Genomic DNA, 45,391 nt, shown 5'->3' on the forward strand with positions numbered 1-45,391 from the left:
AATGAGATAGGCAACCCTTTCGGGGAAGTCTATCTCATTTTTTTCATTTTAGGCTATTTTGCAACAGCCCCTTTTTGTTTTGGGTTTACCGCTCTTTTATCGTTCCCTGCGGCTCAGCTTCCAGATCAGTGCGGCAACGGCAGCGGCCTCAATGCCCGCCCGGCCTGCTTCATAGGCGGCCTCCAGCGCGTTCCAGTCCTCACCGATGTAATTCTGCCGGTCGTATCCGGCGAAGCTCTGGCTCAGCTGCTCCATTGCAGAATAGCTTTTCCAGACGGCGTAAAGGTTCACCACGTCGCCATCCTCAGCGGTCAGGTTGCGCACGGTCTGGCCATTTTGATACTCCACCGGGCCGTCGGGGCGGGTGCTCCAGCCGGTAAAAGTGTAGTCGGTGCGGGTGAACCGGGTCGCGGGCAGCTGGAACTGCTGGCCGTATTCACTGTTCAGCGAATCCATGCTGCCTGCACCGCCGTTGGCAGAAAAACGCACGGTATAGCGGTTGGGCACCCGGCGGGCATAAACGGTCTGGCCATTGCCGGGGATATATTCTTCCCGGATGGGCTGGGTGAACCGGCTGTCGTAGAACCATTCCGACCGCTCGGAGCCCACAATGGGATCCTGCTCCAGAAAATCCTCGGTATCCACCTGAAGGCCGGGCACGTTGGGCAGAATCAGGGTGCGCAGGTCGTTGTTGCGGCCCACAAAGCCGCTGTCCTCCAGCTTGGGATTATGGCTCATGTCCAGTGTGGTGAGCTGGTTTTTCCCCACATACAGCCCTTTCAGCAAGGGCAGGCGCAAAGTCAGGCTGGTCAGCCAATTGGCCTTGGCGTTCAGGTTCTTTAACTGCCGGTTTGCGTTCACATCCAGCTGTGTGAGCTGGTTGCCCCGGCAGTTCAGGCTTTCCAGATTGGTGAAATACTCAATGCCCTTCAGGCTGGCAATCCCCTGATTGCTCACATCCATGGCGGTCACCGCCTGCAACTCATCCTCGGTGAGCGTGCCGTCCTGCCCGGCGTCGTTCAGGTTGGCCGGGTTCAGAATCCAGGCACGGAACGCAGCGTCGGGGAAATTCTGCCCGTTGACTGCCACCCCCTGCGCCGCACTTCCGGTTTCGGCCGCAGCGGGTTCCTCCGGCTGGGGGGCTGCCTGCGGCAGGGCGGCCGGTGCAGGCTCGTCCGCTTCGGGTTCGGCGGCTTCGGCCGGTGCGGCATCCGGTTCCGTTGCAGCTCTCTCCACCACACTTTCCTCTTCGGGCAGATCGCCGGGCAGAGTCTCGGTGCGGATGGCCGCCGGGTCCTCTTCCGGAATCTCCTGGGCAAATGCGGAAACCGGCAGCGACGCAGCCAGCATCATCACCGCCGCCAGCAGGCTCAGGGCTCTGTGCCAAGCGTTTCTTCTCATGGAAAAACCAACCTCCCTTTTCTATATGCAGCCTCCATGGTAAACATCATAAACTTTTCACAAATTGCATCATTATTTTCTTAACCTATCAACATGAAAGGAATAAAACCGTCAAAACCACAAAAAAGCAGGACCTTCCCCCGCATGGTTCGGAGGAAAGCCCTGCTTTTCTGCCGGTATTTTCCGATTTCGGGTCAGCTCAGCTGCTGATTGAACACGGTGATCAGGCGGCTCCAGGTGGCGGTACCCACCTTACCGTCTGCCGTCAGGCCCTGCTGGCCCTGGAAGGCCACCACCGACTTTTTGGTGCCGGAACCGAACTTGCCATCCACGGTCAGCTGGGGAATCCCGGAAACCCCGTTCAGATAGCTTTGCAGAAAGCGCACCCAGTCGCCGCTGCTGCCCTGCTGCATCACATAGCCCGCATACCGGGTAACCACCTTGGGCGGGTTACCGGCCCGCACGGCCTCATATACCTTTGCAAGAGCTGCAAAGGTGTTCTTGCCCAGCAGCGCATCGGCGGTGAGGCCGAACTGGGGCTGGAACCGGCGCAGCGCCGCCGAGGTGCCGCCACCGAACACTCCATCCGTCGAGATGGTCTGGATGCCGGTGTACACCTTGCTCAGAGCCGCCAGCTTCTGCTGCATGCTCTTCACCACCGCGCCCCGCGCACCGGGGGCCGCCACAATACCCGGGTAGATTTCGCCCGGGCCGTAGATGCCGGCGTACTGGGTGTACAGAGCGTTCCAGGTGCTCTGGCCGGTCATACCGTCCACAGTGAGCCCGGCCATGGTCTGGAACTGCTTCACCGCCTGAACCGTGGCCCCGCCGTACTGGCCGTCCACCGTAACGCTCTGGATCTGCGGCCATTGCTTGCGAATGCCGTTGAGCCAGGTTTGTACCTGGGCCGAGTCCGGCCCCTTGCTTCCATTTTGCAGCACCGTTCCGAAGTACGGGGGCACTGCTGTGATTGTTGCCATATCTGCATCCCTCCTTGCGCCATTGTATGCGCAAAGGTTCCGGGATGTTCCACTCAATTTCCGTGTACCCACTCCTCCAGCCGCTCCACCGCCTCCAGCGCGGCGAAGCGCACCTCATAGCTCTGGCTGTTTTCCAGAATCTCCTGCTGATTCTGCTGCGGATATTCGGCGGGCTGGGCGGCGCTCAGGCAGAGGGCCGGATACAGCACGCAGAACCAGTTGCGGCCCGCGTGCTCGCCCAGCTCCACCCGCAGCGCGTCGTACCGGCCGGCGGGCAGGGTGAAGGCTTCGTAGGCCGTGGTGGGGAAATACATGTTGGTCACATAGACACGCACCGCCTGATCGCTGCCCTGCTCCCGCACCACCTGTTCGGCCGCCTGCTGGAAATCTGCCAGATGGGCCTGAGCCGTTTCCAGTGCGGTACGCTGATCCGGCAGATCCGCGAAGAGGGTCTGGGCCGTTTCCAGCACCGCGTCCCGCACCAGCAGCTTCAGGGCCTGGTCCGCTTCGCTGTTGGAATTTGCCTGCACATGCAGGCGCAGGGTATCCTGCCGCAGCGAAGCGCAGCTTGCCGAAAAGGGGCCCAGCCAGCCGCTCACCGCCACCGCCAGCATCAGCCCGGCGGCCAGCGCCCCATGGGCCAGCCAATTCGCCCGATTCTTATTAAGTACACGCAAAAACATAAAACGCACGTCCTTTCCCTGGCAACTTCTGCCAATAGCATGGACGTGCGTTCTGTTTTTTATTCCTGCGGCCGGGATTTTTGTTCCGGCGCTTTTCCGCCTCTGTTCCGGGTGTGGCCGGGGCGGCGGCTGTGCACCACCCGGGCGCCCCAGCGGTCCGGCTGGGCCAGATAGACCTGGCTGTACTGACCGCGCAGGGCGGCGGCTGCCTTCTTTGCAGCCTGCTCGTCGTCAAACACGCCGAACACCGCCGCGCCGCTGCCGGTCATCAGGCTGGCCAGCGCGCCGTTGTCATCCAGCAGCCGTTTGATGGCCGGGGTCTCCTTTGCACCGCTGCACTCCTCCAGCGCGTTGCCGCTGGCCGCGCACAGGGCGTTCAGATCTCCTGCCTTCACCGCTGCTTCGGCGGCGGCGGAATCCGGGTGGACGCTGCTGCCCACCTCATCGTACCGGGCAAAGGCCTCGGGGGTACTCACGCCCACGCTGGGCATCACCACCACGAACCAGCAGTCCGGGCAGGGAGGCAGAGGCTTCAAGATATCGCCGATGCCCTGCACCCGGCAGGTGCCGCCCAGAATGGCAAAGGGCACATCCGCACCGATGGTGGCGCCGATGGCACACAGCTCGGTGATGGACAGCTTTGCCCCGTACAGCTCGTTCATGCCCACCAGCACGGCGGCGGCGTCGGCGCTGCCGCCCGCCATGCCCGCCCGCACCGGGGTGGCCTTGTGGATCTCGATCTCCACACCGGCCAGCAGGCCGGTGTAGTGGAAGAAGGCCAGCGCCGCCTTGTAGGCGGTGTTTTTTTCGTTGGCCGGGATGCGGCTGCCGGGCAGGCGCAGGATCAGATCCCGGCTTTTTCGCAGCACCACCCGCTCGTGCAGGGTGATGGTCTGCATGATCATATCCAGCGCATGATAGCCGCCGGGCAAAAGGCCGGTCACGTCCAGCGTCAGGTTCAGCTTGGCCGGGGCCAGCACGGTTACCTGTTTCATGGCTCACACCTCGTTACAATTTTTTTAAAAGGAAAGATCGCCGGGTATCGATGGCCTTCACCGGGCACATCTCGTGGCAGCAGAAGCACCGGATGCATCTGGCCGCGTGGATGTGCGCGGTGCCCTGCACCGTGATGGTGTGCTGGGGGCAGATCTCGGCGCACTTGCCGCAGCCGATGCACCGGCTTTTGTTGATCACCGGGCGGGGAGCAAGCAGCCGCTCCACCGCAGGTACCGCCCAGCGCACGGCGCGGGGGGCCTTGTCGGCAAAATCCACGCTGCCCCAGCTGGAGGGCAGCCGGTAACCGGGAATGGGGCGGCACAGCTCCCCTTCCCCTTTGGCGCAGGCCGGGTCGAATTGTTCCGGGCACAAGCCCCGGCTGATGGCCGCGTTTAAGTAAGGCACGTCCTTCGGGCGGATACCCAGCATCCGGCAGAGGGCAAGATCCATCTGCAGATGATCCTCCGCCGCTGCCACAATGCCCACCATGCGGGGAGTGCCCCCTGCCGGGCCGTCGCCCTCCTGGGCCAGAATGCCGTCCAAAATGGCAAAGCCGGGCTTTACGGTGCAAAGCAGATCCACCAGCATTCCGCCGAACCGCTCTTTGTCCGGAAAGCGCATGTGCCACTCGGCCTTTTGCAGGCCGGGGATGCAGCCGAACAGATTCTTGGTGGCGGCGGAAAGGCCGGTCATCATGTGGGTTTTCAGCTTGGGCAGGTTGATGATCACATCGCAGTCCAGCACCGGCTCCAGCAGGGTGAACTGCTTTACCACCTGACCCTTTGCCGGAACCTCCCGGCTTTTGCAGTCGGTATAAAGGGCAACGCCCTCCTCCCGGCACACGTCGGTCAGGCCGCTTACTTTATAGATGCTCCGCAGGATGCCCGGGTTGTAGACCCCGCCGGGGGAATCCGCCACCGTGATGGAAGCAGCACCCCGGCGGCGAACCGCCCGGATCACCGCCCGCACCAGCGCCGGGTGGGTGGTCACCGCCCGTTCCGGCGTGTGCTTGGCCAGCAGGTTAGGCTTAAGCAGCACCCGCTTGCCTCCAAGCGCCTGGGCTGCGGGCAGCTGGCAGAACAGCCGCTCCACCGCCGCGTCCACCGTCTGCTGGTCATAATTTGCCGCTGCGGCAAAATACACGTTTTTATCCATTCACGCCCTCTTCCCGCAGCTGCTGCAAAAAGGATTCGATCCGGTCCAGCGCCTGCTTCAGGTGGCTCACGGAATAGGCGTAACTGATGCGCACAAAGCCCTCGCCGCTGTCGCCAAAGGCGGTGCCGGGCACCACCGCCACCCGCTTGGCATACAAAAGCCGTTCGCAGAATTCGTCGCTGGAAAGGCCGGTGGACTGGATGCTGGGGAACACATAGAAGGCGCCCTTCGGCTCAAAGCAGGAAAGGCCCATCTCGTTCAGGCGGCTGACCAGAAAACGGCGGCGCATGTCGTATTCCTGGCGCATGCGCTCGATCTCGTCATCGCATTCCCGCATAGCCACCACTGCCGCGTACTGGCTGGTGGTGGGCGCACACATGATGCAGTTCTGATGCAGCTTGGTCATCACGGCAATCACCTCGCGCGAGCCGCAGGCAAAGCCCATGCGCCAGCCGGTCATGGCGAAGGCCTTGGAGAAGCCGTTCACCACCACGGTGCGCTCGGCCATGCCAGGCAGGCTGGCAATGCTCACATGGGGATGGTCGCAGTAGTTCAGCTCGGCGTAGATTTCATCCGAGAGAACCATGATGTTGGTATCCCGCAGCACCTCGGCAATGGCCTCCAGATCCTCCCGCTCCATCACCGCGCCGGTGGGGTTGCAGGGGAAGGGCATGATCAGCAGCTTGGTTTTGGGGGTGATGGCCGCCTTCAGCTCGGCGGCGGTAAGCCGGAACTCATTTTCCGCCTTCAGGGGCACCGGCACCGGCACGCCGCCGGTGAGGGTGGTGATGGGCTGATAGCACACAAAGCAGGGCTCGGGGATGATCACCTCGTCGCCCGGGGCCACAAGGCTGCGGATGCACATGTCGATGGCCTCGCTGCCGCCCACCGTGACCAGAATCTGGCCCAGCGGATCGTAGGAAAGGCCGAACCGCCGGTCCATATAGGCGGCAATCTCCTGCCGCAGCTCCTTCATGCCGGCGTTGGCGGTGTAACTGGTCTTGCCCTTCTGCAGGCTCTTGATGCCCGCATCCCGGATGCGCCAGGGGGTCTTGAAGTCCGGCTCGCCCACGCCCAGGCTGATGCAGTCGTCCATTTCGGCGGCGATGTCGAAAAATTTACGGATGCCCGAGGGCCGCATCTCGGCGGCGGCCGGGGCAATCAAACGGCTGTAATCCATCACAGCGTAGCCCACTCCCTTTCGTCCGGCTCTTCCTCGGCGTACATCACGCCATCCTTTTTATAGGTGCGCAGCACAAAGTGGGTCGCGGTGGAGAGCACGTCGTCCATGGGCGAAAGGCGCTTTGCCACGAAGAGGGCAATCTCCTGGAAGCTGTGGCCCGCAATCACCAGCTGCAGATCATAGCCGCCGCTCATGAGCAGCACGCTCTGCACCTCGTCGAACTGGCTGATGGCCATGGCGATTTCGTCGAAGCCGTGGCTCTTTTTGGGGCGCACCCGCAGCTCGATCACGGCCTGTACCTTGTCGGTGCTCACCTTTTCCCAGTCCACCATGGCCCGGTAGCCCCGGATCACGCCCTTCTTGGCATAGTCGTCCATCCGGGCGGCCACATCCTCGGGGGTGGTGCTCAGCATGGCGGCCAGTTCTTCCACGCTCAGGCGGGCGTTTTCTTCCAACAATTTCAGCAAACGTTCCATACAATGGGTCACTTCTTTCTTTGTTGTTTGGCCCTCTTTGGGGCAGATTCGGCAATTTACCTTATTATAAAAAAAAATACCGTTAAAGTAAACCACGCGGCGGCAAAATCTGCTATAATGGCAATAACGTCTTGCAGCCGCCAGCGGCTGCAAACCGCCGCAAACCGGGCACCGCGCTGCGCGCCGTGCCGCCGCAGAGGGAGGATTTTGGTTTATGAAAGCTGTTATCACCGTGGTCGGAAAAGACACCGTGGGCGTGATCGCCAAGGTCAGCGCCGTGTGCGCCGAGCTGAACATCAATGTGGAGGACGTGACCCAGAGCATTATGCAGGATATGTTCTGCATGATCATGCTGGTGAACCTGAGCCGCTGCACCCAGGATATGGACGCCGTGCGCGCCCGCTTTGCCGCCATTGCCGACGAGATGGGCATGGAGCTGCACATCACCCGCGAAGAAGTGTTCGACGCGATGCATCATATTTAACAGAAGGGGGCCGTTCCATTGAGCATGATCAACACCAGCGACATCCTGGAAACCATCGGGATGATCACCTCGGAAAATCTGGACGTGCGCACCGTGACCATGGGCATCAGCCTGCTGGACTGCGCCGACCCGGACCCCAAAAAGGCCTGCGAGAAAATCTATAACAAGATCACCGAAAAGGCTGCCCGTCTGGTGCCGGTTGTGGAGAAGATTTCCACCGACTACGGCATCCCCATCATCAACAAGCGCATCAGCGTGACCCCCATCGCCATGCTGCTGGCCAGCGCCCCCACCGCCGATCCGGTGGAGTATGCCAAGGCGCTGGACCGGGCAGCCAAGGCCGTGGGCGTGAACTTCATCGGCGGCTTCGGCGCGCTGGTACACAAGGGCTTTTCCGCCGGTGACGAGCGGCTGATTGCCTCCATTCCCCAGGCGCTGGCTGAGACGGATATCGTGTGCAGCAGCGTGAACATCGGCTCCACCAAGACCGGCATCAACATGGACGCGGTGAAGCTGATGGGCGGCGTGGTGCGCAAGGCCGCTGAAATTACCGCCGACAACCAGTGCATGGGCGCCGCCAAGCTGGTGGTGTTCTGCAACGCCCCTGAGGACAACCCCTTCATGGCCGGTGCCTTCCACGGCGTGGGCGAGCCGGACTGCGTGGTGCACGTGGGCGTTTCCGGCCCCGGCGCCGTGCGTGCCGCGCTGGCAAAGCTGCCCAAGGACGCCCCGCTGGACGAGGTGGCCGAGCTGGTGAAGCGCACCGCCTTCAAGATCACCCGCATGGGCCAGCTGGTGGGCAATCTGGCCGCCAAAGAACTGGGCGTGCCCTTCGGCATCGTGGATCTTTCGCTGGCTCCCACCCCCGCCGTTGGCGACAGTGTGGCCAACATTCTGGAGGAGATGGGGCTGGAGAGCTGCGGCTGCTGCGGCACCACCGCCGCGCTGGCTCTTCTGAACGACGCGGTGAAGAAGGGCGGCGTGATGGCCTCCAACCATGTGGGCGGCCTGTCCGGCGCCTTCATCCCCGTAAGTGAGGACGACGGCATGATCAAGGCGGCCCGCTGCGGCAGCCTGTGCCTGGAAAAGCTGGAAGCCATGACTGCGGTGTGCAGCGTGGGCATCGACATGGTGGTGCTGCCCGGCGACACCCCCGCCGAGGTGATCAGCGCCCTGATTGCCGACGAGGCGGCCATCGGCATGGTGAACACCAAGACCACCGCCGTGCGCGTGATTCCCGCCATCGGCCGCAAGGCCGGCGAGGAGCTGGATTTCGGCGGCCTGCTGGGCTACGCGCCCATCATGCCCATCAGCACCTACAGCCCCAGCGTATTCATCAACCGGGGCGGTCGCATCCCCGCTCCCCTGCAGGCGCTGAAGAACTGAAAACATTTCCGTTTCATTTTATTCATCATGGCAGAAAAAGAGGCCTCCCGCCGGGAGGCCTCTTTTTGTTTTCCTTATATTATAAAAAGGATAAAAATGCCTCCGGCCCGGAGAGAGAGGATCGGGCCGGAGGCGGCAGGGTTCAGGAAGGCCAAGGATCAGCCTTTTACAAAGGCGCCTTCCTTCATGATGACCTTCATGTTGTCCACGGCGATGGCGCGGATGTTCTCCAGAGGATTGCCCTCGATGACCAGCAGGTCGGCGGACTTGCCGGCTTCCAGAGTACCGGTCACGTCGTCCACCTTCAGCATCTCGGCGCCAACCTTGGTGGCGGCAACGATGGTATCCATCTCGGAGATACCGGCGCACTCCACGAAGGAGTACATCTCGCCAATGGCGGTGGTGCCATAGGGAGTCAGACTGCTGCAGAAGGAGTCGGAACCGATGGTCAGGCCGATGCCCTTGGCCTTGGCCTTGCGCAGGTTGGCGTAGATGCGGTTCAGCTCTTTCTCAACAACGGTCTCACCGGGCTGAGAGTCGTGCATCTCGGGGATGTACACGGGGGGATAGGTCTTGAACCACTCGTGCAGGAACTGAATGGTGGGGCAGAAGTAGATGCCCTTCTCGGCCATGATGTCCAGGCATTCGTCGTTCAGAGCCTGGCCATGGATGATCAGATGCACACCGGCCCGTGCGGAATCCAGAGCGCCGCCGAAGCCCTCGGCATGGCTCCATACAGGAATGCCGACCATGTTGCATTCGTCCACAACGGCCTTGATCTCTTCGTATGTGTAGTGCTGATCGGTCTTTTTGTCCCAGCGCCAGATGCCGCCGCCGGTGGACCAGATCTTGATGGCGTCCGGGCTCTGACGCAGACGACGGCGAACCGCCTTGCGCAGCTCCCAGGGACCGTCCACGCGCTCGGCCCAGGGATGGCTCTCGTCGTTGTACCAGCTGGGCAGCTTGTGGCTGTCGCCATGGCCGCAGGTGCGGGCGAAGCCCAGGCCGGTGCCAACCACGCGGGGGCCGGTCATAACGCCGCGCTCGATCATATCGCGGATCTGCAGGCCGCTGCGGCTGATCTCACCAACGGTGGTCAGGCCGTGCTCCAGGCACTCGTGAGCCTGCTGAACGGCAACCACGGTCTTCTGGATGGGATCCTCCAGAACCCAGTCGGTGTCGTCGTCGGTCAGGTTGCCGGAGAAGTGCAGATGAGTGTCGATCAGGCCGGGCATGATGGTCTTGCCGGTGATGTCACGGGTCTCGTAATCGGGGCCGTACTCCTTCTTGGGGCCAGCGTAAACGATCTTCTTGTCCTCTACCAGAACCAGAGAGTCCTTGACCGGCTCGGCGCCGGTGCCGTCGATCAGCAGACCGCCAACAAATGCTACCTTACTCATAATGAAACAAACCTCCTGTTTCCAATGTTTGTTTATGTACCGAAGCGTGTTTTGTGCGCTTATAGGTTCACGGAAAAAATTACTTTTTCTTGGCTGCCTTGGTAACGGCCATCAGGATCAGGCCGATGACCAGCCAGCCCAGAACGATGCCCCATTCCACGCCGTTCAGAGCAGCGGGGCTGAAGGGAACCACCATCAGCAGAATCACGATGGTGCCGGCCGCGATGGCGGCGCAGATGCCCAGCTTGCCGCCGGGAACCTTGTAGGGCCGGGGCAGATCGGGCTCGGTGTAGCGCATGCGCAGGCAGGCCAGGCTCACCATGGTGCAGCTGAAGATGAAGGCCAGCGCGGAAACGTTGGTCAGGCTCAGCAGCATGTTCTTGCCCAGGAAGGGCCCGATCACGGTGATCACTGCCAGAATGGTGCAGGCCAGCTTGGGGCAGCCGGACTTGGAATCCAGCACCGCAAAGGACTCGGGCAGCTGGCCCTTGCGGCCCATGGCCAGCATGATACGGCTGGTGGCGCCGAAGAAGGAATTCATGGGGCCCATGGGTCCGAGGGTGGCAATGATGAGCATCACCACATAGAAGATCATGTTGATGTCCTTCAGGCAGGCCAGCGCGGGCACATCCTTGGTGATGAACTCGGTCCAGGGAACGATGGTGCCGAAGGAGTAGATGCAGATGATGTAGAAACCACCGGCGGCCAGCAGAGCCAGGCTGATGATCTTGCCGAATTTGTTCCAGTCCAGACCCTCGGCAGCCTCCTCGGCCTGCTGGGGAATGGTGTCAAAGCCGGCGTAGAAGAACGGGGTCATAACCAGCACAGACACGATACCGGCAAACATGTTGGTACCGGCGGTCTGGGTGGTGCTGCTCTGCACCTGCTGGAAGGAGGGCAGAATGTTGGCGGGGCCGCCCTTGAAGAAGGAGATGCCCATGGCCAGCAGCATGCCGGCCAGCAGCGCCTTGGTCAGGAAAGCCTGCAGCTTGGCGGCGCTGGAAGCGCCCTTGAAGTTCAGCCAGATCACATAGAAGGCGAAGGCCAGCGCGATGATGGTGGGGAACAGATAAACATCCGCACCCAGAATGCTGTACAGCTTCACCGACCGCAGGATCGGGAACAGATCGCCGAACATCTGGCTGACCAGAGTGGAGATGGCGATGGCCTCCCAGGGGCACAGGATACCGTTGCCCAGAACCAGGAACCAGCCGGTGATGTAGCTCAGGGTGTGGCCGAAGGTGCGGTCCACATATTCCACAATGCCGCCGGAGATGGGAATGGCGGCGGTGAGCTCACCGAATACCGCGCCGATGGGCACCAGGAACAATGCGCCGATGCCGAAGGCGATCATGGCGGCGATGGGGCCGCCGCCGGTGACCATCCAGTCGCCGACCTGCAGCACCCAGCCGGTGCCGATGATGGCGCCAAAACCGATGGTGAAGAAGTTCCACAGCGACAGGGTCTTTTTCATGCCGCCCTGTTCGGGCGCCGCTGTCTGGGGAGAGTTTGCCATGAAGATTTCCTCCTTGTTGCAGGGCGTTCGGGTATGCCTGCCCCTTGGCCAAAGGCAGATTTCAGCCCTGTTTTTTCGTCTCTCTCACCCACCTGAAAAAACGTTTCCGGCGGGCACGGCAACACTATAACAAGTTTTTCTCAATGTGTGTACAGCTCGCGCACAATCTGCACTTTTACCGTCAAAATCTGCAAAAGTGGTTGATTTTATTTACTTTCAGACATATAATATAGACAATTTGAACAAACCAAAGGTAAATTTTTCTACTTCATTTGCATGGCGTTTTTTCGTTTTTTGCCCCAGGCGGGAGGTTTTTCTGGTTTATGATCCGATACATTGCACTGTGCGGCCGCGACCGGCAGGAAAATTCCCAGATGCTGCGCGGCCTTGCCCCGCTGAAAAAGCGCGGCGGGCTGGAATTCGTGTGTTTTGAATCCAGCCGCACCCTGCTGGACGAATACGCCCGGGGCCGCCGGTTCGATCTGATCCTGCTGGATGTGGGCGATGACGGCGCGGGGCTTTCCGCCGCGATCCAGCTGCACCGGCTGCACCCGGCCATGAGCCTGATTCTGCTGGCGGGCAGCGACCGGTGGGCCATTCCCGGCTACCGCACCCGGGCCTGCGGTTATCTGGTGCGCCCCTTCTCCGGTGCGCTGCTGCAGGAGGAGGTCTGGCAGGCGCTGACCCACTGCGAAACACCAGATTTTTATTACAGCTTCACCAGCGAGGAGGGCACGGTGCAGATCAAGCACAGCGAGATCTATTATTTTGAATCGGACGTGCGGCGCATCACCCTGGTGGGCGAAAGCGCCAGCTACCAGTTCAGCGGCCAGATCAGCCAGATTGCCCAGCAGATGGAACCCTTCGGCTTTGCCCGCACCCACAAGAGCTATGTGGTGAACCTGCTGCATGTGGAAAATCTGTTCCGGGAAGTGCTCACGCTGGCCAACGGCAGTCAGGTTCCCTGCAGCCGGATGCACCACCAGGAGGTGGCCCGCCGCATCCGGGACCGCCAGCCCTCCACCGAACTGTGGGCCCCGCCCCGTTCCTGAACATTTTTACCTCTCCTTCGCCCTGGCTCCGCCGGGGCTTTTTCTTTGCCCGACCCCTTCTGTGACGGCTTCGCTGCCGCCCGCCCTTCCCCTTATATTGACAAGTGAATCCACAGGTGCTACACTGGTGCAGCGTATAGGCATTATAATAAAGTATTGAAACCATACCAAAGGCGGGGCGGCTGCCCCGTTTTTTCAAAAGAGGGGTTTACGCAATGACACTTGATCAACTGCCGATCGGCAAAACCGCCACCATCACGGCGGTGAATGGCTCCGGCGCGCTGCGCCGCCATTTTCTGGACATGGGCCTCACCCCGCGCACGCTGGTGACCCTGCGCAAGGTTGCCCCCATGGGCGACCCCATCGAACTGGAACTGCGGGGCTACGAGCTGACCCTGCGCCTGGAGGATGCAAAAAGCATCGACATTGAGGGCGTGCACACCCGCACCCCCGAAGAGGTGGAAGCTGAACATCACCACCAGCACGACCTGCGTGCGGTGGAGCCCATCGCCCACCCGGGCCTTGGCGAAGCGACCACAAAACGGGGCCGTACCGCAAACGCGCTGCCCGCGGGCACACCCATCACCTTTGCGCTGGCGGGCAACCAGAACTGCGGCAAGACCACCCTGTTCAACCAGCTCACCGGCTCCAACCAGCATGTGGGCAACTTCCCCGGCGTGACCGTGGACCGGAAGGACGGCCAGATCCGCAAGCATCCGGAGGCCACCGTGGTGGACCTGCCGGGCATCTATTCCCTGTCGCCCTACTCCAATGAGGAGATCGTGACCCGGGATTTTCTGATCAACGAGCGGCCGCAGGGCATCATCAACATCGTGGACGCCACCAACATCGAGCGCAACCTGTATCTGACCATGCAGCTGATCGAGCTGGGCATTCCCATGGTGCTGGCGCTGAACATGATGGACGAGATGCGCGCCAACGGCAACACGGTTCTTGTGAACCAGCTGGAGGAGGAACTGGGCATCCCGGTTGTTCCCATCAGCGCCGCAAAAAATGAAGGCATCGACGAGCTGATCGAGCACGCCATGCAGGTGGCCGTGAATCAGGAAAAGCCCGCCCGGGTGGACTTCTGCGCCGGCGCCATGCACCGCTGCATCCACGCCATCTGCCATCTGATCGAGGATCACGCCCAGCGGGCCCGGGTTCCCCTGCGTTTCGCCGCCACCAAGCTGGTGGAGGGCGATGTGCCAATGCTGGAGCGGCTGCATCTTTCCGACAATGAGAAGGATCTGCTGGAGCATGCCATCACCGAGATGGAGGCCGACCTTGCTACCGACCGGGAGGCCGCGCTGGCGGACATGCGCTACGCCTTCATCGGCGCGCTGTGTGAGCACACTGTGATCAAAAAAGGCGAGAGCCGGGAGCACGCCCGCAGCGTGAAGATAGACAGCCTGCTCACCCACCGTTTTCTGGCCATCCCCATCTTTCTGGGCATCATGGGGCTGGTGTTCTGGCTCACCTTCGGCCTGATCGGCCAGGGGCTGAGCGACCTGCTGGCCCTGGGGCTGGACGCCCTGACCGGCGTGGTGGACAACGCCCTCACCACCTACGGCATCAACCCGGTGGTGCACAGCCTTGTGATCGACGGCATCTTCGCCGGCGTGGGCAGCGTGCTCACCTTCCTGCCCATCATCGTGGTGCTGTTCTTCTTCCTCTCCATTCTGGAGGACTCCGGCTACATGGCCCGTGTGGCCTTTGTGATGGACAAGCTGCTGCGCAAGATCGGCCTTTCCGGCCGCAGCTTCGTGCCCATGCTCATCGGCTTCGGCTGCAGCGTGCCCGCCATCATGGCCACCCGCACCCTGTCCAGTGAGCGGGACCGGAAGATGACCATCCTGCTCACCCCCTTCATGAGCTGCTCCGCCAAACTGCCCATCTACGCCATGTTCACCGCCGCCTTCTTCCCCAGATATCAGGCGCTGGTGATGATCGGCCTTTACCTGATGGGCATTCTGGTGGGCATCCTGTTCGGCCTGCTGCTCAAGGGCACCGCCTTCAAGGGCGAGCCCGTACCCTTCGTGATGGAGCTGCCCAACTACCGGCTGCCCAGCGCCGCCAGCGTGCTGCGGCTGATGTGGGAAAAGGCCAAGGACTTTTTGACCCGGGCCTTCACCGTAATCTTTGTGGCCTCCATCATCATCTGGTTCCTCCAGACCTTCGACGCACGGCTGAACGTGGTCACCGATTCCTCCACCAGCCTGCTGGCCATGCTGGGCGGGCTGATTGCCCCCCTGTTTGCCCCTCTGGGCTTCGGCGACTGGCGGGTTTCCACCGCGCTCATCACCGGCTTCACTGCCAAGGAGGCTGTGGTCTCCACGCTGGCGGTGCTCACCGGCTCCAGCCTGAACACCCTGCCCCAGGCGCTGGGCAGCCTGTTCACCCCCTTCACCGCCTTCGTGTTCCTCACCTTCACCCTGCTCTACACCCCCTGCGTGGCGGCCATCGCCGCGGTAAAGCGGGAGATGGGCGGCGCCAAGGGCGCCCTCATCGTGGTAATTGCCCAGTGCGCCATCGCCTGGGTGGTGGCCTTTGCGGTGCGCTGCGTGGGAATGCTGTTCGGTCTGTGATTGTTTCTGTTCCACCGGCCGGGTGTTTTGCCCGGCTCTGATCCGGAGGTTTTCGTCATGAATCTGCCCACCATTCTGGTGCTTGTGATTGTTGTGGTGTGCTTTGTGGCCGCGCTGGTGTTCATCTGCAAAAACGGCGGCTTCGGCGGCGAGTGCACCGGCGACTGCTCCAGCTGCGCTGCCCGCTGCGAGGCGGCAAAGCAGCAGCAAAACGCCGACAAACACTGAATATTTTCATCCGTTCGACCAGGCAGGCGGGCGGGAGCGTTTGCTCCCGCCCACCTGTTTTTCTTTTGCCCGAAATCCGCTCATATTTTTGCAGCCATATCAAATATATATTCATAAAATCACTGTCCATCCGCATAGACTGATCTTTGTGCACACATTTGCCAAGCGGATTCAATGTATATATCAGTTATAAATTCCCACTATTTTAGAATATTTATGCCATAAAAACCCGTTATTTTTCAGATTATCCACATTTTATTCATCATCCTGTATAATCTTTTTCTCTTTTGCCGCGCTGCCTTGTCAAAGCACACAATCTTATAAAAATTCATTGACACTGCATATTTATTCAGCTATAATGAGTCCATCGCAAACAGAACAGCGGCTTTGAGGGGGCCGCTTCATCAAGGAGGAAATCATCATGAAAAAGCTGATCGCATTTGCACTGGCATCCATTCTTACTCTGGGCCTGACCGCCTGCGGCGGCGGCGCTTCTTCCACCGGTTCTTCGGCGGCGGCATCCACCGCCGTTTCCGCTTCCACCGCTGCTTCCGCGGCGGACAGCACCGATGCTTCCGCCACCAGCGGCGAGAGCGCCACTCCCACGCTGGACGCCATCAAGGAGAAGGGCACCTTCACCCTGATGACCGCAACCGGCTTCCCGCCCTTTGAATATCTGGGCGCGGACGGCCAGCCCGCCGGCGTGGACATCGATGTGGGTCAGCTGGTGGCCGACGAGCTGGGCGTGGAATACGAGGTGCTGGACATGGACTTCGGCCTTCTGATTGAGGCGCTGAAGAGCGGTAAGGGCGACATGATCGGCGCGGGCATGACCGTGACCGACGAGCGTGCCCAGCAGGTGGACTTCACCGTTACCTACGCCACCGCCGGTCAGGTGCTGCTGCTCCCTGCGGACAGCACCATCACCAGCGCCGAAGAGCTGAAGAGCGGTGACTGCACCGTGACCGTGCAGGCCAACACCACCGGCGACATCTATGTGCAGGATACTCTGGGCATCTCCTCCCCGCTGCAGTTCAAGAACGCGGTGGAGTGTGCTGCCGCTCTGGCCGCCGGCAAGGCAGACGCCGCTGTGATCGACAGCGTGGCCGCCAACACCATTGTGAAGAACTATGAGGGCGAGCTGAAGGTTCTGGACGAGATGGTCACCGAGGAAAATTACGCGCTGGCCATTGCCAAAGGCCAGGAGGATCTGGTGGAGTTCGTGAACCAGGTGATCGAGAAGAACATCGAGAACGGCACCATCGACAAGCTGCTGGAGGAGCACACCGCTCTTTCCAGCGAGGGCTGACAGTAACCGGGCAGCGGGGCCCCGCGGCGGGCCCCCTGCTTCTCAGTGAGGTTGGAGTATGGAAAAGCTTTTGAACGACCTTTACATGGCCGTTATCTATCAAAACCGGTGGCAGGTATATCTGGAGGGCCTGGGCAACACCCTGCTCATCACCGCCTGCGCTCTGCTCATCGGCATCCTGATCGGCCTTGTGGTGGCGCTGGTGCGCATCACCTGCGCGCCCCGGAACAATTTCCTGCAAAAGCTGGGCAGCTGGCTGTGCGGGCTTTACACCACCGTGATCCGCGGCACACCTGTGATCGTGCAGCTGCTGATCCTCTACACCGTGATTCTGGCCAGCAGCGAGGGCATCGTGGTCTGCATCGTGGGCTTCGGCATCAACTCCGGCGCCTATCTGGCCGAGGTGGCCCGCAGCGGCATCGCCTCGGTGGACCCGGGCCAGATGGAGGCCGGGCGCAGCCTGGGTCTTGGCTACGGGGTGACCATGCGCAGGATCGTGCTGCCCCAGGCGGTGAAAAACATCCTGCCCGCTCTGTTCAACGAGTTCATTGCCCTGTTAAAGGAAACCAGCGTGGCCGGCTACATCGCGGTGCGCGATCTGACCAAAGCCTCGGACGGCATCCGCGGCATCACCTTCAACAGCGTTCCGCTGTATCTGGCGGCCATCATCTATCTGGTGTTCGTCATCGGCATCACCCAGATTCAAAAGCAGGTGGAAAGGAGGCTGGCGCAAAGTGATCGAGGTTAAGAATCTGACCAAATCCTTCGGCGGCGTTCCGGTGCTGAAGGGCATCACCGAAACCATCTCTCCCGGCGAAAAAATTGCCATCATCGGGCCTTCCGGCTCCGGCAAATCCACCTTTCTGCGCTGTCTGAATCTGCTGGAAACGCCTACCGGCGGCCAGATCTTTTTCAAAGGGCAGGACATCACCGCCCCCGGCACCGACATCAACAAGGTTCGCCAGCACATGGGCATGGTGTTCCAGCATTTCAACCTCTTCCCCCACCTGACCGTGCGGGAAAACATTACGCTGGCCCCGGTGCAGCTGAAGCTGCAGACAAAGGACGAGGCCAACGCCAAGGCCGAGGAGCTTTTGAAGCGCATCGGTTTGTACGACAAGATCGACACCTATCCCAGCAGGCTTTCCGGCGGGCAGAAGCAGCGCATCGCCATTGTGCGGGCGCTGGCCATGGACCCGGAGGTGCTGCTCTTCGACGAACCCACCAGCGCACTGGACCCGGAAATGGTGGGCGAGGTGCTGGGCGTGATGAAGGATCTGGCCGATCAGGGCATGACCATGGTGATCGTGACCCACGAGATGGGCTTTGCCCGCGAGGTTGCCACCCGTGTGCTCTTCATGGACGGCGGCCAGGTGCTGGAGCAGAATCTTCCCGGCGAATTTTTTGAACACCCGAAAAACGAACGGCTGTGTTCGTTTCTTTCCAAAGTACTTTAACCCCAAAACAATAAATCAAAAACAACCGGCCCCGCTGCGGGCCGCCTGAAAGGATGCGTATTACTTATGAAAACTCAGTACAAAAAGGTTCTGCTGGCCTACTCCGGCGGTCTGGACACCTCCATCATCATTCCCTGGCTGAAGGAAAACTACGGCTGCGAGGTCATTGCCGCCTCCGCCGACGTGGGCCAGGGCACCGAGCTGGACGGTCTGGAGGAAAAGGCCATCAAAACCGGCGCTTCCAAGCTGTATGTGCTGGATCTGACCGATGAATTCATCGACGACTATGTGTTCCCCACCCTGCAGGCCGGGGCCAAGTACGAGGGCACCTATCTGCTGGGCACCAGCTTCGCCCGCCCGCCCATTGCCAAGCATCTGGTGGAGATTGCCGAGAAGGAAGGCTGCGACGCCATCTGCCACGGCTGCACCGGCAAGGGCAACGATCAGGTTCGCTTTGAGCTGAGCATCAAGGCCTTCGCCCCGGATATGCCCATCATCGCCCCCTGGAGAGAGTGGGACATCAAGAGCCGCGAGGAGGAAATCGACTACGCCGAGGCCCACAACGTGCCTTTGAAGATCAACCGGGAAAACAACTATTCCAAGGACAAGAACCTGTGGCATCTGAGCCACGAGGGTCTGGATCTGGAGGACCCCAGCCTGGAGCCCCAGTACCAGAAGCCCGGATTCCTGGAGCTGAGCGTAAGCCCAGAGCAGGCCCCGGACACCCCCACCTATGTGACCATCCACTTTGAAAAGGGCATTCCCACCGCCGTGGACGGCGTGGCCATGAAGGGCAGCGACATTGTGCGCACCCTGAACAAGCTGGGCGGCGAGAACGGCGTGGGCATCATCGACATCGTGGAGAACCGTCTGGTGGGCATGAAGAGCCGCGGCGTATACGAGACCCCCGGCGGCACCATCCTCTATTTCGCCCACGCTCAGCTGGAGATGCTCTGCCTGGACAAGGCCACCGCCCACTACAAGGAGCTGGTTGCCCAGAAATTCTCCGAGATCGTGTACGACGGTCAGTGGTACACCCCCCTGCGCGAGGCCCTGAGCGCCTTCGTCACCGAGACCCAGAAAACCGTAACCGGCGACGTGAAGCTGAAGCTGTACAAGGGCAACATCATCCCCGCCGGCACCACCTCCCCGTACAGCCTGTACAGCGAGGAGCTGGCCACCTTTGGCGAGGACGGCATCTATGACCAGAAGGATTCCGCCGGATTCATCAACCTGTTCGGCCTGCCGGTCACCGTGCAGGCGAAGTGCAAGAAGAACTGGCCCAAGGAGTGAGAACAATGTTTCAGCATGTGATTGTAAAGACCCCCTGCAAGGCCATGGTGAACGGCATTACCGATCATCCCGAGCTGGGCACCCCGGACTATGAAAAGGCGCTGGCCCAGCACGCGACCTACATCGAGGCGCTGAAGCAGTGCGGTGTGGATGTGACCGTGCTGCCGCCGGACGAAGCCTACCCGGACAGCTGCTTTGTGGAGGATCTGGCCATTGTGACCAAGTACTGCGCCATCGTGACCAATCCGGGCGCAGCCACCCGCAAGGGCGAGGCTGCCGCCATCGAGCCGGTGCTGGAGAAATTCTACCCCAAGGAGAAGATCTTCCACATCACCGACCCGGGCACGCTGGAGGGCGGCGACGTGATGATGTGCGGCGACACCTTCTATGTGGGCCGTTCCGCCCGCACCAACGAAGCAGGCATCCAGCAGCTGAGCGAGATTCTGGGTCAGTTCGGCTGCAAGGTGGTGGAGGTTCCCCTCACCGAGGTGCTCCACCTGAAAACCGGTGTGGTGTATCTGGAAAACAACAACATGCTCACCGCCGGGGAGTTCTGCGACAAGCCCGCCTTCGCAGGCTACAACAAGGTGACCATCCCCGCCGAGGAAGCCTACGCGGCCAACTGCATCTGGGTGAATGGTACTGTGCTGGTGCCCGAAGGCTACCCCACCGTGCTGAAGGCGGTGCAGGAGCTGGGCTACAAAACCATCGTGTGCGACACCTCCGAATACCGCAAGATCGACGGCGGTTTGAGCTGCCTGTCGCTCCGGTTCTGAAGCAAACATAAAATGCCCCGGGCACAAAAACCAGTGCCCGGGGCATTCTTTTATCCTGCAAAAAAGTGAGTGCAGCCTTCGCTGTTTGTTTTGTAAAAAAGGGAGCACAGCCTTCGCTGTGCTCCCTGCGTTTGTTTATCCGTTGTTCTGAGCCTTGTGCACGATCCACACCTCGTGGGCCGCCACAGTGGCCTCCAGATCGTCCACCTTTTTCTCCAGCCGGTCCAGCCGCTCGTTGGCCTGCACCACGCCGTCCGCCACCTGGCGAATCATGGGCATGACCTGACTTTCCACCACCGCGTTCATGTGGTTCTTCATCCGCTCCTCACTGGCAGTGATGGCTGTATTGATGGAATCTTCCATATAGCTCTTCATCCGCTCTTCGCTGGCGGTGACGGCTGTGTTGATCAAACCCGCAAGGGCCTGCAGATCTTCCTGAGTCAGCATGGTGCGCTCCTTTCCGCCGGGGCAACTTTTCGTTCACGCGTCGTTTGCATTGCCCAGTATAGCATAGCTCTGCATCGGATTCAATGCGTTTTTTGCCCAAAACCCGCTGGCAGTTTTTTCCCGGCTTTACTGAGCGGCTTCTTCCTCCGGCTGCTGCGGGCAGATCTGCCGCAGCTTTTCCACCAGGCGCTCGTTGTCCGCCCGGGTGCCCACCGCCAGCCTGCACCAGCTGCTGTCCAGCCCGTAAAAGGCCTCGCAGCTGCGCACCGCCAGACCGGCGGCGGCCAGCGTATTCGCAAAGCCCTCCGGCCCGTGAACCAGCACAAAGTTCACCCGGCTGTCAAACACCTGCAAGCCCAGCCCGCGCAGCTGTTCGGTCAGCCAGGGGCGCTCGGTCTCCAGCAGGGCGCGGGCCTTCTCCAGATGCTGAGGCTGGCGCAGCGCCGCCAGTGCCGCGGCCTGCGCCGGGCCGTTTACTCCGAAGCGGGGCCCGGCGGCGGTCATCTGCCGCACCAGCTCCCCGTGGGAGGAGATGGCATAGCCCACCCGCAGGCCGGGCATGCCCCATGCCTTGGAGAAGCTGTCCACCACCACAAGACCCGGGCAGTACACCGCATCCTGTTTGAGCGAGTGCTCCTCCCCGTCCCGGGCCAGCTCGATGAAGCTCTCGTCCACCACACACAGCACATCCCGTTCGGCGCACGCCTTCACCAGATTCATCAGCCGGCTGCGGGGCAGAAAGGCCCCGGTGGGGTTGCCCGGGTTGCACAGCACCAGCATCTGGGCGCCTTCCAGCGCCTGCTCCACCGCTGCGGCATCCGGCACAAAGCTCTGCTCCGGGCCGGCCATCAGATGCACCAGCTCGCAGCCCTCCGCTTCCAGCGCCCGGGCGTATTCCTCGTATGCCGGCTCCAGAATCACCGCCTTTTTCGGGCGGACCGACCGAACCAGGCGCCAGATCACCTCGTCCGCGCCGGAAGCCACGAACACATTCTTGGTCAGCACCTCGTACCGGTCCGCCAGAGCTGCGCGCAGGGCAGTGCAGTCCGGGTCGGGGTATGTATCGGCGGCGGTCAGGGCGGCGGCAGCGGCCTGCGCTGCTGCGGGAGGCATGCCCAGCGGGTTGCAGCTGCCGGAGACATCCAGCGTGCGCATGGCCAGCGGCGGCATGGCCGGGGCCTCAATGCCCAGAAAATCCATCAGCGCGCCGGCCAGAGCCATGGTTTCGTCAAAGCCCTGCTGATACAGCGCCCGCAGCTTGTTCACGTCCCGCTCGGTGCGGGTCACGGTGACCGGGGTCTGAGGCCGGATCACGAAGGCTTTTCCCTCCTGCTCCAGCTCCTCGATGCGGCGCACCCGGCGGTTGTAGTCCTCCGCCTGATGCAGGCAGGCCTCCATCAGCTGGGGGTGGGTTTTGTAACGGCGGCGGTACATCTGGTCGATGGCCGGGCCCTGGCCCTTTTTGCGGAAGCCCTTCTGCCGGGTGAGCACCACCACCAGCTTGCCCGCCGGGAAGGGCAGCTCCTCCGGCAGAGGGATGCAGCTGGCGATGCCGCCGTCCAGGCAGACGTCCTCGCCCACCTTCACCATGCTGCACAGCAAAGGCATGCTGCAGCTGGCCCGGCAGGCGGTGAAGAACTCCTCGCCCATCTCCTTGTCGTGGTAGAAGATGGCCTTGCCGGTGCGGCAGTCGGTGGCCACCGCCCACATGCTCTGCTCCGATTTGTAGAAGGTTTCGTAATCGAAGGGCACCAGTTCATGGCTCAGCTCGCCGAACACAAAATCAAAGTTGAAGAAGCTGAAGGTTTTCAGCAGATGGGACGGCCCCATATACCGGGGATCGTTCACATAATTCAGGTTGATGTCCCGGCTGCGGCCCGGCTGGCGGGACAGATAACTCAGGGCATTCAGCGAACCGGCGCTCACGCCCACCACGTTGGGAATCCGGATTCCCAGCTCCATCAGCGCGTCCAGTACACCGGAGGTATACACCCCCCGCAATGCACCGCCTTCCAGAATCAATGTATCGGTCTTGTTCATGTTCTTTCCCTCACTTCCTCCGGATGACCCACAGGCCATTCGTTTGCTCGCGCAAAAATAAAACATACTGTTTAGTATAGTACATATTTTTTAAAAAATCATGCCCTGCTGTGAAAAAAGCAGCAGGGCATGATTTCATTGTTTCTGTTTCATCATTTCTGATCGTCAATGATAATACCGGCCGACCATCTTATCCAGGTCCAGCACCGCACGCTCGGCGCCCCGTGCCACCTTTTTGGCCATCTTCTTCATCTTGCGGGTATTTTTGCCCTTGCTGCCCGCGGCCACACCGGCCGCCACCGCCATGGTCGCGGCGGTAAGGCCCGCGGCGGCCATCATGGTTTTCTTTTCCATTGTGCATTCTCCTCCCTGTGTAAAAACTCAGCGCGCCTGCAGCTGCGCTACGGGGTTTAGTCTGCCCCGCTTTTCCTGACCTATACGGTTTTCTTACGGAATATCTCTTTCTTTGCCGGCGGAATTGTGATAGACTATATAAGTTAAGAGCATCCCGCCCGCCTCCGGGTGGAAGGCTCTTGTTCAAAGGAGTGACCTGTTTTTGAAGCATACCGCACCCAAAACCATTTTATGCATTCACGATCTGTCCGGCATGGGGCGCTGCAGCCTGAGCGTTGCCGCGCCGGTGCTGGCTGCCATGGGCCATCAGCCCGTTCTGCTGCCCACCACCCTGCTTTCGGCCCACACCGGCGGCCTTGGCAAGCCGGTGGTGCAGCCGCTGGCCGCCTACGGCAACGCCGCGCTGGACCACTACCGCAAGCTGGGCGTGGAATTCGACTGCATCTATTCCGGCTACCTGGCCAGCGAGGCCGAACAGCAGCTGGTGCACAAGGCCTTTTCCTACTGGCCCGGCGCGCTGAAGGTGGTGGATCCGGTTCTGGCCGACCATGGCCGCTTTTACACCGGCATGCAGGATCTTCTGCCCGGCATGCGCGAGCTGTGCCGCCAGGCGGATCTGATTCTGCCCAACCTGACCGAGGCCTGCTTCCTTCTGGGCCGCGATTACTGTGCCGATGAGCTGACCGCCGATCAGGCCCAGGCTCTGGCGGACGAGGTGAGCGCCAATGTACAGCGGGCGGTTGTGACCGGCCTGCCGCTGGCAAAGCATCTGGCCTGCGCCGGCTCCAGCGGGCGGGACCGCTTTGTGGTCAAGCGCCTGCGCATCGACCGCAGCTACCCCGGCACCGGCGATCTGTTCGCCGCCGTTCTGGTGGGCTGCCTTTTGCGCGGCAACGCCCTTTCCGCCGCGGCGGACGCGGCCGCCGGCTTTGTGGCCGAGGCCATCAACAACACCTCGCCCACCGCGGACCCGGCCTTCGGCGTCTGGTTTGAGCCGCTGCTGGGCCGGCTGTGCGGAGGGAACTGAGCATGCCTGTTTTGAACATTGTTCTGGTGGAGCCTCAGATCCCGGAAAACACCGGCAACATTGCCCGCACCTGCGCGGTGACCGGCGCCAGGCTGCATCTGGTGCGGCCGCTGGGCTTTGAGGTGACGGACAAGCACCTGAAGCGGGCGGGGCTGGACTACTGGCATCTGCTGGACATCACCTATTACGACAATCTGGACGACTTTTTTGCAAAGAACAGCGGCCCCTTCTTTTATTTCACCAGCAAGGGCCGCCACCGTCATACCGACGTTTCCTACCCGGACGGCAGCTATCTGGTGTTCGGGCGGGAGGACGCCGGCCTGCCGGAGCGGCTGCTGTTTGAAAACCCGGACCACTGTGTGCGGATGCCCATGCGCAAGGGCGTTCGCTGCCTGAATCTTTCCAACTCGGTGGCCATCGGGGTATACGAAGCGCTTCGCCAATGGGATTTTGCGGACCTGGAAAGCCAGGGCCAACTGACCAAATACGAATGGAAGTGAGGAGTACCATGCGTAAGATCGCCGTTTTGACCGACTCTGCCTGTGACATTCCTGTGGAACTTCAGGAAAAGTACGGCATCGACATCCTGCCCTTCACCATCACGCTGGACGGCGTGAGCTATGTGGAGCGCAAGGATTTCACCTTTGACGAATACTACCAGATGCTGCGCGAGGCCAAGGGCACGCCCAGCACCGCCCACATCACCGCCATGCAGTTCTGCGACCAGTTCTGCAAATATCTGGACGAGGGCTACACCGATGTGCTGTATGTGAGCATCAACTCCACCGGCAGCGCCACCCACGACGCCGCCGTGATGGCCGTGGATCTGCTGGCCGAGGAGCGCCCCGGCCATGAGCTGCGGATTCACATTGTGGACAGCCACACCTATTCCTTCATCTACGGCTGGCCGGTGTGCGAGGCTGCCCGCCTGCTGCGCAACGGCGCCGAGCTGGAATATGTGATGGACATGCTCAACGACCGCTTCTCCCGCGCGGAGGTGGTGCTTTCCGCCTTCAGCCTGAAGGTGATGAAGAAGAGCGGCCGCGTTTCCGCTGCTGCTGCCTTCGCCGGTGAGCTGCTCGGCCTGCGCCCCATCATCAGCCTGATCGATGGCAAAAGCAAGGTGGAGGCCAAGGTGCGGGGCGACGCCGCCGTGCCCGGCGCACTGATCAAGTATGTGCGCAGCCGCGTGGACAACATCGACGAGGACTTCGAGTACATGATCGCCTGCACCGACATTCCCGCGGTGGATGATCTGATCAAGCAGTGCAAGAAGGAGTTCGGCCACGGCCCCCTGCATGTGTTCAAGCTGGGCGCCGCTGTGGCCAGCAACACCGGCCCGGACACCATTGCCATCACCTATCTGGGCCGTCCCCGCCGCTGATTTTTCCAACCAGAAAGCTCAGGCACCCCGAAAGCAACCGCTTTCGGGGTGCTTTTCTGTTGGCGGGCAAAATTTCTGTTGCAGACCGGCGCCAGAATTTGCTATAATTGTGCCATGCGTCCAAAAACGCACAGAGCAACTTAGGATTTTAGGCTCGCCCGGGTTTTGCCCGGGCCCACCCGTTTGGACCTGGCAGTGCCAAACGGATAAAATCTTTCTGCCGGAGTGTAATCATGAATACGAAACGTCTTGTCCGCGCGGCCATGGTGGCCGCAATTTATGTGGTGCTGTGCCTTGTGCTGGCCCCCTTCAGTTACGGCGCCGTTCAGGTGCGTCTGGCCGAAATGCTGTGCCTGTTGCCGGTGTTCGGTGCGGAGTACATCGTGGCCGTAACTCTGGGGTGTTTTCTGGCCAACCTGCTGGGCTCCACGCTGGTGGATGTGGTGTTTGGCACCGCCGCCACTCTGGTGGCCTGCCTGGTAACCTACGCGGTGCGCAAGGTGCGTGTGGGTGGTCTGGCCATTCCCGCCGCCGTACCGCCCATTGTGAGCAATGCGGTGATTGTGGGTGCGCTGGAGCTCACCTTCTTTTTGCCCGGCGTCACCGGCACCGCTGCTCTGGCTGCCTGGAACGCCCTGACCGTTGGCATTGGCGAAGTGGTCAGCTGCGGCATTCTGGGCGTGGCTCTGGTGAAGCTGATCGAAAGCAACACCGGCCTGCGCCGCCTGTTCTGCGAATGAGCCGTTTCCATTTCCAATAAGAAAAAGGAGGCCGCCATGAAACCGATTCTGTTGATCTGGGACTGGAACGGGACCCTGCTGGACGATCTGGATCTGTGCAACCGGTGCCTGAACGATCTGCTGGATGCCTACGGCTATGCCCAGCGGTACGACGCGGCCGCCTATAAGGAGATCTTCGGGTTTCCCATTCAGGACTATTACCGCCGGGCGGGCTTTGATTTCACCCGCCACCCCTACGAGGCGCTGGCGGAGCATTATATGGAGGAATACCTGCCCGCCGCCGAGAGCTGCGGGCTTTGCCCCGGGGCGCACGGCGCGCTGGAATGGGCAAGGGACGCCGGCATCCGTCAGGTGATCCTGTCCGCCTCCCAGCTGCCCATCCTGCGCCGTCAGGTGGAGGAGCGTTCGCTTTCTGGCTTCTTTGATGAGTTGCTCGGCCAGAGCGACATCTACGCCCGCGGCAAAAAGGAGACCGGCCTCTCCTATTTAAAGGAAAGCGGCATCGACCCGGCCAGCGCTGTGCTGGTGGGCGACACCCTGCACGACTTCGAGGTGGCAAGCGCCATGGGCACCCGCTGCGTGCTCTGCGCCGCCGGCCACCAGAGCCGGGCCCGGCTGGAGACCGCCGGGGTGCCGGTGATCGACACCCTGAACGAGCTGCCCGCCTGCCTGGCCGGCCTGTAATCGCAAACAAAAAGCCATCCCGGCCGGGATGGCTTTTTTTGATACGCTCCGAAGCTTCAGGCCACGAACAGGAACACCGCCAGAAAATGCAAAAGGCTGCCTGCCAGAATGAACAGGTGGAACAGCTCGTGGAAGCCCCAGTTGGGGCTCAGGTTGGGGCGCTTTGCAATGTACATCACCGCGCCCACCGAGTAGCTCACGCCGCCCGCCGCCACCAGCACAAGGCATGCGGTGGGCATGGAGGCGAAGGCGGGCAGATCCACCAGAATGGACCAGCCCATGGCCAGATAGATCAGGGTACCGATCCAGCGGGGCGCATCCAGCCAGACCAGCTTGAACAGAATGCCCAGAAACGCCGCCGCCCAGAGACAGCCCAGAAAGACCTCCCGCTCACCGGCGGGCATGTAGGCCACGCAGAAGGGTGTGTAGCTGCCCGCGATGAGCACATAGATCATGGCGTGATCCAGCTTGCGCAGCCGCCGCAGCGGGGCCGCCGCGCACAGCGCATAATGATAGATGCTGCTGGCGGAATACAGCGCCACCAGCGAAAGACCGAACAGGGCAACCCCGGTCAGCACCAGCGCGCTGGAGCCCTGCCACAGGCTGCGGCCCACCAGCAGAAATGTGGCAATCACGCCACCCACAGCACCCCAGAAATGGGTGTAGCTGCTCATGGGCTCACGGCCCTTTGCAAAATACCGGCTCATTCAATCCCCTCCTTGAGCTTATCTAGTTTTGAAAACTAGATTCTATTGTTAGTATAACCATTTTATGCTGTAAAATCAATGCCTGACCAAAAAAATTAACAAATATTCCACCCCCTCGCTTTGACAGGGGGCTATGGATGATGTATGATATTAGAATAGCGTAGTATGGGCTTTCTATACACGCACGGTGTGCCGCGGTTTGTGCGGCCGCTTTTGTGTATCAACGATATAGAGAAGAATGTGAGTGATCGATTTGGCATTTTTAGACAAGCTCTTCGGTTCCTTCTCCGATAAGGAGCTGAAAAAGATCCGCCCCATCGCCGACAAGGTGATTGCGCTGGAGAGCGAAATGGCCGCCAAGACCGACGCGGAACTGCAGGCCATGACCCCCGCGCTGAAGGAGCGGCTGGCAAACGGCGAAACTCTGGACGATATCCTTCCCGAGGCCTTCGCCGTCTGCCGTGAGGCCAGCTGGCGTGTGCTGGGCATGAAGCACTTCCCGGTGCAGATCATCGGTGGTATCGTGCTGCACCGCGCCTGCATCGCCGAGATGCAGACCGGTGAAGGCAAGACCCTGGTGGCCACCCTGCCCGTTTACCTGAACGCGCTGGCCGGCAAGGGCGTGCACGTTGTGACCGTGAACGACTATCTGGCCCGCCGCGACTCCGAGTGGATGGGTAAGCTGTACCGCTGGCTGGGCCTGAAGGTTGGCCTGATCGTGCAGGGCATCACCAACGAGCAGCGCCACGCCGCCTACAACGCGGACATCACCTACGGCACCAACAACGAGTTCGGCTTTGACTACCTGCGCGACAACATGGTGGTCTACAAGGAGAACATGGTGCAGCGCGGCCACTTCTTCGCCATCGTGGACGAGGTGGACTCCATCCTGATCGACGAGGCCCGTACTCCCCTGATCATCAGCGGCAAGGGCGACGATTCCAGCGACCTGTACCAGCAGGCCGACGCCTTCGCCAAGACCCTGAAGATGAGCAAGATCGTGGAGCTGGACGACAAGGAAGATCAGGACGCCCAGGTGGACGGCGACTATGTGGTGGACGAAAAACACAAGACCGCCACCCTGACCCAGTCCGGTGTGAAGAAGGCCGAAGCCTACTTCCATGTGGAGAACCTGGCCGATGCCGCCAACATGACTCTGGCTCACCACATTAACCAGGCCATCAAGGCCCGGGGCGTGATGCAGCGGGATATCGACTATGTGGTGCGTGACGGCGAGGTCATCATCGTGGACGAGTTCACCGGCCGTCTGATGATCGGCCGCCGCTACAACGAGGGTCTGCATCAGGCCATCGAGGCCAAGGAAGGCGTGAAGGTTGCCGCCGAGAGCAAGACGCTGGCCACCATCACCTTCCAGAACTACTTCCGCATGTACGAGAAGCTGGCCGGTATGACCGGTACCGCCAAGACCGAGGCGGACGAGTTCATCGAGATCTACGGCCTGCAGATCGTGACCGTGCCCACCAACAAGCCCCAGCTGCGCAAGGACGAGCCGGACAGCGTGTACAAGACCGTGAAGGGCAAGTACGACGCGGTGGTCAAGCAGGTTGCCGAGTGTCACGCCAAGGGCCAGCCTGTTCTGGTGGGTACCGTAAGCATTGAAAAGAGCGAGACCCTGAGCAAGCTGCTCAGCCGTCAGGGCATCAAGCACAACGTGCTGAACGCCAAGAACCACGAGAAGGAAGCCGAGATCGTGGCCCAGGCCGGTAAGAAGGGCGCTGTGACCATCGCCACCAACATGGCCGGCCGTGGTACCGACATCATGCTGGGCGGCAACGCCGAATACATGGCCAAGGCCCAGCTGCGCAAGGAAGGCTTTGCCGAGGAAGTGATCGTGGAGGCCGACGGCCACGGCGAGACCGACAATGAGGACATTCTGGCCGCCCGCGCCCGCTTCGACGAGCTGCTGGCTGCCCACAAGGCCGAGATTGCCAAGGAAGCCGAAGAGGTACGCGCCGCCGGCGGCCTGTACATCATCGGCACCGAGCGGCACGAGAGCCGCCGTATCGACAACCAGCTGCGCGGCCGTTCCGGCCGTCAGGGCGACCCGGGTGCTTCCCGCTTCTTCCTGAGCCTGGAGGACGATCTGATGCGTCTGTTCGGCGGCGAGCGGGTGCAGAGCCTGATGGACACCCTGGGCCTGGACGACGAGACCCCCATCGAGAACAAGATGATCACCAACACCATCGAGAGCGCCCAGAAGAAGCTGGAAGCCCAGAACTTCAGCACCCGTAAGAACGTGCTGCAGTTCGACGATGTGATGAACAAGCAGCGTGAGATCATCTACGGCCAGCGCCGTCAGGTGCTGAACGGCGAGGATCTAAAGGAAACCCTGCGCACCATGATGAAGGACAACATCGAGGGCAGCGTGGCCACCTTCTGCGCCGGCGATGATTCCTCCGCCTGGGATCTGGCCGCCCTGCGCCGCCACTATCTGGGCTGGCTGACCATGGACAGCGACCTGCACTACGAGCCCGAACAGCTGAAGAGCCTGAAGCGGGAGGACGTGAGCAAGTTCCTGCTGGACCGCGGCACCCTGATTCTGGACAACAAGGAAAAGAAATACGGCTCCAATATCATGCGCGAGCTGGAGCGGATGTGCCTGCTGCGCAACGTGGACACCAAGTGGATGGACCACATCGACGCCATGGATCAGCTGCGTCAGGGCATCTACCTGCGCAGCTACGGCCAGCGTGACCCTGTGGTGGAATACCGTCTGGAAGGCTTCGAGATGTTCGACGCCATGATCGACAGCATCAAGGAGGACACCGTCCGCATGCTGCTGACCATCGAGCTGAAGATCCAGCCCCAGCAGCAGGCCCCCGTGGTGGAGCGCACCCAGGTGGCAAAGCCCACCGGCGACGCCGCCACCCCCGGCAAGAACGTGAAGGCCACCAGCTCCTCCGGCCCTGTGAAGGTGGAGAAGATCGGCCGCAACGATCCCTGCCCCTGCGGCAGCGGTCTGAAGTGGAAGAAGTGCACCTGCAAGGAGTACCATTCCGACCTGTAAGCCAGTACAATAAGCGCCCGCCGGACTCGAGAAAAGAGTCCGGCGGGCGTTTTGTGTTTTTGATAAAAGAAAGCCCGCGGTTCCGGCGAAGCTTCGGAACCGCGGGCTTTTCTCTTTTTATTTGCGGGCGCACTCGCCGCCCTCACCCCGCAGCAGGGTCAGCGCGTGAGGAATCACATCCAGAAATACGTCCATGCTCTCCTGCACCGCCTTGGGGCTGCCGGGCAGGTTCACGATCAGGGTCTTGCCCCGGAGCACCGAAACACCCCGGCTGAGCATAGCCCGGGGCGTGATGCGCATGCTGGCCGCCCGGATGGCCTCGGCAATTCCGGGCGCGTTGCGGTGAGCCACCGCCATGGTGGCTTCGGGGGTCACATCCCGGGGGGCAAAGCCGGTGCCGCCGGTGGTGAGAATCAGATCCAGCTGGCGCTGGTCGCACAGGCGGATCAGCTGCTTTTGCAGCACCGCCTGCTCATCCGCCAGCAGCAGAGCTTCCACCACCTGATAGCCCTGCTCTTCCAGCCGTTTTACAATGGCCGGGCCGCTCTCGTCCTTTCGCTGGCCCTGCGCGCCCTTGTCGGACAGGGTGATCACCGCCGCCTGAAAGGGCCGCACGCCGGTGCGCTCGGCCAGCTGCATTGCATCCCCCACCTGTATCTCGCCGCCCTCCAGCACCCGGGCGAACACGCCCTCCCGGGGCATGATGCAGTCGCCCATGGCCTTGTAAATTTCGCAGTGACTGTGGCACTCCTTGCCGATCTGGGTGATTTCCAGCAGCACCGGGCCACAGCGCAGCAGGGTGCCCACCGGCAGGCTGCGGAAGTCAAAGCCCTCCACCACCAGATTTTCGCCAAAGGCCCCGTAGTCCACCTGAGCGCCCTTTTCCCGGAAGGCCTGAATCTTCTCATCGCCCAGCAGGCTCACCTGCCGGTGCCAGTTGCCGCCGTGGGCGTCGCCCACAATGCCCCATTCCGGCGTAAAGCAAGCCTTCTCCACTGGATGCTTCTGCACGCCCCGCTCCCCGGAGACGCAAATTGCCTTTACGGTTCCCATTCTGATCTTATCCTCCGATCTGCGCCATGCGGCGATGTTCCGTAATCTCTTCGTATTGATCGAAGCAGTGGTGGGCGGGCTTGTGCTCCACCGCCTGTGCAATGGCCGCACGCAGCGCATCGTCCGGCGCACCGGCGCGCAGCAGCGCCCGCAGATCCACTGATGCGTCGTAGCACAGGCAGGGCTTCAGCTCGCCGGTGCTGGTGAGCCGCAGCCGGTTGCACTGCTCGCAGAACCGGTGGCTCACCGCGTCGATCCAGCCAATGCGGCCCTTCAGGCCCTCGCTGGCTTCGTAATGGGCCGGGCCGTTGCCCCGCCGCTCGTTTACCGGATGCAGATCCGGCCAGCGCTCCAGCAGCAGCGCCCGGGCGCGTTGGGGCGGAAGTCCGCCGCCTGCGCTGCCCTCGCCGATGGGCATCAGCTCAATAAAGCGCACATCCACCGGCCAGCGCCCGGCCAGTTCCGCCAGCGGCACAATCTCCGGCTCGGCGCTGGCCAGCAGCACACAGTTCAGCTTGGTGCGGATGCCCGCCGCCAGCGATGCCTGCACGCCCCGCAGCACCTTGTCCAGCACATCGTACCCGGTGATGGCCGCGTAGCGGGCCGGATCCAGCGCGTCGATGCTCACATTGATCCCGTCCACACCGGCCCGGGCAAGGGGCAGGGCCAGCTCCTCCAGCAGCACGCCGTTGGTGGTCAGGGTCACCTGACCGCAGCCGGGCAGCTGTTTCAGCTGCTCCACAAATTCCACCGCGCCCCGGCGCACCAGCGGCTCGCCGCCGGTGACCTTGAAGTTATGGATGCCCAGATCGATGGCCGCCCGGGCCAGACGCAGAATCTCCTCATAGCGAAGAATCTCCGAATGAGGCAGAAAGTCCGCCCCGTCCGGCATACAATAGCGGCAACGCAGATTGCACCGGTCGGTGAGCGAGATGCGCAGATAATCGATGCTGCGGCCGTAACGATCCTTCATCGGGTTGAGTCCCCTTTCCCGCCGCAGGGCAGACTTCTCCCCGGGCAGATCATTATATTTTAATAAATATAACGCCTTTTATTAAGAAAGTCAATCAGGTCCACGGCATTTTCCGGCTTTTACAGCCCCAGCGCCTGCAAAACCACCACTGCGGCGGCGCTCACCGCCAGCGCGGGCAGATAATTCAGGGTTTTGATCTGCTTGATGCCCAGAATGCCAAGGCCGGAGCTGAAGATCAGCGCCCCGCCCACCAGACTCAGCTCGGTGAGTAAATCGCTGGTCACATAGGGGGCAATGGCCCCCGCCAGCAGATAGATGGCCCCCTGCCAGCAGAAGAGCACCAGCGCCGCCAGCGCAATGCCGATGCCGAAGGTGGAGGCCAGCACCGTGGAGGTGATGCCATCCAGCACCGCATTGGTGAACAGATAGGTATTATCGCCCTTCAGAGCGCTCTCCATGGGGCCAAGGATGCTCAGGGTTCCGGCGCAGAACAGAAGGATGGCGGTGGACAGGCCCTTTCCCAACTCGCTGCCCCCGGCCAGCGGCAGCCGGTTCACCGCTTTCTGAAACAGGGTATCCAGCGAGATGGCAGTACCCAGCACGCCGCCCACCGCCAGGCTCACGATAAACAGCACCGAATACCGGCTTTCGGGCATGGCCTGCACCACCGAGTTCACGCCCAGCAGCGTGGCGGCAAGGCCCATGCCGTTCATCAGGGCCTCCTTGTATTTTTCTCCCAGCCCGCTTTTCAGCCGGCTTCCCACCAGGCTGCCTGCCAGAATGTTGGCTGTGTTTGCAATGGTTCCGATCATATCGCACTGTCCCTCCTTAATATTTCCGTTTCGCCCGCATTCAGCCGCGCAGGGTATAGATTACGCTGGGCCGCCCGCCGGTGGAGTAGTCCACCCGGGAATCGGCCCGGCCGCATTCCTCCAGGTAATGCACGTAATGGCGGGCCGTCACTGCGGAAAAGCCGGTCTGCATGGCCAGCTGTTCGCAGGTAAGCCCCTGAGGGTTGGCCTGCAAACAGGCGCAGACGGCCTCCAGCGTTTTGGGCTGCAAGCCCTTGGGCAGAGGCTTTTCCTCCGGTTTTTCCCCTGCGGGCACAGTCGCGCCCCGGTGGAGCAGCTCATCCAGCTGCTGCTGGTTCACACTCTCGGAACGGATGGCCTGCCGCCGCCGGTCAAAGGCATCCAGCGCCTGCCGGAACCGCTCGTATTCAAAGGGCTTGACCAGATAGTCCACCACGCCCAGCCGCATGGCCGCCTCCACGGTGGCGGTGTCGCTGGCGGCGGTGATCATGATCACATCGGTGCTCACCCCCGCCGCCCGCAGCTGACGCAGCACGTCCAGCCCGTCCATCTGGGGCATGTACATATCCAGAATCACCAGATCCGCCGGGTGAGCCCGCAGATATTCCAGCGCGGCCCGGCCGTCCGGGCATTCCCGGCACACCCTGAACCGGGGATCCTTTTCGGTATAGCGGCGGTTGAGCATGGCCACCATGGGGTCATCCTCCACAATCACGACCTGATACAAGCGTTCTCCTCCTTTTCCTTCGGCATTTCGTCTGTTTCCTCCTGGGGCGGGATATGAATGGTAAAGGTGGTGCCCAGCCCCACCACGGATTCCACCCGCACGCTGCCGCCATAGGCCTGCACGATGCCCTGCACCAGCGCAAGGCCGGTGCCGCGGCCCTCGCCCTTGGTGGAAAATCCCTGTTCAAACATCCGCTGACGCACCTTGGGCGGAATGCCGCAGCCGGTGTCCTCCACGCAGATGAGCAGGCCCTGCTGCTCCTCCTGAATGCAGACCTCCACCTCACGCACCGCGCCGTCCGCCACATTTTTAAAGGAATCGAAGGCATTCTCGATCAGGTTGCCCAGCAGCGAAATCATGGCGTCGGTGGGCAGGCAGCGGCTGCCGTGGGGGTAATGGCTGGAGGGGTCCAGCCGGAACACCACCCGCAGCTCCTGGGCGCGGCTCAGCTTGCCGATGAGCAGTGCCGCCACCGCCGGCTCCTGAATGCGGCCGGTGATGCCGCCCATGGACTGGGCCCGCACCTTGGTGAGCTCCAGCACATAGCGCTCGGCTTCCTTGTATTCCTCCAGCTGCAACAGGCCCAGAATCACATGCAGCTTGTTCATGAATTCGTGGGTGTTGGCCCGCAGTGCCTCCACCACATGGTTTACACCGGTCAGGTTTTCGGCCAGACGCACCATCTCGGTGCGGTTGCGGAAGATGGCCACCGCACCCACGGTGCGGCCGTTCTTCACAATGGGCATCCGATCCGCCAGAATCTTCACATGCACCATGGACTTGAGCGGCACATTGTATTCTGCCTTTCCGCTGTGCAGCACCCGATCCAGCGTGCTTTCCGGGTAAACCTGATGCAGCGGCTGGCCCGCCGCATCACCCACCGGCAGCTCCAGCATCTGGCGGGCAGCCGCATTCAGATAGATGATGCGCTCGCTCTCGTCGATGGCAAGCACGCCTTCCTCCAGTGCGTCCCAGATGTCCGCCCGCTGCACCATCAGCCGATACAGATCCTCCGGCTCGTAGCCCGCCAGCTCGTTTTTGATGTAGCGGGCCAGCCGCCTTGCGCAGAATCCGCCGATGCTCAGCGCCACCGCGGCGATGAGCAGATATTGCAGCACCGTGCCGGCCACCATCCGGTACACCGACCGCATGTAAACGCCCACCACGGCGTAGCCCAGCAGATTGCCCTCCTCGTCGAACACCTTGGCGCAGGCACACCGTTCCATGCCGTCCTGGGTTTCGCCCTCCTGCAGAAACACCGGCTCGGTCTGGTTCGGGTCCGGCTGAACCACCCCCAGCAGACCGCTGCGGGTGCTGGCCCCGGCCACCAGATTGCCGTTCGGGTCGATGACCACCGCCACATCCAGATCGCTCACCCGGCGCACCACCTGCCGTAAAAGCCCGGTGACCGACTGGTTGCCGCCGCCCTCCAGCAGGCCCCGCACATCCTGTGTGCGGGCCAGCAGATAGGCCACATCCAGCATGTTCCGGTCCATCATCTGATGGCTGGACTGCAGATTCAGCCACAGGCTGCTGCCCATGGCGATGAGCACCGTGATCACAATCAGCGCCACGCTCAGGGTGACCAGCTGGGCATTCAGGGTCTTTTTCAGGCGCGAAAGCCATTTCACAGCCAATTTCCTCCCCGCTGTTCCGGGAGCCGGATGCCCCCGTTCGTTTTTTGACGATATATAAAGTATCATAGCACATTTTGCCCGCTTCGCCAAATGGCCGGGCGGGGCGCAGGGCATCCTTCCCGCAGAATTTTCCACAACGAAAACAACTGTTGTGCAAACCGCCAAACACCTTTTGCAAAGCCCCTTTTTTTACTTTTTTTACTTTCGTAAGGCTTTCGCTCCGGTACGCTTTGTCATAAAATATGCAGGTACCGAAAAGGGGGGATATGATTGGATATTAAGGAAGAACTCACAGCGGCGCTGCAAAGCAAAACGGCGTTCGAGATCCCGTTGTTCGGCGGCATTCCGGTGCCGGAATCGGCAGTGGGAAGCTGGATTCTCATCGCACTCTTCACCATCTTCTGCATCTGGCTGACCCACGACCTGAAAAAGGTGCCCGGCCGCCGGCAGATGGTAGCCGAAATGCTGGTTGGGTTCATCAACAACTTCTGTAAGGACAATCTGGGCGAACACTGGCGTACCTTCGCGCCCTACATCGGCACCATGGGCATCTACCTGGTGCTGGCAAACCTGTCCGAGTTCATTGGCATCACGCCGCCCACCAAGGACCTGAACGTGACCGCCGGCATGGCCTTTATGGCGGTGCTGCTCATCTACGGTTCCAGTTTCCGCATCAAGGGGCTGAAAGGCGGCCTGCACAAATTTGCAGAGCCCTCGCCCATCGTGGCGCCCCTGAACATTCTGGAGATCGGCATCCGGCCGCTTTCGCTGTGCATGCGGTTGTTCGGTAACGTTTTCGCCTCCTTCGTGATCATGGAGCTGGTCAAGATCGTTGCCCCGGTTCTGGTGCCCATTCCCCTGAGCCTTTATTTCGACGCATTCGACGGTATCATCCAGGCGGTGGTGTTCGTGTTCCTCACGACCCTGTTCCTGGGCGAAGCCATTGAATAAAAACTTTTGAATCAAACTGAACTGAATTTTAGGAGGAACTTATTATGACTACCGCTTTTGCTGCCGCTATCGCTGTTCTGGTTGGCCTGGGTGCCGGTATCGGCATCGGCTTTGCCACCGCCAAGTCCAACGAGGCCATTGCCCGTCAGCCCGAGGCCGCCAGCAAGATCAGCAGCAACCTGCTGCTGGGCTGCGCCCTGGCCGAGGCCACCGCGATCTACGGCTTCCTGATCGCCATCCTGCTGATCTTCATGCAGTAATCGAGGGGGCGATGAGCCGTGTCGATTTTAAACCTTAATGCAGAGATCATCTATGTGTTCATCAACCTGGTGATTCTGCTGCTTCTGATGAAGAAGTTTCTGTTCGGTCCGGTGACCAAGATGCTGGACGAACGCTCCAAAGAAATTGCCGACACCATCGACGGCGCCAACGCCAAGATGGACGCCGCGGAAAAGAGCCGCCAGGAATATGAGGCTCAGCTGCTGAACGCCAAAAAAGAGGCCCAGGACATTGTGGATGCGGCCAAAAAGCGCGGCCAGCAGGAGTACGAGGCTCAGCTGGCCAAGGCCCGGGACGACATTGCCCGCATGCAGGCCGATGCCCAGAAGCAGGCCCAGGCCGACCGGGACGCCCTGCTGGAGGGTGCCCGTCAGGAGATTGCCATGCTGGCTCTGCTGGCCGCTTCCAAGGTGTCGCAGCAGAAGATGAACAGCCAGGCCGACCGGGATCTGGTCAACGCCTTCCTGGCTGAAGTGGAGGAAACCGCATGAGCCTGACTGCCGCCCGTTACGCGAGCGCTTTGTATCAGGCCGGCTGCACCGAGGACGAGCTGCGCGCCACCGCGCAGCTCATTCTGGAAAATAAGCCCCTGATGGAGGCGCTGGTCAGCCCGGCGGTGCGTCTGGAGGAAAAACAGGCGGTGCTGCACCGCCTGCCCTTTGCCAGCTGCCCGGACCGGCTGATGCATTTTTATGAACTGCTGGCCAAAAAGGGCCGTTTTGCCCTGCTGGCCGATATCGTATCTGAATATCATCTGCTCACGCTGGCTGCCGCCAACCAGACGGTATGCGTGATGCGCTGCGCCCAGATGCCGGACGAGGCCATGGTGGTGGACATTGCCAAAGCCATGTGCCGCCGCCACGGCCGGGCCGGCGTGGAGATGCAGGTGATCGTTGATCCGTCCCTGGTGGGCGGCTTCGTCCTGGAGATTGACGGGACGACCTATAACAAGAGTGTGAGCGGGCAGCTGCATCGTCTGGCGCGCCGCCTGCAAGAGAGGTGAAGCCACAGTGAATCAATCCGAAGAGATCATTTCCATTCTCCGCGAGGAGATTGAATCATACGACAGCCGCGCCACCCACGAAGAGACCGGCACCGTGATCGAGATCGGCGACGGCATTGCCACCGTGTACGGCCTGGACAAGGCGGTTTACGGCGAGCTGGTGGAATTTGAGACCGGCGCCAAGGGCATCGTGCTGAATCTGGAGCGGGACAGCGTGGGCGTTGTTCTGCTGGGCAGCGAAGAGGGCCTGGCTGAAGGCAGCGTGGTCAAGCGCACCGGCCGTGCGGCGGACATTCCCGCCGGCGAGGCCATGATCGGCCGCACCCTGAATGCGCTGGGCGAGCCCATCGACGGCCTGGGCGCCATCGAGGCGGATGCCCGCATGCCCATCGAGCGCGAGGCTTCCGGCGTTGTGAGCCGCGAGCCGGTAAACGTTCCCCTGCAGACCGGTATTCTGGCCATCGACTCCATGGTTCCCATCGGCCGCGGTCAGCGCGAGCTGATCATCGGTGACCGCCAGACCGGCAAGACCGCCATTGCGGTGGATACCATCCTGAACCAGAAGGGCAAGGATGTGATCTGCATCTACGTGGCCATCGGCCAGAAGGCCTCCACCGTGGCCCAGCTGCGCAACAACTTCGTCAAGTACGGCGCCATGGACTACACCATCATCGTGTCCAGCCCGGCCAGCGAGCCCGCGCCGCTGCAGTACATTGCCCCCTACTCCGCCACTGCCATCGGCGAGTATTTCATGTCCAAGGGCAAGGACGTGCTGATCGTTTACGACGATCTGTCCAAGCATGCGGTTGCCTACCGTGCCCTGAGCCTGCTGCTGCACCGCAGCCCCGGCCGTGAGGCCTACCCCGGCGACGTGTTCTACCTGCACAGCCGCCTGCTGGAGCGTTCCTGCCGCCTGACCAAGGAATACGGCGGCGGTTCCATGACCGCTCTGCCCATCATCGAGACCCAGGCGGGCGACGTTTCCGCCTACATTCCCACCAACGTGATTTCCATCACCGACGGCCAGATCTATCTGGAGAGCAGCCTGTTCTTCGCAGGCCAGCGCCCCGCCGTAAACGTGGGCCTTTCCGTGAGCCGTGTGGGCGGCAGCGCCCAGACCAAGGCCGTGAAAAAGACCGCCGGTACCCTGCGTATCGACCTGGCCCGCTTCCGCGAGCTGGAGGTGTTCACCCAGTTCAGCTCTGACCTGGACAAGGCCACCCAGACCGCGCTGGATCACGGCAAGCAGCTGATGGAGATCCTCAAGCAGCCTTTGTATCATCCCATGAGCGTGAGCCGCCAGGCGGTCATCCTGTACATCTCCACCGGCAGCCTGCTGGCGGACGTACCCCTGGCCAAGTCCCGCGAGGTGGCCCAGGGCTTTGTGGACTACCTGGAAAACACCCAGCCCCAGCTGCTGGAAGAGATCGAATCCACCGGCGCGCTTTCCGCCGCTGTTGCCGAGAGCATCCGCGCCGAACTGGATGCCTATAAGGGACAGGTGAGCGCGCAATGGCAAGCATAAAAGAGATCCGTACCCGCATCAAGAGCGTGGATCAGACCCTGAAGATCACCAATGCCATGTATCTGATCTCCTCCTCCAAGATGCGCAAGGCCCGCCAGCAGCTCAATGGCGTGGAGCCTTACTTCCAGAAGATACAGGACACCATTGCCGATATCCTGTATCACTCTGAGGAGTTTCATCACCCCTTCATGGACACCCGCCCCGAAAAGAAGCCCCGCACGGTGGGCTACATCGTGATCACCGGCGACAAGGGTCTGGCGGGCGCCTACAACCACAACGTGCTCAAGCTGGCCGAGGAAAAGCTGGCCGCCACCGAAAATCCGGTTCTGTTTGTGATCGGTCAGGTGGGCCGGGCCTACTTTGCCGGCAAGAACGTGAACGTGGATGGCGAGTTCCTTTACACCGCCCAGGACCCCACCGTGACCCGTGCCCGGGACATCAGCGAAACCATGGTGGATCTGTTCCTGCGCGGCCAGCTGGACGAGGTGCATGTGATCTACACCGAGATGGTGAACCCCGTGCTGATGCGGCCCGCCACCTACCAGCTGCTGCCCCTGACGAGGGAGCAGTTCTCCCACAAGGAGCCCCAGTACACCGCCGGCCAGTACAACCGGCAGGTGGTGTACGTTCCCTCTGCGCACAAGGTCATGGACAAGATCGTGCCCGGCTACCTGAAAGGTGTGCTCTTCGGCTGCCTGGTGGAATCCTTCTGCAGCGAGCAGAACGCCCGCATGACCGCCATGGATTCCTCCACCAAGAACGCCCGCGAGATGATCCGCACCCTTTCGCTGGAATACAACCGGGCCCGGCAGACCGCCATTACCCAGGAGATCACCGAGATCGTGGGCGGCGCCCAGCAAAAGGGCGGCAAGGTTCGCCCCGAGCGGCACATTCAGCCCGCCCTCACCCTGCTGGTGAGCGCCGACGGCAGCGTGCTGCACCGCTCCTGATTTTCCTTTCCTACTTGTTCGATAATTGAAAGCGAGGAACCGATATGCAAAACAAAGGCACCATCGCACAGGTTCTGGGCCCCATTGTGGACGTTGAGTTCAAGGACGGCAAGCTGCCCGCCATCAACGACGCCCTGACCGTGCAGCTGAACGGCGCCGAGCAGGTCATGGAGGTCGCCCAGCATGTGGGCGGCAACACCGTGCGCTGCATCATGCTCAGCCCCAGCGAGGGCCTGGGCCGCGGCGTGGAAGTGACCGCCAGCGGCGCGCCCATCGAAGTGCCCGTGGGCGAAAAATGCCTGGGCCGCATGTTCAACGTGCTGGGCCATGCCATCGACGGCCGCGAGGAAGTGACCGACTCCGAGAAGTGGTCCATCCACCGCGACCCCCCCAAATTCGTGGATCAGAGCCCCGTGGTTCAGATTCAGGAGACCGGCATCAAGGTCATCGACCTGCTGGCCCCCTACGCCCGCGGCGGTAAGATCGGCCTGTTCGGCGGCGCGGGCGTTGGCAAGACCGTGCTGATTCAGGAGCTGATCCGCAACATCGCCACCGAGCACGGCGGCTACTCCATCTTCACCGGCGTGGGCGAGCGTACCCGCGAGGGCAACGACCTGTGGCGCGAGATGAGCGAGTCCGGCGTTCTGGAAAAGACCGCCCTCGTCTTTGGCCAGATGAACGAGCCCCCGGGAGCCCGTATGCGCGTTGCCCTGACCGGCCTGACCATGGCCGAGTACTTCCGCGACAAGGAAAAGCGGGACGTGCTGCTGTTCATCGACAACATCTTCCGTTACGTGCAGGCCGGCAGCGAGGTATCCGCCCTGATGGGCCGTATGCCCAGCGCCGTGGGCTACCAGCCCACCCTGGCCAACGAGGTGGGCGCTCTGCAGGAGCGTATTACCTCCACCAAGAACGGGGCCATCACCAGCGTGCAGGCCGTTTATGTGCCCGCCGATGACCTGACCGACCCCGCGCCCGCCACCACCTTCACCCATCTGGACGCCACCACCGTGCTGAGCCGTAAGATCGTGGAGCAGGGCATCTACCCCGCTGTGGATCCTCTGGAGTCCACCAGCCGCATTCTGGAGCCCGACGTGGTGGGCCAGCGCCATTACAACGTGGCCCGCGGCGTGCAGGAGCTGCTGCAGCGCTACAAGGAGCTGCAGGACATCATCGCCATTCTGGGCATGGAAGAGCTGGGCGAGAACGACAAAAAGACCGTGGAGCGGGCCCGCCGCATCCAGCAGTTCTTCAGCCAGCCCTTCTTCGTGGCCGAGCAGTTCACCGGCCTGCAGGGCAAGTATGTGCCCCTGGCCGAGACCATCAACAGCTTCGAAGCCATTCTGGGCGGCGAGCTGGATCAGTACCCCGAAACCGCGTTCTCCAACGTGGGCACCGTGGACGACGTGCGTGAGAAGGCCCGTGCACAGGGGGCGATCTGATGGCTGACCTGTTTCTGGAGATCATCACCCCCGAGCGCCAGTTCTACATCGGCCCCGCCCAGGAGCTGGTGATTCCGGCCATCGACGGTCTGTACGGCGTGCAGGCGGGCCACGAGCCCGCCGTGACCGCCATGGAGCCCGGCGAGCTGCGCTATAAAGTGGACGGTGAGTGGCACGTTGCCGCCATCGGCCAGGGCTTTGTGGAGATCATGCCCGAGCGGGCCATCGTGCTGGTGAGCACCGCCGAAAAGCCCGAGGAGATCGACGCCAAGCGCGCCCAGGAAGCCAAGGAGCGCGCCGAGGAGCGCATGCGCCAGAAAAAGAGCGTGGAGGAGTATTATCACTCCAAGGCCGCTCTGGCCCGCGCCATGGCCCGCCTGAAGGTTTCCGGCCGGCGCTGATCTTCCCTTAATTTCGCTGTTTCCTTCTTCATTCTGTTTTGCCCCGCAGGGCTGCCGCTTGTGGCCGCCCTGCGGGGTCTTTTTTTGCCGTGCCCGCCGGGCTTTGCTTTCCCCTTGCAAAGCGGCTTTGCCGGGCCGTATAATAAAGGCGGGAAGCGGCTTTTGCCGCCCTCCAAAAATTTTTTTGACAGCGATGCAATAAACGTTCCGTTCCGTGCATTACTTGAATGACAGGAGACAACCGATATGATACTTGTGCTTGGCGCAATGGCCCAGGAGGCCCGTGCCGCGAACCCCAACGGGGAGCTGGAGGCGCTGATCGGCGGCATTGCTGCCGGCAGCCGGGAGGATCTGGCCGAACTGTACCGCCGTACCCGGGCGGCGGTCTATGGTCTGGCCCTCTCCTACCTGAAAAACGGCGCGGAGGCCGAGGATGTGGCCCAAGATACCTTCGTGAAGGTGTGGGCCGCCGCTCCCTCCTACCGGCCGCAGGGCAAGCCCATGGCATGGCTGCTCACCATCGCCCGGAATCTGGCGCTGGGGCGGCTGCGCAGCGCGGCCCGCATTCAGGATCTTTCCCAGGCTGAGTGGTCCGCCTTTTCCATCGAGAGCGACACCCTGACCGCCGACGACCGCACCGTGCTGAGCGCGGCTCTGGCCCGCCTTTCCGACGAGGAGCGCCACATTGTGGTGCTGCACGCGGTGTGCGGGCTCAAACACCGGGAGATCGCCCAGTTTCTGGATCTGGCGCTTCCCACCGTGCTTTCCAAGTATCACCGGTCCCTGAAAAAGCTGAAAACCATTCTGGAAGGAGATGACGCGCAATGACCGACCGCAATGTGGAACAGGCGCTGCGCACCGCTTTGGAACACGCGGCACCCAACGACGTGGAAAGCGTTCTCCTTCGCTGTGATGACCGGAAAGGAAACGTGATCCCCATGACGAATCAGAATCCCGAAAAGAAAAACCGCAAGCCCCTGCGTCTGGCCGCTCTGGCCGCTGCCGCCTGCCTGGTTCTGGCCATTGGCGGAGGCTCCGTTTACTACAATCAGTCCCAGACCGCCGCGTCCGTTGTTTCGCTGGATGTGAACCCCAGCATCGAGCTGGTGCTGAACAGCCGCGAGCGGGTGCTGCGGGCCACCGCCCTGAACGAGGACGCCGCCGCCGTGCTGGACGGCATGGACCTGAAGGGTTCCACGCTGGATGTGGCGGTGAACGCCCTGATGGGCTCGCTGCTGAAAAACGGCTATGTGGATGAGCTGGCCAACTCCATCCTGATCACCGTGGAGGACGACGACGCCACCCGCGCCGCCCAGCTGGAAAGCCAGCTCACCGAGACGGTGAACGCGGTGATGACCTCCAGCTCCATCAACGGGGCCATCCTGAGCCAGGTGGTGAACCAGAATCAGGATCTGCAGGCCAAGGCCGACGAATACGGCATCTCGCTGGGCAAGGCACAGCTGATCCAGCAGCTGGTGGATCAGAACCCCACCCTCACCTTTGAGAGCCTGGCCGGCCGCACCGTGAACGATCTGAACCTGCTGCTCTCCAGCCAGGCCACCACTCTTTCCACCGTGAGCTCCACCGGCCGCGCCAGCGACGGCGGCTACATCGGCACCGAGGTGGCCAAGAATGCCGCCCTGGCCCACGCGGGCCTGACCGCCGATCAGGTGACCGTTTCCAAGGTGGACTTCGACGTGGAGGACGGCCGGATGGTCTACGAGGTGGAATTCTGGGCCAACAACGTGGAATATGAATACGACGTGGACGCCACCACCGGCGAGATTGTGAAGAATCACACCGAGACCTACACCGCCGCCGCAGGCCAGAACGGCTCCATCGATCAGGCCGCCGCCAAGGCCGCCGCGCTCTCCGCCTTTGGCCTGAGCGAGGATCAGGCAGAGGGCATCGTGGTGATTCCCAGCTACGACGACGGGCGCTTTGTGTACAAGGTGAAATTCTGGGCCGGCAGCACTGAGTACTTCTGCGCGGTGGACGGCTCCGGCCAGATTCTGAAGAGCGAGAAGGAGGAGCACGCCTCCTCCGGCAGCGTGGCCACCAGCGGCACCGACGTGGGCCTGGAGGCTGCCAAGGCCGCCGCTTTGAAGCACGCGGGCCTTTCCGCCGATCAGGTGACCGGCCTGACCGCCAAGCTGGACTGGGACGACGGCCAGCGGGTGTACGAGGTGGACTTCTGGCAGGGCAGCACCGAATACGAATACGAAATCAACGCGGACGGCACCGTGCGCCAGTATGAGTCCGAAGCCCATGCCGCCCCCACCGCCATCAGCGCCGGTTCCGGCAGCGGCGGCAGCAGCGCCACCTCCACCGACATTGGCGAGACCGGCGCCAAAGCTGCCGCGCTCAGCGCCGCGGGCCTGACCGAGGATCAGGTGCAGAACCTGTTCATTGAGCGGGACTGGGACGACGGCCGCATCCAGTATGAGGTGAAGTTCCAGGCGAACGGCACCCGGTATGAATACGAGATCGACGGCAGCACCGGCAGCGTTCTGAAGGGCGAGAACAAGGCCACCGCCGCTTCCGGCAGCTTCATCAGCGCCGACGAAGCGCTGGCCAAGGCCCTGAGCCACGCCGGGCTGGATCAGTCCGCCATCCGGGAGCTGGAAATGGACAGCGAGCTGGACGATGATATTCCCCACTACTCCATCGATTTCAAGTCCGGCAATCTGGAATATGAATACGAAATCAGCGCCACCGACGGCTCGGTGCTGAAATTCGAACAGGACAACTGACCGCTTTTCAAAAGGCCACAGCATTGCTGTGGCCTTCAGCCTGTAGAAAAACCTGCTTTGGCAATCAGGCCAGAGCAGGTTTTCTGTTTGAAAACAAGAAGACAGGTGGAA

44 protein-coding genes and 1 riboswitch are annotated in these 45,391 nt (G+C 61.6%); of the genes, 26 read left to right on the forward strand and 18 right to left on the reverse strand.

Annotation, left to right across the window (positions count from 1 at the left end; genetic code table 11):
- Positions 1 to 96: 96 nt before the first annotated feature.
- The 7 genes from ACESYO_RS12370 to ACESYO_RS12400 form a co-directional block, all read right to left on the reverse strand.
- Positions 97 to 1,401, reverse strand: coding sequence for an InlB B-repeat-containing protein (locus ACESYO_RS12370; protein ID WP_373210231.1), 1,305 nt, complete (start codon positions 1,399 to 1,401; stop codon positions 97 to 99).
- Between the two features lie 194 nt (positions 1,402 to 1,595).
- Positions 1,596 to 2,381 (reverse strand): peptidoglycan-binding domain-containing protein, encoded by a 786-nt coding sequence (locus ACESYO_RS12375; RefSeq protein WP_346672494.1) that lies wholly within the window; start codon positions 2,379 to 2,381, stop codon positions 1,596 to 1,598.
- A gap of 53 nt (positions 2,382 to 2,434) precedes the next feature.
- On the reverse strand, positions 2,435 to 3,064 hold the full coding sequence (locus ACESYO_RS12380) for a stage II sporulation protein R (RefSeq protein ID WP_373210233.1): 630 nt from the start codon (positions 3,062 to 3,064) through the stop codon (positions 2,435 to 2,437).
- Positions 3,065 to 3,123: 59 nt separating this feature from the next.
- Positions 3,124 to 4,059, reverse strand: coding sequence for a 4-(cytidine 5'-diphospho)-2-C-methyl-D-erythritol kinase (ispE, locus tag ACESYO_RS12385; RefSeq protein ID WP_283128627.1), 936 nt, complete (start codon positions 4,057 to 4,059; stop codon positions 3,124 to 3,126).
- A gap of 13 nt (positions 4,060 to 4,072) precedes the next feature.
- Positions 4,073 to 5,215, reverse strand: coding sequence for a DUF362 domain-containing protein (locus ACESYO_RS12390; protein WP_373210235.1), 1,143 nt, complete (start codon positions 5,213 to 5,215; stop codon positions 4,073 to 4,075).
- A complete protein-coding gene (locus ACESYO_RS12395; protein WP_373210236.1) occupies positions 5,208 to 6,395 on the reverse strand; it encodes a pyridoxal phosphate-dependent aminotransferase in 1,188 nt (395 codons plus the stop codon). Before ACESYO_RS12395 ends, ACESYO_RS12390 begins: the two co-directional genes overlap by 8 nt.
- Positions 6,395 to 6,874, reverse strand: a complete 480-nt coding sequence (locus ACESYO_RS12400) for an Lrp/AsnC family transcriptional regulator (RefSeq protein ID WP_058963196.1) — start codon at positions 6,872 to 6,874, stop codon at positions 6,395 to 6,397. The genes ACESYO_RS12395 and ACESYO_RS12400 overlap by 1 nt, the downstream gene beginning before the upstream one ends.
- A gap of 214 nt (positions 6,875 to 7,088) precedes the next feature.
- On the opposite strand from ACESYO_RS12400, the gene ACESYO_RS12405 reads away from it, so the two are divergent.
- Positions 7,089 to 7,358 carry an ACT domain-containing protein gene (locus ACESYO_RS12405; RefSeq protein ID WP_058963195.1) on the forward strand — a complete coding sequence of 90 codons (270 nt, stop codon included), beginning with the start codon at positions 7,089 to 7,091 and terminating at the stop codon, positions 7,356 to 7,358.
- A gap of 24 nt (positions 7,359 to 7,382) precedes the next feature.
- Positions 7,383 to 8,744 carry a PFL family protein gene (locus ACESYO_RS12410; protein WP_058963279.1) on the forward strand — a complete coding sequence of 454 codons (1,362 nt, stop codon included), beginning with the start codon at positions 7,383 to 7,385 and terminating at the stop codon, positions 8,742 to 8,744.
- Between the two features lie 158 nt (positions 8,745 to 8,902).
- Here the strand turns inward: ACESYO_RS12410 and ACESYO_RS12415 are convergent, their stop codons facing one another.
- Both ACESYO_RS12415 and ACESYO_RS12420 read right to left on the reverse strand, forming a co-directional pair.
- Entirely contained in the window at positions 8,903 to 10,144 is a 1,242-nt protein-coding gene (locus ACESYO_RS12415; protein ID WP_283129040.1) for a metal-dependent hydrolase family protein, read from the reverse strand.
- A gap of 79 nt (positions 10,145 to 10,223) precedes the next feature.
- Complete coding sequence (locus ACESYO_RS12420; protein ID WP_373210238.1) at positions 10,224 to 11,660, reverse strand: APC family permease; 1,437 nt, start codon at positions 11,658 to 11,660, stop codon at positions 10,224 to 10,226.
- Positions 11,661 to 11,983: 323 nt separating this feature from the next.
- On the opposite strand from ACESYO_RS12420, the gene ACESYO_RS12425 reads away from it, so the two are divergent.
- From ACESYO_RS12425 to ACESYO_RS12460, 8 genes are all read left to right on the forward strand, one after another.
- Positions 11,984 to 12,712: a LytR/AlgR family response regulator transcription factor gene (locus ACESYO_RS12425; protein WP_058963192.1), complete on the forward strand. Its 729-nt coding sequence runs from the start codon at positions 11,984 to 11,986 to the stop codon at positions 12,710 to 12,712.
- A gap of 215 nt (positions 12,713 to 12,927) precedes the next feature.
- Positions 12,928 to 15,300 (forward strand): ferrous iron transport protein B, encoded by a 2,373-nt coding sequence (gene feoB, locus ACESYO_RS12430; RefSeq protein WP_373210239.1) that lies wholly within the window; start codon positions 12,928 to 12,930, stop codon positions 15,298 to 15,300.
- 57 nt (positions 15,301 to 15,357) lie between these two features.
- Entirely contained in the window at positions 15,358 to 15,528 is a 171-nt protein-coding gene (locus ACESYO_RS12435) for a FeoB-associated Cys-rich membrane protein (RefSeq protein ID WP_132587444.1), read from the forward strand.
- A gap of 421 nt (positions 15,529 to 15,949) precedes the next feature.
- A complete protein-coding gene (locus ACESYO_RS12440) occupies positions 15,950 to 16,837 on the forward strand; it encodes an ABC transporter substrate-binding protein (protein WP_373210241.1) in 888 nt (295 codons plus the stop codon).
- Between the two features lie 58 nt (positions 16,838 to 16,895).
- A complete protein-coding gene (locus tag ACESYO_RS12445; RefSeq protein WP_058963189.1) occupies positions 16,896 to 17,585 on the forward strand; it encodes an amino acid ABC transporter permease in 690 nt (229 codons plus the stop codon).
- Positions 17,572 to 18,294, forward strand: a complete 723-nt coding sequence (locus tag ACESYO_RS12450; protein WP_283129037.1) for an amino acid ABC transporter ATP-binding protein — start codon at positions 17,572 to 17,574, stop codon at positions 18,292 to 18,294. Before ACESYO_RS12445 ends, ACESYO_RS12450 begins: the two co-directional genes overlap by 14 nt.
- A gap of 66 nt (positions 18,295 to 18,360) precedes the next feature.
- Positions 18,361 to 19,587, forward strand: a complete 1,227-nt coding sequence (locus ACESYO_RS12455; protein ID WP_373210244.1) for an argininosuccinate synthase — start codon at positions 18,361 to 18,363, stop codon at positions 19,585 to 19,587.
- A gap of 5 nt (positions 19,588 to 19,592) precedes the next feature.
- Positions 19,593 to 20,363 (forward strand): dimethylarginine dimethylaminohydrolase family protein, encoded by a 771-nt coding sequence (locus ACESYO_RS12460; protein WP_373210245.1) that lies wholly within the window; start codon positions 19,593 to 19,595, stop codon positions 20,361 to 20,363.
- A gap of 135 nt (positions 20,364 to 20,498) precedes the next feature.
- On the opposite strand, the gene ACESYO_RS12465 is transcribed toward ACESYO_RS12460, so the two are convergent.
- The 3 genes from ACESYO_RS12465 to ACESYO_RS12475 form a co-directional block, all read right to left on the reverse strand.
- A complete protein-coding gene (locus ACESYO_RS12465) occupies positions 20,499 to 20,810 on the reverse strand; it encodes a hypothetical protein (RefSeq protein ID WP_283129115.1) in 312 nt (103 codons plus the stop codon).
- 126 nt (positions 20,811 to 20,936) lie between these two features.
- Positions 20,937 to 22,850: an aminotransferase class I/II-fold pyridoxal phosphate-dependent enzyme gene (locus tag ACESYO_RS12470; RefSeq protein WP_346671809.1), complete on the reverse strand. Its 1,914-nt coding sequence runs from the start codon at positions 22,848 to 22,850 to the stop codon at positions 20,937 to 20,939.
- 165 nt (positions 22,851 to 23,015) lie between these two features.
- Positions 23,016 to 23,204, reverse strand: coding sequence for a hypothetical protein (locus ACESYO_RS12475; RefSeq protein WP_276872350.1), 189 nt, complete (start codon positions 23,202 to 23,204; stop codon positions 23,016 to 23,018).
- Between the two features lie 202 nt (positions 23,205 to 23,406).
- Between ACESYO_RS12475 and ACESYO_RS12480 the strand changes: the two genes are divergently transcribed.
- The 5 genes from ACESYO_RS12480 to ACESYO_RS12500 all read left to right on the forward strand — a co-directional run bounded on the left by ACESYO_RS12480 (position 23,407) and on the right by ACESYO_RS12500 (position 27,039).
- Positions 23,407 to 24,231 (forward strand): bifunctional hydroxymethylpyrimidine kinase/phosphomethylpyrimidine kinase, encoded by an 825-nt coding sequence (locus ACESYO_RS12480; RefSeq protein WP_346671810.1) that lies wholly within the window; start codon positions 23,407 to 23,409, stop codon positions 24,229 to 24,231.
- A gap of 2 nt (positions 24,232 to 24,233) precedes the next feature.
- Entirely contained in the window at positions 24,234 to 24,731 is a 498-nt protein-coding gene (locus ACESYO_RS12485; protein WP_058963182.1) for a tRNA (cytidine(34)-2'-O)-methyltransferase, read from the forward strand.
- An 8-nt stretch (positions 24,732 to 24,739) separates the two neighbouring features.
- Positions 24,740 to 25,615: a DegV family protein gene (locus tag ACESYO_RS12490; RefSeq protein ID WP_373210248.1), complete on the forward strand. Its 876-nt coding sequence runs from the start codon at positions 24,740 to 24,742 to the stop codon at positions 25,613 to 25,615.
- Between the two features lie 133 nt (positions 25,616 to 25,748).
- Positions 25,749 to 25,841: riboswitch (PreQ1-III riboswitch) on the forward strand.
- 7 nt (positions 25,842 to 25,848) lie between these two features.
- Positions 25,849 to 26,355: a QueT transporter family protein gene (locus ACESYO_RS12495; RefSeq protein ID WP_058963180.1), complete on the forward strand. Its 507-nt coding sequence runs from the start codon at positions 25,849 to 25,851 to the stop codon at positions 26,353 to 26,355.
- A gap of 36 nt (positions 26,356 to 26,391) precedes the next feature.
- On the forward strand, positions 26,392 to 27,039 hold the full coding sequence (locus ACESYO_RS12500; RefSeq protein WP_373210250.1) for an HAD family hydrolase: 648 nt from the start codon (positions 26,392 to 26,394) through the stop codon (positions 27,037 to 27,039).
- Between the two features lie 56 nt (positions 27,040 to 27,095).
- Here ACESYO_RS12500 and trhA read toward each other — a convergent pair whose 3' ends face one another.
- The gene (gene trhA, locus ACESYO_RS12505) at positions 27,096 to 27,746 is read right to left on the reverse strand and encodes a PAQR family membrane homeostasis protein TrhA (protein ID WP_373210252.1); all 651 of its coding nucleotides are present in this window, start codon (positions 27,744 to 27,746) and stop codon (positions 27,096 to 27,098) included.
- 253 nt (positions 27,747 to 27,999) lie between these two features.
- Between trhA and secA the strand changes: the two genes are divergently transcribed.
- A complete protein-coding gene (gene secA / locus ACESYO_RS12510; RefSeq protein ID WP_276872024.1) occupies positions 28,000 to 30,774 on the forward strand; it encodes a preprotein translocase subunit SecA in 2,775 nt (924 codons plus the stop codon).
- A 117-nt stretch (positions 30,775 to 30,891) separates the two neighbouring features.
- Here the strand turns inward: secA and ACESYO_RS12515 are convergent, their stop codons facing one another.
- From ACESYO_RS12515 to ACESYO_RS12535, 5 genes are all read right to left on the reverse strand, one after another.
- Positions 30,892 to 31,827 (reverse strand): molybdopterin-binding protein, encoded by a 936-nt coding sequence (locus ACESYO_RS12515; protein ID WP_373210254.1) that lies wholly within the window; start codon positions 31,825 to 31,827, stop codon positions 30,892 to 30,894.
- A gap of 7 nt (positions 31,828 to 31,834) precedes the next feature.
- Complete coding sequence (gene moaA, locus ACESYO_RS12520; protein WP_346671815.1) at positions 31,835 to 32,800, reverse strand: GTP 3',8-cyclase MoaA; 966 nt, start codon at positions 32,798 to 32,800, stop codon at positions 31,835 to 31,837.
- Positions 32,801 to 32,919: 119 nt separating this feature from the next.
- Positions 32,920 to 33,612: a DUF554 domain-containing protein gene (locus ACESYO_RS12525; RefSeq protein WP_373210256.1), complete on the reverse strand. Its 693-nt coding sequence runs from the start codon at positions 33,610 to 33,612 to the stop codon at positions 32,920 to 32,922.
- Between the two features lie 40 nt (positions 33,613 to 33,652).
- Positions 33,653 to 34,339: a response regulator gene (locus ACESYO_RS12530; protein ID WP_283128718.1), complete on the reverse strand. Its 687-nt coding sequence runs from the start codon at positions 34,337 to 34,339 to the stop codon at positions 33,653 to 33,655.
- Complete coding sequence (locus ACESYO_RS12535; protein WP_373210259.1) at positions 34,324 to 35,970, reverse strand: ATP-binding protein; 1,647 nt, start codon at positions 35,968 to 35,970, stop codon at positions 34,324 to 34,326. The genes ACESYO_RS12530 and ACESYO_RS12535 overlap by 16 nt, the downstream gene beginning before the upstream one ends.
- Before the next feature lie 276 nt (positions 35,971 to 36,246).
- Between ACESYO_RS12535 and ACESYO_RS12540 the strand changes: the two genes are divergently transcribed.
- The 10 genes from ACESYO_RS12540 to ACESYO_RS12585 all read left to right on the forward strand — a co-directional run bounded on the left by ACESYO_RS12540 (position 36,247) and on the right by ACESYO_RS12585 (position 45,280).
- Complete coding sequence (locus ACESYO_RS12540) at positions 36,247 to 36,927, forward strand: F0F1 ATP synthase subunit A (protein ID WP_058963828.1); 681 nt, start codon at positions 36,247 to 36,249, stop codon at positions 36,925 to 36,927.
- Between the two features lie 44 nt (positions 36,928 to 36,971).
- Positions 36,972 to 37,187 carry an ATP synthase F0 subunit C gene (gene atpE / locus ACESYO_RS12545; protein ID WP_058963829.1) on the forward strand — a complete coding sequence of 72 codons (216 nt, stop codon included), beginning with the start codon at positions 36,972 to 36,974 and terminating at the stop codon, positions 37,185 to 37,187.
- A gap of 18 nt (positions 37,188 to 37,205) precedes the next feature.
- The gene (gene atpF, locus ACESYO_RS12550; RefSeq protein ID WP_058963830.1) at positions 37,206 to 37,697 is read left to right on the forward strand and encodes a F0F1 ATP synthase subunit B; all 492 of its coding nucleotides are present in this window, start codon (positions 37,206 to 37,208) and stop codon (positions 37,695 to 37,697) included.
- A complete protein-coding gene (gene atpH / locus ACESYO_RS12555) occupies positions 37,694 to 38,209 on the forward strand; it encodes an ATP synthase F1 subunit delta (protein WP_058963831.1) in 516 nt (171 codons plus the stop codon). The genes atpF and atpH overlap by 4 nt, the downstream gene beginning before the upstream one ends.
- Positions 38,210 to 38,216: 7 nt before the next feature.
- Entirely contained in the window at positions 38,217 to 39,734 is a 1,518-nt protein-coding gene (gene atpA, locus ACESYO_RS12560; RefSeq protein ID WP_370828108.1) for a F0F1 ATP synthase subunit alpha, read from the forward strand.
- Positions 39,722 to 40,684, forward strand: coding sequence for an ATP synthase F1 subunit gamma (gene atpG, locus ACESYO_RS12565; RefSeq protein ID WP_373210261.1), 963 nt, complete (start codon positions 39,722 to 39,724; stop codon positions 40,682 to 40,684). Before atpA ends, atpG begins: the two co-directional genes overlap by 13 nt.
- Positions 40,685 to 40,728: 44 nt before the next feature.
- Complete coding sequence (atpD, locus tag ACESYO_RS12570) at positions 40,729 to 42,126, forward strand: F0F1 ATP synthase subunit beta (RefSeq protein ID WP_058963834.1); 1,398 nt, start codon at positions 40,729 to 40,731, stop codon at positions 42,124 to 42,126.
- Positions 42,126 to 42,527 carry a F0F1 ATP synthase subunit epsilon gene (locus tag ACESYO_RS12575; RefSeq protein ID WP_058963835.1) on the forward strand — a complete coding sequence of 134 codons (402 nt, stop codon included), beginning with the start codon at positions 42,126 to 42,128 and terminating at the stop codon, positions 42,525 to 42,527. Before atpD ends, ACESYO_RS12575 begins: the two co-directional genes overlap by 1 nt.
- Before the next feature lie 246 nt (positions 42,528 to 42,773).
- Complete coding sequence (locus ACESYO_RS12580; protein ID WP_283128720.1) at positions 42,774 to 43,355, forward strand: RNA polymerase sigma factor; 582 nt, start codon at positions 42,774 to 42,776, stop codon at positions 43,353 to 43,355.
- Positions 43,352 to 45,280 (forward strand): PepSY domain-containing protein, encoded by a 1,929-nt coding sequence (locus tag ACESYO_RS12585; protein WP_373210264.1) that lies wholly within the window; start codon positions 43,352 to 43,354, stop codon positions 45,278 to 45,280. The genes ACESYO_RS12580 and ACESYO_RS12585 overlap by 4 nt, the downstream gene beginning before the upstream one ends.
- The last annotated feature ends 111 nt before the right edge of the window (positions 45,281 to 45,391 follow it).

It is taken from the genome of Allofournierella massiliensis, from assembly GCF_964241245.1.
GTDB classification, from domain to species: Bacteria; Bacillota; Clostridia; order Oscillospirales; family Ruminococcaceae; genus Allofournierella; species Allofournierella massiliensis.

Excerpts from the sequence above, each read along its gene's own strand:
- feoB (WP_373210239.1), top strand. The coding sequence starts at position 12,928 with ATGACACTTGATCAACTGCCGATCGGCAAAACCGCCACCATCACGGCG.
- atpE (WP_058963829.1), top strand. The coding sequence starts at position 36,972 with ATGACTACCGCTTTTGCTGCCGCTATCGCTGTTCTGGTTGGCCTGGGT.
- ACESYO_RS12585 (WP_373210264.1), top strand. The coding sequence starts at position 43,352 with ATGACCGACCGCAATGTGGAACAGGCGCTGCGCACCGCTTTGGAACAC.
- ACESYO_RS12465 (WP_283129115.1), bottom strand. The coding sequence starts at position 20,810 with ATGCTGACTCAGGAAGATCTGCAGGCCCTTGCGGGTTTGATCAACACA.
- ACESYO_RS12405 (WP_058963195.1), top strand. The coding sequence starts at position 7,089 with ATGAAAGCTGTTATCACCGTGGTCGGAAAAGACACCGTGGGCGTGATC.
- ACESYO_RS12455 (WP_373210244.1), top strand. The coding sequence starts at position 18,361 with ATGAAAACTCAGTACAAAAAGGTTCTGCTGGCCTACTCCGGCGGTCTG.
- ACESYO_RS12420 (WP_373210238.1), bottom strand. The coding sequence starts at position 11,660 with ATGGCAAACTCTCCCCAGACAGCGGCGCCCGAACAGGGCGGCATGAAA.
- moaA (WP_346671815.1), bottom strand. The coding sequence starts at position 32,800 with ATGAAGGATCGTTACGGCCGCAGCATCGATTATCTGCGCATCTCGCTC.
- ACESYO_RS12400 (WP_058963196.1), bottom strand. The coding sequence starts at position 6,874 with ATGGAACGTTTGCTGAAATTGTTGGAAGAAAACGCCCGCCTGAGCGTG.
- ACESYO_RS12580 (WP_283128720.1), top strand. The coding sequence starts at position 42,774 with ATGATACTTGTGCTTGGCGCAATGGCCCAGGAGGCCCGTGCCGCGAAC.
- ACESYO_RS12470 (WP_346671809.1), bottom strand. The coding sequence starts at position 22,850 with ATGAACAAGACCGATACATTGATTCTGGAAGGCGGTGCATTGCGGGGG.
- ACESYO_RS12460 (WP_373210245.1), top strand. The coding sequence starts at position 19,593 with ATGTTTCAGCATGTGATTGTAAAGACCCCCTGCAAGGCCATGGTGAAC.
- ACESYO_RS12445 (WP_058963189.1), top strand. The coding sequence starts at position 16,896 with ATGGAAAAGCTTTTGAACGACCTTTACATGGCCGTTATCTATCAAAAC.
- ACESYO_RS12475 (WP_276872350.1), bottom strand. The coding sequence starts at position 23,204 with ATGGAAAAGAAAACCATGATGGCCGCCGCGGGCCTTACCGCCGCGACC.
- ACESYO_RS12525 (WP_373210256.1), bottom strand. The coding sequence starts at position 33,612 with ATGATCGGAACCATTGCAAACACAGCCAACATTCTGGCAGGCAGCCTG.
- ACESYO_RS12370 (WP_373210231.1), bottom strand. The coding sequence starts at position 1,401 with ATGAGAAGAAACGCTTGGCACAGAGCCCTGAGCCTGCTGGCGGCGGTG.
- ACESYO_RS12435 (WP_132587444.1), top strand. The coding sequence starts at position 15,358 with ATGAATCTGCCCACCATTCTGGTGCTTGTGATTGTTGTGGTGTGCTTT.
- ACESYO_RS12495 (WP_058963180.1), top strand. The coding sequence starts at position 25,849 with ATGAATACGAAACGTCTTGTCCGCGCGGCCATGGTGGCCGCAATTTAT.
- ACESYO_RS12380 (WP_373210233.1), bottom strand. The coding sequence starts at position 3,064 with ATGTTTTTGCGTGTACTTAATAAGAATCGGGCGAATTGGCTGGCCCAT.
- ACESYO_RS12425 (WP_058963192.1), top strand. The coding sequence starts at position 11,984 with ATGATCCGATACATTGCACTGTGCGGCCGCGACCGGCAGGAAAATTCC.
- ACESYO_RS12485 (WP_058963182.1), top strand. The coding sequence starts at position 24,234 with ATGCCTGTTTTGAACATTGTTCTGGTGGAGCCTCAGATCCCGGAAAAC.
- ACESYO_RS12415 (WP_283129040.1), bottom strand. The coding sequence starts at position 10,144 with ATGAGTAAGGTAGCATTTGTTGGCGGTCTGCTGATCGACGGCACCGGC.
- ACESYO_RS12575 (WP_058963835.1), top strand. The coding sequence starts at position 42,126 with ATGGCTGACCTGTTTCTGGAGATCATCACCCCCGAGCGCCAGTTCTAC.
- trhA (WP_373210252.1), bottom strand. The coding sequence starts at position 27,746 with ATGAGCCGGTATTTTGCAAAGGGCCGTGAGCCCATGAGCAGCTACACC.
- ACESYO_RS12500 (WP_373210250.1), top strand. The coding sequence starts at position 26,392 with ATGAAACCGATTCTGTTGATCTGGGACTGGAACGGGACCCTGCTGGAC.
- atpG (WP_373210261.1), top strand. The coding sequence starts at position 39,722 with ATGGCAAGCATAAAAGAGATCCGTACCCGCATCAAGAGCGTGGATCAG.
- atpD (WP_058963834.1), top strand. The coding sequence starts at position 40,729 with ATGCAAAACAAAGGCACCATCGCACAGGTTCTGGGCCCCATTGTGGAC.
- ACESYO_RS12440 (WP_373210241.1), top strand. The coding sequence starts at position 15,950 with ATGAAAAAGCTGATCGCATTTGCACTGGCATCCATTCTTACTCTGGGC.
- ACESYO_RS12375 (WP_346672494.1), bottom strand. The coding sequence starts at position 2,381 with ATGGCAACAATCACAGCAGTGCCCCCGTACTTCGGAACGGTGCTGCAA.
- ACESYO_RS12515 (WP_373210254.1), bottom strand. The coding sequence starts at position 31,827 with ATGGGAACCGTAAAGGCAATTTGCGTCTCCGGGGAGCGGGGCGTGCAG.
- atpH (WP_058963831.1), top strand. The coding sequence starts at position 37,694 with ATGAGCCTGACTGCCGCCCGTTACGCGAGCGCTTTGTATCAGGCCGGC.
- ACESYO_RS12410 (WP_058963279.1), top strand. The coding sequence starts at position 7,383 with ATGATCAACACCAGCGACATCCTGGAAACCATCGGGATGATCACCTCG.
- ACESYO_RS12390 (WP_373210235.1), bottom strand. The coding sequence starts at position 5,215 with ATGGATAAAAACGTGTATTTTGCCGCAGCGGCAAATTATGACCAGCAG.
- ispE (WP_283128627.1), bottom strand. The coding sequence starts at position 4,059 with ATGAAACAGGTAACCGTGCTGGCCCCGGCCAAGCTGAACCTGACGCTG.
- ACESYO_RS12395 (WP_373210236.1), bottom strand. The coding sequence starts at position 6,395 with ATGGATTACAGCCGTTTGATTGCCCCGGCCGCCGCCGAGATGCGGCCC.
- ACESYO_RS12490 (WP_373210248.1), top strand. The coding sequence starts at position 24,740 with ATGCGTAAGATCGCCGTTTTGACCGACTCTGCCTGTGACATTCCTGTG.